Annotated in this window: 57 protein-coding genes and 1 riboswitch (1 of these 58 running past the window's edge); of the genes, 4 read left to right on the forward strand and 53 right to left on the reverse strand. The window is 48.0% G+C overall.

The genetic code is table 11. From position 1 onward, the window contains the following. Positions 1 to 579: 579 nt before the first annotated feature. Positions 580 to 1,128, reverse strand: a complete 549-nt coding sequence (locus HP552_RS05580) for a 2TM domain-containing protein (protein ID WP_175394593.1) — start codon at positions 1,126 to 1,128, stop codon at positions 580 to 582. An 86-nt stretch (positions 1,129 to 1,214) separates the two neighbouring features. Between HP552_RS05580 and HP552_RS05585 the strand changes: the two genes are divergently transcribed. After that, positions 1,215 to 1,814, forward strand: a complete 600-nt coding sequence (locus tag HP552_RS05585; RefSeq protein WP_175394594.1) for a TetR/AcrR family transcriptional regulator — start codon at positions 1,215 to 1,217, stop codon at positions 1,812 to 1,814. A gap of 140 nt (positions 1,815 to 1,954) precedes the next feature. Here the strand turns inward: HP552_RS05585 and HP552_RS05590 are convergent, their stop codons facing one another. The 24 genes from HP552_RS05590 to spoIIE all read right to left on the reverse strand — a co-directional run bounded on the left by HP552_RS05590 (position 1,955) and on the right by spoIIE (position 28,621). Continuing rightward, positions 1,955 to 3,292, reverse strand: coding sequence for a TrkH family potassium uptake protein (locus tag HP552_RS05590; protein WP_175394595.1), 1,338 nt, complete (start codon positions 3,290 to 3,292; stop codon positions 1,955 to 1,957). Positions 3,293 to 3,449: 157 nt separating this feature from the next. Then, positions 3,450 to 4,961 carry a lysine--tRNA ligase gene (gene lysS / locus HP552_RS05595; RefSeq protein ID WP_175394596.1) on the reverse strand — a complete coding sequence of 504 codons (1,512 nt, stop codon included), beginning with the start codon at positions 4,959 to 4,961 and terminating at the stop codon, positions 3,450 to 3,452. A gap of 126 nt (positions 4,962 to 5,087) precedes the next feature. Beyond that, positions 5,088 to 5,567, reverse strand: coding sequence for a transcription elongation factor GreA (greA, locus tag HP552_RS05600; RefSeq protein ID WP_095293395.1), 480 nt, complete (start codon positions 5,565 to 5,567; stop codon positions 5,088 to 5,090). A gap of 244 nt (positions 5,568 to 5,811) precedes the next feature. Then, positions 5,812 to 6,831, reverse strand: coding sequence for a tRNA dihydrouridine synthase DusB (dusB, locus tag HP552_RS05605; RefSeq protein WP_175394597.1), 1,020 nt, complete (start codon positions 6,829 to 6,831; stop codon positions 5,812 to 5,814). A gap of 145 nt (positions 6,832 to 6,976) precedes the next feature. Beyond that, entirely contained in the window at positions 6,977 to 7,180 is a 204-nt protein-coding gene (locus HP552_RS05610; protein ID WP_175394598.1) for a helix-turn-helix domain-containing protein, read from the reverse strand. Continuing rightward, positions 7,132 to 7,680 (reverse strand): 2-amino-4-hydroxy-6-hydroxymethyldihydropteridine diphosphokinase, encoded by a 549-nt coding sequence (gene folK, locus HP552_RS05615; RefSeq protein ID WP_175394599.1) that lies wholly within the window; start codon positions 7,678 to 7,680, stop codon positions 7,132 to 7,134. The genes HP552_RS05610 and folK overlap by 49 nt, the downstream gene beginning before the upstream one ends. Positions 7,681 to 7,689: 9 nt before the next feature. Beyond that, complete coding sequence (gene folB / locus HP552_RS05620; protein WP_095362233.1) at positions 7,690 to 8,052, reverse strand: dihydroneopterin aldolase; 363 nt, start codon at positions 8,050 to 8,052, stop codon at positions 7,690 to 7,692. 109 nt (positions 8,053 to 8,161) lie between these two features. Beyond that, positions 8,162 to 9,025 carry a dihydropteroate synthase gene (gene folP, locus HP552_RS05625; RefSeq protein WP_175394600.1) on the reverse strand — a complete coding sequence of 288 codons (864 nt, stop codon included), beginning with the start codon at positions 9,023 to 9,025 and terminating at the stop codon, positions 8,162 to 8,164. After that, positions 9,022 to 9,906, reverse strand: a complete 885-nt coding sequence (gene pabC, locus HP552_RS05630) for an aminodeoxychorismate lyase (RefSeq protein WP_175394601.1) — start codon at positions 9,904 to 9,906, stop codon at positions 9,022 to 9,024. Before pabC ends, folP begins: the two co-directional genes overlap by 4 nt. Before the next feature lie 2 nt (positions 9,907 to 9,908). Continuing rightward, positions 9,909 to 10,484, reverse strand: a complete 576-nt coding sequence (pabA, locus tag HP552_RS05635) for an aminodeoxychorismate/anthranilate synthase component II (protein WP_175394602.1) — start codon at positions 10,482 to 10,484, stop codon at positions 9,909 to 9,911. A 48-nt stretch (positions 10,485 to 10,532) separates the two neighbouring features. Further along, positions 10,533 to 12,116, reverse strand: a complete 1,584-nt coding sequence (locus tag HP552_RS05640) for an anthranilate synthase component I family protein (protein WP_175394643.1) — start codon at positions 12,114 to 12,116, stop codon at positions 10,533 to 10,535. Positions 12,117 to 12,256: 140 nt separating this feature from the next. Then, positions 12,257 to 13,195: a cysteine synthase A gene (gene cysK / locus HP552_RS05645; RefSeq protein WP_175394603.1), complete on the reverse strand. Its 939-nt coding sequence runs from the start codon at positions 13,193 to 13,195 to the stop codon at positions 12,257 to 12,259. Between the two features lie 347 nt (positions 13,196 to 13,542). Next, on the reverse strand, positions 13,543 to 14,493 hold the full coding sequence (locus HP552_RS05650) for a peptidyl-prolyl cis-trans isomerase (protein WP_175394604.1): 951 nt from the start codon (positions 14,491 to 14,493) through the stop codon (positions 13,543 to 13,545). A 23-nt stretch (positions 14,494 to 14,516) separates the two neighbouring features. Beyond that, positions 14,517 to 15,407: an Hsp33 family molecular chaperone HslO gene (hslO, locus tag HP552_RS05655; protein WP_281366010.1), complete on the reverse strand. Its 891-nt coding sequence runs from the start codon at positions 15,405 to 15,407 to the stop codon at positions 14,517 to 14,519. Positions 15,408 to 15,588: 181 nt separating this feature from the next. Then, positions 15,589 to 16,359 (reverse strand): type III pantothenate kinase, encoded by a 771-nt coding sequence (locus HP552_RS05660; protein WP_175394606.1) that lies wholly within the window; start codon positions 16,357 to 16,359, stop codon positions 15,589 to 15,591. 6 nt (positions 16,360 to 16,365) lie between these two features. Beyond that, a complete protein-coding gene (nadC, locus tag HP552_RS05665; RefSeq protein ID WP_175394607.1) occupies positions 16,366 to 17,232 on the reverse strand; it encodes a carboxylating nicotinate-nucleotide diphosphorylase in 867 nt (288 codons plus the stop codon). Then, on the reverse strand, positions 17,229 to 18,848 hold the full coding sequence (nadB, locus tag HP552_RS05670; protein ID WP_175394608.1) for an L-aspartate oxidase: 1,620 nt from the start codon (positions 18,846 to 18,848) through the stop codon (positions 17,229 to 17,231). Before nadB ends, nadC begins: the two co-directional genes overlap by 4 nt. A 35-nt stretch (positions 18,849 to 18,883) precedes the next feature. Continuing rightward, positions 18,884 to 19,822, reverse strand: a complete 939-nt coding sequence (gene nadA, locus HP552_RS05675) for a quinolinate synthase NadA (protein WP_175394609.1) — start codon at positions 19,820 to 19,822, stop codon at positions 18,884 to 18,886. Between the two features lie 300 nt (positions 19,823 to 20,122). Continuing rightward, positions 20,123 to 22,168: an ATP-dependent zinc metalloprotease FtsH gene (gene ftsH / locus HP552_RS05680; RefSeq protein ID WP_175394610.1), complete on the reverse strand. Its 2,046-nt coding sequence runs from the start codon at positions 22,166 to 22,168 to the stop codon at positions 20,123 to 20,125. A gap of 101 nt (positions 22,169 to 22,269) precedes the next feature. Next, positions 22,270 to 22,809 (reverse strand): hypoxanthine phosphoribosyltransferase, encoded by a 540-nt coding sequence (gene hpt, locus HP552_RS05685; protein WP_175394611.1) that lies wholly within the window; start codon positions 22,807 to 22,809, stop codon positions 22,270 to 22,272. A 52-nt stretch (positions 22,810 to 22,861) separates the two neighbouring features. Then, positions 22,862 to 24,301 (reverse strand): tRNA lysidine(34) synthetase TilS, encoded by a 1,440-nt coding sequence (gene tilS / locus HP552_RS05690; RefSeq protein ID WP_175394612.1) that lies wholly within the window; start codon positions 24,299 to 24,301, stop codon positions 22,862 to 22,864. Positions 24,302 to 24,345: 44 nt separating this feature from the next. Next, positions 24,346 to 25,293: a serine/threonine protein kinase gene (locus tag HP552_RS05695; RefSeq protein WP_175394613.1), complete on the reverse strand. Its 948-nt coding sequence runs from the start codon at positions 25,291 to 25,293 to the stop codon at positions 24,346 to 24,348. After that, the gene (locus tag HP552_RS05700) at positions 25,277 to 26,029 is read right to left on the reverse strand and encodes a VWA domain-containing protein (protein ID WP_175394614.1); all 753 of its coding nucleotides are present in this window, start codon (positions 26,027 to 26,029) and stop codon (positions 25,277 to 25,279) included. Before HP552_RS05700 ends, HP552_RS05695 begins: the two co-directional genes overlap by 17 nt. An 84-nt stretch (positions 26,030 to 26,113) precedes the next feature. Then, complete coding sequence (gene spoIIE, locus HP552_RS05705) at positions 26,114 to 28,621, reverse strand: stage II sporulation protein E (protein WP_175394615.1); 2,508 nt, start codon at positions 28,619 to 28,621, stop codon at positions 26,114 to 26,116. Positions 28,622 to 28,826: 205 nt separating this feature from the next. Between spoIIE and HP552_RS05710 the strand changes: the two genes are divergently transcribed. Beyond that, on the forward strand, positions 28,827 to 29,051 hold the full coding sequence (locus tag HP552_RS05710) for a hypothetical protein (protein WP_175394616.1): 225 nt from the start codon (positions 28,827 to 28,829) through the stop codon (positions 29,049 to 29,051). A gap of 96 nt (positions 29,052 to 29,147) precedes the next feature. On the opposite strand, the gene HP552_RS05715 is transcribed toward HP552_RS05710, so the two are convergent. From HP552_RS05715 to pth, 13 genes are all read right to left on the reverse strand, one after another. Continuing rightward, on the reverse strand, positions 29,148 to 29,672 hold the full coding sequence (locus HP552_RS05715; protein WP_095293365.1) for a S1 domain-containing RNA-binding protein: 525 nt from the start codon (positions 29,670 to 29,672) through the stop codon (positions 29,148 to 29,150). Positions 29,673 to 29,871: 199 nt separating this feature from the next. Then, positions 29,872 to 30,207 carry an FtsB family cell division protein gene (locus HP552_RS05720; protein ID WP_175394617.1) on the reverse strand — a complete coding sequence of 112 codons (336 nt, stop codon included), beginning with the start codon at positions 30,205 to 30,207 and terminating at the stop codon, positions 29,872 to 29,874. A gap of 12 nt (positions 30,208 to 30,219) precedes the next feature. Beyond that, positions 30,220 to 30,789 (reverse strand): spore cortex biosynthesis protein YabQ, encoded by a 570-nt coding sequence (gene yabQ / locus HP552_RS05725; RefSeq protein ID WP_175394618.1) that lies wholly within the window; start codon positions 30,787 to 30,789, stop codon positions 30,220 to 30,222. After that, the gene (gene yabP, locus HP552_RS05730; RefSeq protein ID WP_175394619.1) at positions 30,786 to 31,070 is read right to left on the reverse strand and encodes a sporulation protein YabP; all 285 of its coding nucleotides are present in this window, start codon (positions 31,068 to 31,070) and stop codon (positions 30,786 to 30,788) included. The genes yabQ and yabP overlap by 4 nt, the downstream gene beginning before the upstream one ends. Positions 31,071 to 31,245: 175 nt before the next feature. Further along, positions 31,246 to 31,524: an RNA-binding S4 domain-containing protein gene (locus tag HP552_RS05735; protein WP_095293361.1), complete on the reverse strand. Its 279-nt coding sequence runs from the start codon at positions 31,522 to 31,524 to the stop codon at positions 31,246 to 31,248. Continuing rightward, positions 31,524 to 31,796, reverse strand: a complete 273-nt coding sequence (locus tag HP552_RS05740) for an HU family DNA-binding protein (RefSeq protein ID WP_017691362.1) — start codon at positions 31,794 to 31,796, stop codon at positions 31,524 to 31,526. The genes HP552_RS05735 and HP552_RS05740 overlap by 1 nt, the downstream gene beginning before the upstream one ends. A gap of 303 nt (positions 31,797 to 32,099) precedes the next feature. Continuing rightward, complete coding sequence (gene yabN / locus HP552_RS05745; protein WP_175394620.1) at positions 32,100 to 33,593, reverse strand: bifunctional methyltransferase/pyrophosphohydrolase YabN; 1,494 nt, start codon at positions 33,591 to 33,593, stop codon at positions 32,100 to 32,102. Between the two features lie 154 nt (positions 33,594 to 33,747). Continuing rightward, positions 33,748 to 35,460 carry a putative polysaccharide biosynthesis protein gene (locus HP552_RS05750; RefSeq protein WP_175394644.1) on the reverse strand — a complete coding sequence of 571 codons (1,713 nt, stop codon included), beginning with the start codon at positions 35,458 to 35,460 and terminating at the stop codon, positions 33,748 to 33,750. A gap of 191 nt (positions 35,461 to 35,651) precedes the next feature. Then, complete coding sequence (spoVT, locus tag HP552_RS05755; protein WP_175394621.1) at positions 35,652 to 36,194, reverse strand: stage V sporulation protein T; 543 nt, start codon at positions 36,192 to 36,194, stop codon at positions 35,652 to 35,654. A gap of 283 nt (positions 36,195 to 36,477) precedes the next feature. Beyond that, the gene (locus tag HP552_RS05760; RefSeq protein WP_175394622.1) at positions 36,478 to 37,653 is read right to left on the reverse strand and encodes a peptidylprolyl isomerase; all 1,176 of its coding nucleotides are present in this window, start codon (positions 37,651 to 37,653) and stop codon (positions 36,478 to 36,480) included. Next, the gene (gene mfd, locus HP552_RS05765; protein ID WP_175394623.1) at positions 37,637 to 41,164 is read right to left on the reverse strand and encodes a transcription-repair coupling factor; all 3,528 of its coding nucleotides are present in this window, start codon (positions 41,162 to 41,164) and stop codon (positions 37,637 to 37,639) included. The genes HP552_RS05760 and mfd overlap by 17 nt, the downstream gene beginning before the upstream one ends. A gap of 276 nt (positions 41,165 to 41,440) precedes the next feature. Then, on the reverse strand, positions 41,441 to 41,671 hold the full coding sequence (gene fin / locus HP552_RS05770) for an anti-sigma-F factor Fin (protein WP_175394624.1): 231 nt from the start codon (positions 41,669 to 41,671) through the stop codon (positions 41,441 to 41,443). 101 nt (positions 41,672 to 41,772) lie between these two features. Continuing rightward, a complete protein-coding gene (pth, locus tag HP552_RS05775) occupies positions 41,773 to 42,333 on the reverse strand; it encodes an aminoacyl-tRNA hydrolase (protein WP_175394625.1) in 561 nt (186 codons plus the stop codon). A gap of 140 nt (positions 42,334 to 42,473) precedes the next feature. On the opposite strand from pth, the gene HP552_RS05780 reads away from it, so the two are divergent. After that, on the forward strand, positions 42,474 to 42,674 hold the full coding sequence (locus HP552_RS05780) for a hypothetical protein (protein WP_024633712.1): 201 nt from the start codon (positions 42,474 to 42,476) through the stop codon (positions 42,672 to 42,674). Positions 42,675 to 42,785: 111 nt separating this feature from the next. Here HP552_RS05780 and HP552_RS05785 read toward each other — a convergent pair whose 3' ends face one another. The 13 genes from HP552_RS05785 to HP552_RS05845 all read right to left on the reverse strand — a co-directional run bounded on the left by HP552_RS05785 (position 42,786) and on the right by HP552_RS05845 (position 55,732). Then, positions 42,786 to 43,739, reverse strand: a complete 954-nt coding sequence (locus HP552_RS05785; RefSeq protein ID WP_017691370.1) for a ribose-phosphate diphosphokinase — start codon at positions 43,737 to 43,739, stop codon at positions 42,786 to 42,788. A 103-nt stretch (positions 43,740 to 43,842) separates the two neighbouring features. Next, positions 43,843 to 45,234, reverse strand: a complete 1,392-nt coding sequence (gene glmU / locus HP552_RS05790) for a bifunctional UDP-N-acetylglucosamine diphosphorylase/glucosamine-1-phosphate N-acetyltransferase GlmU (protein ID WP_217506329.1) — start codon at positions 45,232 to 45,234, stop codon at positions 43,843 to 43,845. Between the two features lie 397 nt (positions 45,235 to 45,631). Beyond that, positions 45,632 to 45,916 (reverse strand): septation regulator SpoVG, encoded by a 285-nt coding sequence (gene spoVG, locus HP552_RS05795; RefSeq protein ID WP_017691372.1) that lies wholly within the window; start codon positions 45,914 to 45,916, stop codon positions 45,632 to 45,634. A gap of 188 nt (positions 45,917 to 46,104) precedes the next feature. Next, positions 46,105 to 46,932 carry a pur operon repressor gene (gene purR / locus HP552_RS05800; protein WP_095293352.1) on the reverse strand — a complete coding sequence of 276 codons (828 nt, stop codon included), beginning with the start codon at positions 46,930 to 46,932 and terminating at the stop codon, positions 46,105 to 46,107. Positions 46,933 to 47,030: 98 nt separating this feature from the next. Continuing rightward, the gene (ispE, locus tag HP552_RS05805) at positions 47,031 to 47,885 is read right to left on the reverse strand and encodes a 4-(cytidine 5'-diphospho)-2-C-methyl-D-erythritol kinase (RefSeq protein ID WP_175394646.1); all 855 of its coding nucleotides are present in this window, start codon (positions 47,883 to 47,885) and stop codon (positions 47,031 to 47,033) included. 147 nt (positions 47,886 to 48,032) lie between these two features. Further along, positions 48,033 to 48,209 carry a small, acid-soluble spore protein, alpha/beta type gene (locus tag HP552_RS05810; protein WP_175394626.1) on the reverse strand — a complete coding sequence of 59 codons (177 nt, stop codon included), beginning with the start codon at positions 48,207 to 48,209 and terminating at the stop codon, positions 48,033 to 48,035. 230 nt (positions 48,210 to 48,439) lie between these two features. After that, positions 48,440 to 48,715, reverse strand: coding sequence for a biofilm formation stimulator Veg (gene veg, locus HP552_RS05815; protein ID WP_175394627.1), 276 nt, complete (start codon positions 48,713 to 48,715; stop codon positions 48,440 to 48,442). Between the two features lie 153 nt (positions 48,716 to 48,868). Beyond that, complete coding sequence (yabG, locus tag HP552_RS05820) at positions 48,869 to 49,765, reverse strand: sporulation peptidase YabG (RefSeq protein ID WP_175394628.1); 897 nt, start codon at positions 49,763 to 49,765, stop codon at positions 48,869 to 48,871. A 62-nt stretch (positions 49,766 to 49,827) separates the two neighbouring features. After that, positions 49,828 to 50,730, reverse strand: coding sequence for a 16S rRNA (adenine(1518)-N(6)/adenine(1519)-N(6))-dimethyltransferase RsmA (gene rsmA / locus HP552_RS05825; RefSeq protein WP_376768942.1), 903 nt, complete (start codon positions 50,728 to 50,730; stop codon positions 49,828 to 49,830). Positions 50,731 to 50,734: 4 nt separating this feature from the next. Next, complete coding sequence (rnmV, locus tag HP552_RS05830) at positions 50,735 to 51,280, reverse strand: ribonuclease M5 (RefSeq protein WP_175394629.1); 546 nt, start codon at positions 51,278 to 51,280, stop codon at positions 50,735 to 50,737. A 152-nt stretch (positions 51,281 to 51,432) separates the two neighbouring features. Further along, entirely contained in the window at positions 51,433 to 52,617 is a 1,185-nt protein-coding gene (locus HP552_RS05835) for a resuscitation-promoting factor (protein ID WP_175394630.1), read from the reverse strand. A 273-nt stretch (positions 52,618 to 52,890) separates the two neighbouring features. Beyond that, positions 52,891 to 53,144: riboswitch (cyclic di-AMP (ydaO/yuaA leader) on the reverse strand. Positions 53,145 to 53,385: 241 nt separating this feature from the next. Then, positions 53,386 to 54,156 carry a TatD family hydrolase gene (locus tag HP552_RS05840; protein WP_175394631.1) on the reverse strand — a complete coding sequence of 257 codons (771 nt, stop codon included), beginning with the start codon at positions 54,154 to 54,156 and terminating at the stop codon, positions 53,386 to 53,388. A gap of 298 nt (positions 54,157 to 54,454) precedes the next feature. Beyond that, positions 54,455 to 55,732: an HD domain-containing protein gene (locus tag HP552_RS05845; RefSeq protein ID WP_175394632.1), complete on the reverse strand. Its 1,278-nt coding sequence runs from the start codon at positions 55,730 to 55,732 to the stop codon at positions 54,455 to 54,457. A gap of 318 nt (positions 55,733 to 56,050) precedes the next feature. Here HP552_RS05845 and HP552_RS05850 point away from each other — a divergent pair, with 318 nt between their 5' ends. Beyond that, entirely contained in the window at positions 56,051 to 56,305 is a 255-nt protein-coding gene (locus HP552_RS05850) for an AbrB/MazE/SpoVT family DNA-binding domain-containing protein (protein WP_024633700.1), read from the forward strand. 278 nt (positions 56,306 to 56,583) lie between these two features. Here HP552_RS05850 and rsmI read toward each other — a convergent pair whose 3' ends face one another. Beyond that, positions 56,584 to 57,465, reverse strand: coding sequence for a 16S rRNA (cytidine(1402)-2'-O)-methyltransferase (rsmI, locus tag HP552_RS05855; protein ID WP_175394633.1), 882 nt, complete (start codon positions 57,463 to 57,465; stop codon positions 56,584 to 56,586). Further along, on the reverse strand, positions 57,466 to 57,671 hold the 3' end of the coding sequence (locus tag HP552_RS05860; RefSeq protein ID WP_175394634.1) for a tRNA1(Val) (adenine(37)-N6)-methyltransferase. It continues 583 nt past the right edge of the window; 206 of the gene's 789 nt are visible here — the last part of the coding sequence; its start codon lies off the right edge, out of view; it ends in the stop codon at positions 57,466 to 57,468.

Genomic DNA, 57,671 nt, shown 5'->3' on the forward strand with positions numbered 1-57,671 from the left:
CAGCGTTCGTCCTGAGCCAGGATCAAACTCTCCAATAAAGTATTGAAAAGAGCGATTAGCTCATTTTGAATCTGACGAGATTAAAAATCTCAATTGTGTTCCGGTTTTCATACAGCCAGATGGCATGTACCAAAAACCTTCACATTCATCCTGCAAGCAGGATGATTACTCACTCGTTGTTCAGTTTTCAAAGATCAAACTTCGTTTGCATCCGAGTGTTGTTCTCTTCAGCAACTTTTATATCTTATCATATCCGAACCAATTTAGCAAGCACTTTTTTTAAGTTTCTTTCGAAGCTTATTTGGTTTGCTTACCGCACCGTGTTTCTCGTGTTTTCTTGTCCGGAATTAGAATATACCATGTACAGATTTTTTATGCAAGTCTTTTTTCGAAAAAAGTTATAAACCTTATACTAAGGTGTTATAACAAATCAACATCTCTATACATCCCTCCATTCTCACACTTACATCAATCACTACATCAACGGCATGCATATACTTGAATTAAATTCCCACAACACACGCATGCCTCATAACTGCTCTTCTTTTACTCAAGTTTCTACTTAATCTTTATCTCATTTCACTTTACTTTCTTCGCAGGCACCTTTCGTGGCCACAAGGTATAGCTGAAGCTAATTACAAAATCGATGACCAGCACAATCCCCCAAACTCTAACGATATTCATGAACGCTTCTGTGCGAGTAGCATCACCAATCCACCAAGTCATACCCAGTAAGAATGCAGTTCCTATGATATAGGCCGCCAGGTGTCGAAACCATCCACTCCGTTCCTTACTTGCATATTCGCTTCCATACGCCTTCCTGCTGCGTGGACTCTCCCCATCCTTGAACCAGAATAGAAAATATCGATCTGCCCATGCAATCATCTGGTGACCATAAGCGATACTGACTCCTATATATATGGCTGCTATTCCATGGACCATACTTGCCGTAGCGCCTCGCTGCAGATCCATAACGGTAGCCACTAATAACAATAGATCGATAATGGGCGTTGCCATCAGCAACGTCACTCCCAAGCGCTTCATTCCGAGCAAATACCTTACGCTTAATCCAGCAGCAACGAAAACCCAAAAGGCAATCTCACACCCTATAATAAAATAGGCGATCAAATTAACTCCTCCTTTAATAGCACAAATGTATTAAATACAATTTAGCACATTTGTATTATATTAAGCAACCATGATATAATTCGTGTATGCCTAAAATAGTAGATCACGATAAACAGCGTCTGCTCGTTGCTGAAGCAGCTTGGCGCATCATCCGAAGAGATGGGATGGAGCAGGCATCTGTACGGAATATTGCTGAAGAAGCGGGAATATCCGCCGGTTCTATGCGTCACTATTTCTCAACCCAATCCGAATTACTCCTATATGCAATGAATCTGGTATCCGAGCGGGTATCAAGCCGAATTCAGCAGATGTCATTCAACGGTGCTCCCATGGACAACATGAAACGTTTGCTGCTTGAATTCATGCCAACCACGGACGAAAAATTGGCTGAAATGGAGGTGTGGTATGCTTTTACAGCCAAGTCCAAAACTGACCCAGCTCTCAAAGAGCTTGCCGATAAGGTATATGATGAACTCAGACAAGCTGTGGCTACCGTAATAATGTACCTCGTTAAACTTGATCTCTCTAGGGTTGATCTCGATAGAGAACTTGAAATAGAACGTTTGTATGCCCTGGTGGATGGTTTGGCCATTCATGCCGTTCTTCGACCTGATCAGGTGACTGCCAAGGTCATGGAGGATATTCTCTCTTTACATCTTGCTTCATTATGTCGAGGGCATGAATAGCACCTCCAGCAGTCTCTTTGCAGTAGATTATTGCATAAGTTGAGTGTTAGTCCTGCAAAAACACAAAAAACCGACAGTCACTCTGAAGCTGATCCCCTTTGATAACAGGAGTTAGCTCGAATGTCTGACGGTTTTTTTGTTTATCCGATGATAATGCGACCCTCCGGATGACGATACAACTTCTTCTCTTTGCGCGGACGAAGCGCATATGCAATGGTTAATGGTCCGATCCGTCCAATAAACATGGTAAAGGAGATAATGATTTTCCCCGCATCCGTCAGCTCAGGAGTCACTCCTACCGACAAACCCACCGTACCGATTGCAGAAGCGGCTTCAAACATCAGTGGCAGGAATGGCGAATCCTCTGTCGTAAGCAGGAGCATCACCACCACCATGAAAATAATTAACGAGACCATTATGATGGTCAACGCTCTCATAAGGAGTTCCTTCGGAACACGATGACGGAAAAATACGATATCCTTATTACCGCGAATCATGGCGTATACAGCTCCAATCATGATCAGGAACGTTGTTGTCTTAATCCCACCGCCGGTTGAGCCCGGTGAAGCACCGATAAACATCAGCAAAATGAAGAAAAACTGGGTAGCTTGTCTCATCTGGGTGATATCAATCGAGCTTGTTCCGGACGAACGTGTAGAAACAGACTGGAAGATGGAGGCATAGATCTTTTCAGGCCAGCTAAGCGAGGCCAGGGTATGTCCATTGGTGAATTCAAAGATAAAGAGCACCACTGCCCCAATTCCAATGAGCCCGCCTGACACGGAGAGCACAAGCTTCGACTGCAAGGATAAACGGCGGCGTTTGCGATACTCAAACAGATCATTCAACACCACAAAGCCGAGTCCACCTGATATAACAAGCACGGATGCAGTCAGGTTAAATAGCCAATCTCCCGTATAATACTGAAAGCTGTTGCCAAATAGGTCAAATCCTCCGTTATTAAACAGGGAAACCGAGTGGAATATGCCGTAGTATGCGGCTTGTCCCAAAGGCATCTCCGTTGCCCAGCGCAGCGCCAGAATCACAGCAGCCACACCCTCAATGGTAAAAGAAAAGATCAACACCTTCCGGATAATGCGCACAATGCCTTCCATGCTGTCTGCATTAATCGCCTCTTTCAGAAGCAGCCTGTCCTTCAGGGAGATCCGTTTACCCAACACTAGCGCAAACAGCGTTGCAATGGTCATGAAGCCCAGTCCACCGAGCTGCATGAGCACCATGATGACAATCTGACCAAACAGGTTGAAGGTAGTTCCTACATCTACTACGACGAGTCCAGTCACACATGCTGCTGAAGTCGACGTAAATAACGCATCAATAAATGCCAAATGCTCACCGCTTCGGTTTGAAATGGGCAGCATCAGCAAAACGGTGCCAATGGCAATAATCAGCAGGAAACCGCCAACCAGGATAAGCGGGGGTGACAGAAATTTGGCAATGTGAAGCCTGAATTTCATGAAGGGCACCTCTTTTAACATAATACAATCTGTAATCAGATCAAACGAACCAAGAAACCATGTAAAGCATCCTATGTAAACCTAAAGAGGAACTTGCCCCAGCATGATACTGAACGGCAGGTTCCTCTTCTATTATGAACGTGTAATACGTTCCTTATTATTCTTGCGTACGTGGACGCATGTGTGGGAAGAGCAGTACGTCACGAATCGAAGGCGAATTGGTCAGCAGCATGATCAGGCGATCAATCCCGATGCCCAGTCCACCTGTTGGTGGCATACCGTATTCCAGGGCACGGATGAAGTCGTCATCCATTTCATGTGCTTCATCGTTTCCATGCTCTTTCTCAAGCAGCTGTGCCTCAAAGCGTTGACGCTGATCAATTGGATCGTTCAGCTCGGTAAAGGCATTGGCGTGCTCGCGTCCAACGATAAACAGCTCGAAGCGGTCTGTGAAGCGCGGATCTGCATCACTTTTCTTCGCCAGTGGAGAGATCTCAACCGGATGACCCATAATGAACGTCGGTTGGATCAGTGTTTCTTCAACAAACTGTTCGAAGAATGCGTTCAGAATGTGACCAAACGTCATGTGCGGTTCAACTGGAACCTTGTGTTCTTTTGCAAGACGGTGAGCTTCTTCATCTGTCATATGCACGGAGAAGTCAACACCTACAACTTCTTTAACTGCGTCTACCATGGTTACTCTACGCCATTGTGGTGTAAGGTCCACTTGGTAATCCGCATATTGGATAACCTGCGTACCCAGCACTTCCTGTGCAATATGGGCCACCAGATTTTCAGTCAACTGCATGATATCTTTATAATCAGCATAAGCCTCATACAACTCAATCATGGTGAACTCAGGGTTATGACGAGTCGACATCCCCTCATTCCGGTATACACGGCCGATTTCATATACCTTTTCCAAGCCGCCTACGATCAGACGTTTCAAGTGAAGCTCAATCGCAATGCGCATGTACAGTTCCATATCGAGCGCATTATGATGCGTAATGAATGGACGGGCAGCGGCTCCACCAGCGATGCTGTGCAGTGTAGGAGTTTCCACTTCAAGATAGCCAAGGGAGTCCAGATAGCGGCGCATCGACTGAATGATTTTCGAACGTGTAATGAAGGTCTGTTGTACTTCAGGGTTCATGATCAGGTCAACATAGCGCTGACGATAACGCAGTTCTACATCCGTGAGACCATGGTATTTATCCGGAAGCGGGTAGAGCGATTTGGAGAGCACCTCCAGATCTTTGACTTTAACAGATGTCTCACCGGTTTTGGTCTTGAACACTACCCCGCTAACACCTACAATATCACCAAGATCGAGCAGGCTAAATGCTGCAAACTTGTCTTCTGCAACGGTATCCTGACGAACATAGATCTGGATTCTGCCGCTCAGGTCCTGAATATGTGCAAAGCTTGCCTTACCCATTCCCCGCTTCGCCATAATCCGTCCGGCAATACTGACTTCGATCTGCTTCTCTTCCAGCTCTTCCTTGGTCAGTGTTTCATACTTCTTCAGAATAGAACCGGCTTCTTCGGTACGTACGTATTTTTGGCCAAAAGGGTCGATTCCCAATTTGCGGAGCTCGTCCAATTTGTCGCGGCGAATTTGCAAAAGCTCGCTAAGTTCGGTTTCCTGATTCAAGACTTCATCCGTCATGATCTATATTCATCTCCTTATTTACATTGCAGACATCCTCAGATGTGTTCTTCCTCAAATGTTGAAAAAAGCTTCCCTAAGGAAGCTTTTGTCTCAGTGCCCGACTGCTTCATTACAATACAATAACTATTGCTTCTTAATATCTACAATTTTATATTGAATTACGCCAGCTGGTACGCTTACGTCAACAACAGTACCTTTTTTCTTACCCAAAATGGCTTTTCCAACAGGGCTTTCATTCGATATTTTGTTCTGAAGCGGATTGGATTCCGCGGTACCTACGATCGTGTACTCTGTAATGTCTCCGAATTCCAGATCTTCTACAGTAACGGTTGCACCTACGCTCACCGCATCGGTATCAATCTCATCGCTGTTGATAATCCGCGCATTCCGGAGCATTTTCTCCAGAGTGATGATACGACCCTCAATGAAGGCCTGCTCATTCTTCGCGTCTTCGTATTCGGAGTTTTCACTAATATCCCCATACCCGATGGCTACTTTGATCCGTTCAGCCACTTCGCGGCGCTTAACCGATTTCAGTGTTTCCAGTTCTTCTTCCAGCTTCTTGAGTCCCTCTTGTGTAAGGATAACTTCCTTATCGCTCATCTCAACCGATTCTCCTGTCATGGGAATAATTTGATTGCACGGCAACGGAACCCATGCTGATTACAGAGCTCCGACCGCATATATCTTCAAAACTATATGAAGTTCTCCGGAGAAACAGAACGTTCCTCCTGATGCACTAGCCTTATAACGCACATGGCGAATTTATACTGTGAAATTATAGGGGAACGGTCTCGAAAAGTCAATGTTACACCCCTTGTATCTGTAAACGTTTTACAGGACAAGATTAGGATGCATTTTCGACTACAGCCGATTCTGCATCATTGTACTCTTCATTATGAAGCTGGCCTACAAAGTTCTCCAGAATTTGCACCATCTCATCACGTCTCGTTCCTTCCATGATAACGTCCTTGATGCGCGCAGAACCTTTTAATCCTTTCAGGTACCAAGCCAGATGTTTACGCATCTCCTTCACTGCTACTGCCTCATTCTTCAGAGCAATCAGGCGGTCCATATGGAGAATGGCTACACGGATTTTCTCTTCTGCGCTCGGATCGGGAAGCAATTCCCCGGAACTCAGGTATTGAATGGTACGATACAGCATCCAGGGATTACCCAGTGCGGCTCGGCCGATCATGACTCCGTCACAACCCGTTTCATCCAGCATGCGACGGGCATCTTCCGGTGAAGATACATCTCCGTTCCCGATAACCGGGATGGAGACAGCTTCTTTGACATTTTTAATGTGGGACCAGTCAGCAGTACCCGTGTAAAGCTGCTCACGTGTACGGCCGTGCACACTTACCGCCTGTCCGCCAGCACGTTCAACCGCAAGTGCATTCTCCACAACGTAGATGTGCTCGTTATCCCAGCCGATACGCATCTTGACTGTCACTGGTTTCTCAACCGCGTCCACTACAGCGGATACCATATCGTAGATTTTGTTTGGATCAAGCAACCAACGTGCACCTGCATCGCAGTTCGTCACTTTTGGCACAGGGCAGCCCATGTTGATGTCGATGATATCTGCGTTGGTTTCTTTGTCCACAATTTTGGCTGCTTCTACAAGCGCTTGACGGTCGCCCCCAAAAATTTGCAGGCTCAGCGGTTTCTCACGCTCATCTACAAACAGCATCTCACGTGTACGCTTGTTGCCATGCACGATAGCCTTGCCACTCACCATCTCCGCACATACAAGGCCTGTTCCGAATTCTTTTGCGATCAGACGAAAAGCCGGATTACAAACGCCAGCCATCGGCGCAAGCACGACCTGGTTTTTCATTTCAATGCCACCGATTTTCAGCATTTTATTGTTTCGCTCCTTCTAATTACCACAGATTTTTCTTGCACGAATCCGGGTTATGTTGGCTATATACAATCAACGATTAACGATTAACGATAAGTGTCTTCGTGAAACCAATTGTGTAATTCATGCTGACAGTGAAGTCTTTCTACTTGCCCTGTAATTCTTCAATGCTGATGCTCAGCACGCTCGCAATGCGATTCAGCTCCTGTTCGGATACCTTGCGGTTCCCCCGTTCAATCGTACCCAGAATGGCCAGCGATATGCCAGTCTCCGCGGCAAGTTCCTGTTGTGTCATACCCTTCAGCTTCCGAAAGGCCCGGATTCGGTTCGCCAGTTGCACGTTTTCCAAAGCTGTATTCCATCCTTTCCATCCAGTACAGACAACGATGTGTGTACATAGGTATACAAGCCTGAAAGCTCGCCTTCAGGTACGATATCTGACAATGGAACAAGCACAAAAGCCCGTTCTCCCATCCGTGGATGCGGTAGTTGAAGCAATTCAGTATCCCGGCTCTCTCCAGCCATCCACAGCAAATCGAGATCTACCGTTCGAGGACCCCAGCGAATATCGCGAACTCGCCCAAGCCGGTTCTCAACTTCAAGCAATTCGGTGAGCAGCTGCTCGGGTGTAAGATTCGTCTGTACAGCAGCCGCCATATTCAGGAACGAAGGCTGATCTACATACCCTACTGGTTCTGTTTCATATAGAGATGAACAGCGCAGGACTACTATATTAGGGTGTGCATCCAGTAACGTTAACGCTTCAAGCAGCGTCTGTTCCCGGTCACCCAAATTGGCCCCTAAAGCAATATAAGCCTCTGAATATTCAGAGGTCGAATGTGCGATCATGATCGGTTCTCACTTTCTTGTGCGGCGAAGCTCTACAGTTACGCCCTCAAAATGAATATCAAACGGCGGATGCGGCTTCGTCACCTTAACTGTCAGTGCATTGATAATAGTATAAGTGTCCAGTAAAGAAGATGCAATATGTTCGCCCAAAGCTTCAATTAACTGGAATGATTTATTTTCAACGATATGTTTAACAAGTTCATGGATCTCCGCATAATTAACCGTCTTGGTCAGATCATCGGTACGTCCCGCTTCCCCCAGGTCCATATCCAGCTCCAGATCGATGTAGTAGCGCTGTCCCAGCTTCCGTTCTTCTGCAAAAACGCCATGATATCCGTAATACTCCATTCGATGCAATACCATTCTGTCCATAATATCCGCCCGCCTTCTATAATGTTGGGATTGTGTATTACTAAGATCATTCGTTACCTCATGCAAAACGCTGCGCTTCCACCGCACGGGTCATCCATACCCGCTCGATTTATTTCCTCCGCAGACCCGGAGAGGCATATAACATGGCATCACACATATCTGCCGTCCGCCGGATCGGCTTAACATCATGAACCCGCACCATCTGGCAGCCTTGGGCAATACCGAATGCAACCGTTGCAGCCGTCCCTTCCACTGCATCATGGGCCTGTACCTGAAGGGTGTTCTGAATGAATCGTTTCCGTGAAGTTGCCAGCAGAACCGGGTACCCCATCTCGTTAAGCAGACCAAGGGATGACATGAGCGTCAGGTTTTCCGTAAGATCCTTCACGAAGCCAATACCAGGGTCAAGAATAATCTGATCCGGGTGTACTCCAGCCTGCAATGCAATTTGGATACTTTCCTGCAGGTCTCGAACCACATCTTTCAGATAATCTGTGTAATCCCGTTCTGGTCGATTGTGCATTAAAATGAGGGGGCATCCCAGTTCTGCGGCAGTACTTGCCATATCCGGGTCTGCCTTGGCTCCCCACACATCATTAATAATGTGGGCACCCGAAAGAATGGCCTGGCGGGCAACTTCCGCCTTATAGGTATCTACCGATATCGGAATGTACGGAGCTTCCTGCCGCAACGCTTCGATTACAGGAATGATTCGGCTGAGCTCCTCCTCGGCACCGACGGCTTCGGAACCTGGCCGTGTGGATTCACCGCCGATATCAATCAGATCTGCACCATCCTCCATCATCTGTATCGCATGGGCAACTGCCTGTTCTACCTGGGTATACCGTCCTCCATCAGAGAAAGAATCCGGTGTGACATTCAGAATGCCCATAATCTGTGTCCGTGTGCCAAGCTTCAGTTCTGCTGGCCCCCATGAATAGTTCCGTTCATATATGACTGGTGTAAGTGTCATGAAGTATACCCCGCTTTCTGCCGGTACATACTCAGAAGTGCTGCTGTAACCGGGCCGATATGTCCGTTACTGATTATCGTTTTGTTTCCGTCCTGCCCTCGCAAAGTGGTAACCGGGACAAGCTCTGCAACCGATCCTGTCAAAAATATCTCATCTGCTTCCTGCAGCTCATCCCAAAAGTACAACCCTTCATTACAGGTAACTCCCATATGAGCTGCAAGTTCCATGACTACCGCTCGCGTGATGCCCGGTAATATTCCCGTCTCAATGGAGGGCGTATAGAGGATGCCATGCCGAACCCAGAATATATTGCTGACAATACCTTCAGCTACATATCCGTCCCGGGTCAATTGCAGGCCTTCTGCTCCCTGGACCCTCTCCCCGTAACCGTTCAACTCCCGCTTGGCAAGGATGCTGTTCATGTAATGCAGTGATTTGAATCGTATATTTCCTTCAGGTGTGTTGCGCACCGTGGATAGGCACTGAAGCAATTTGCCTCTCTCGTATAGAGATGGTGAGGGCTCAGGTAATGCTTTTGCAAATACGATATGATTAGGGCTCTCATAATCCCCGGAGGGCAGGCCAAGCGCAGCTTCACCTGCCGAAATTGTGTAGCGCACATATGCATCCTGAAGCTCGTTTGCCTGCAGCAGACGGTTGATCCAGTCCATCACTTCTTCTGTTGTAGTAGTAAATGGAATACCAAGCTCCGCACACCCTGCAGCCATTCGTTCCAAATGATGCTCCAGTAAAAAGGGAACACCCTGGTACGTCCGAAATGTCTCGAACAACCCAAGTCCGTACAAAAAGCCGTGATCCGTCACCGGAACCACGGCTGCCGCCATATGGACTACATTTCCGTTTATCGCGGCGTATTGCATGCCTATACCTTCACCTTCTGAGACAGGAAGTTGCGCAGCATCTGATGACCGTGGTCCGTAATGATCGATTCCGGATGGAACTGCACACCTTCGATGGCGAACTCCTTATGACGCAGTCCCATAATTTCGCCTTCTGCCGTCTCAGCTGTAATCTCCAGGCAATCCGGCAGACTGCTGCGCTCCACAATGAGAGAGTGATAGCGGGTTGCTGTGAATGGAGAAGGCAGTCCGGCAAATACGGATGTTCCGTTATGATGCATCTCCGATGTCTTGCCATGCATCATACGATCGGCACGAATGACGTTACCTCCAAAGGCTTGTCCGATAGCCTGATGTCCCAGGCAAACGCCAAAGATCGGAATACTGCCCTTGAAGTGATCGATGACAGCCAGACTGATGCCCGCTTCATTCGGAGTACATGGTCCAGGGGAGATCAAAATATGTTCAGGTGCCATTGCCTCAATGCCTGCCAGATCAATCTCATCATTCCGGCGGACCTCCACCGTCTCCCCCAGTTCACCCAGGTATTGAACCAGGTTGTACGTGAAGGAATCGTAATTGTCGATGACCAGTATCATATCCTTGTTCCTCCTCTTCTTCCGTCTATACAGAGACGGTTGCATTGTTTATTTTTGTTTGACCGCTACTGCTGCTGCTTCCGCTTCCTCACTATAATTCACGGCCCTCATCATGGCTCTCGCCTTGTTCCGGCACTCCCTGTACTCCCGATACGGATCGGAATCAATGACAATACCCGCTCCAGCTTGTACATAACCAGTACCGTCCTTGATGGCCAGTGTTCGAATGACGATATTCAGCTCCATATTCCCACTATAGTCGATCCACCCGATCGATCCTGTATACGGACCTCGGCGGACGGGCTCAAGTTCCTCGATAATTTCCATCGTCCGCACTTTGGGTGCACCGGTAATCGTTCCACCAGGAAACGTGGCCGCAATGACATCAAATACAGATAAACCATCTGCCAGTCTGCCCTCCACCTGGGAAACCAAATGCATCACATGCGAATACTTCTCGATGGTCATGAGTTCAGGTACATGAACCGAACCATAGGCTGCGATTCTTCCAATATCATTCCGTTCCAGATCAACCAGCATAATATGCTCGGCCCGTTCCTTCTCACTGTTCAGCAGCTCAGCCGCCATTGCCTCATCCTCTGCCTCATTACGGCCTCTTCTCCGTGTACCTGCGATTGGACGTGCACTGACCTTGCCATTGTTTACTTTGACAAGCAGCTCCGGCGAACCGCTCACGAGCTGGAAGTCCGGGCTGCGAAGCATGCCCATATAAGGCGATGGGTTCACAAGGCGCAGCCATTCGTAAATGTGCTCTGCACTGGATTGAATTGGCTTCTCCTGCCGCAGGGAAAGGTTCACCTGAAACACATCACCCTGCCGGATATACTCTTGCACTGTGCGTACAGCCTGTTCAAAGTCCTGTTGAGGAAAAGAGGTCTGCCAGCCCTCTGTTTCCTTATCAGCGTCTTCCTGCTGCTGAGCCAGATGCATCTGCATGCTGCGATGCTCCAATGCCTGCTGCTGCTCTTCCGCCTGTGCAAAGCCCAGAATATGCAACCAGCGCTGCCGCATGGCCTCTGCACGTACTTGAGCCTCTGCATATAAGCTTTGAAGATAGGCCTCGTCCGGTTCAGCTCCTAACGGCAGATGCACCATGCAGTACAGCGCTTCTTGTTCATGATCATATGCCCAAATCTCCTCAAAGCGCATCCACCAATAATCCGGCAGGGCCGGGTTATCTTCAGCCAAGGTTGGCAGCTTCTCCAGTGACCTGGCTACGTCATAGCTTAGATAGCCTGTGCTTCCCCCACCAAAGTCCGGAGCACCGCTCACTTTGGGAGCGGTGTACGGAGCTAACCACCTTTGTAACACGTCCAGCGGCTTACCCGTATCCGTCGATGTTGATCCCTCTTTCAAATCATGAATGACCGCTTCATAACCCTTGCCTGAAATAACGGATACCGGGTGCAACCCCAGAAAGGTATATCTTCCACCCTTGCCATTCTCCAGCACCATTGCATAAGGCGAAGCCTCGTGCCAAGCCGCTTCCCATGTTAACGGTAAACCGCCATGAACCGGCCCTTTATCCGACTTGATCATATAAGGCATCATGGTCCATCCTTGTCCGGCCCACTCTGTCCAGTCGGCGTATGTTGTCATCAGGTGTGTCATCGCGGTTAGCCGCCCTCCATCTGTCGCTAGTTCTATTGTCTGATAGTATACTAAAGCGCCGCCCCTTTTAAAAGCATTCAGCAAAAAATCCTCCCTACCCATCATGTGGGCAAGGAGGATCAGTTTCATCATGGTTACTCTTAACCTTCGAAGTTGTAAAGTGGTGTGCTTAGGTAACGTTCACCGTTACTTGGCACGATGACAACGACACGTTTGCCTGCACCCAGCTGTTTGGCTACTTGCAAACCTGCACGAATTGCTGCACCGGAAGAAATACCCGACAGAATGCCCTCTTCCTTCGCTACCTGGCGAGCGGTTTCGAATGCATCATCATTCTCAATGTGAATGATTTCATCATAGATTTCTTGGTCGAGAATCTCAGGGATAAAGTTGGCTCCGATTCCCTGGATTTTGTGAGGACCAGGTTTGCCGCCTGCCAGAATCGGTGATGCAGCTGGCTCTACAGCAACGATTTTGATCGACGGGAAGGCTTCCTTCAGTACTTCACCTGTACCCGTGATTGTTCCGCCTGTACCGATTCCTGCAACAAAAGCATCCAATGTACCGCCAACAGATTGAATCGCTTCAACGATCTCAGGACCTGTTGTCTCACGGTGAATTTTTACGTTCGCTTTATTTTTGAACTGCTCAGCCATAAAGTAACTTGGATTTTCCTTGAGCAATTCTTCCGCTTTTTTGACTGCGCCGTTCATTCCCTCGGATCCCGGCGTGAGCACAAGCTCAGAACCATAGGCACGAAGCAAGTTGCGACGCTCCAAGCTCATCGTTTCAGGCATTACAATGACAGACTTATAGCCTTTAGCTGCAGCTACCATTGCAAGTCCGATTCCCGTATTGCCACTGGTTGCCTCGATGATGGTATCACCTGGTTTCAGCTTGCCTTCTTTTTCCGCTTCTTCCACGATGCTAATCGCAATACGGTCCTTAACGCTCGAACCCGGATTCTGATACTCAAGTTTCACGAATACTTCAGCACTGCCTTCAGGTACGATACGGTTCAGACGAACAAGCGGAGTACCTCCGATGAGTTCTGTTACGTTATTAACAACTTTAGCCATATGAATGCCCTCCTTAGTGGGATGAATAATACTTAAGTCCTGTTACTTATATTGTGCGGCCGGGGCAGCCTCTTGATGTTTATAGAAGAACTGCGGAAATCCCTTAACTCCAGCCGGCCTAATAACTTACCCATAGACTGGATCTGAGGTTTCCGAAGGTTTCTTAGGTATATACACTGCCTTTATTCCGAGTAAACGAGTAGGTATTTATTATTTTTATCTTATCAACCTTGCACCTTATTGTCAATATGAGTACTCAAAAAAATACTCTGTCCTGGGCCCTAAGGCTGTAGACAGAGTATTTTTATCACGATGCAGCGTCACAATCCATCGATCGGTCAAATCAATCAGGAAGCTGGAATCTCGGCAATGATCACGGCCTCATACTTGTTACGAAGCCTCTCTTCCACTTGGGGAAGTGGATCAGCCTCACTAAGAGCCAGCTGCATCCGGATATCTTCACGTACCTCTTCTGCGGACTGAGCCTGAGCATCCTGTTTGTCATTTAGTTTAATAATGGCATATCCTTCTTCGACCTGTACCGGCCCAGCAATATCGCCAATATCGAGTTCTTCGGCCAAATTCATGATGTCTTCGGACTGAAACGGATCATTCTGTTCAATCCAGCCAAGTCGCCCACCGGAGTCACGGGTGAAACTATCCGTCGATTCAGCTCTCGCCATATCTTCAAAGTTTGCACCCTGCTCCAAATCATCCAGCAACGCATTGGCTTTTGCTTCCTTCTCCACCAAAATCATGGACAGATCGTATTTCTCGGGAGAAACGAAATCCTCGCGGTGATCATTCCAGTAACGCTCAATATCTGCATCCTTGACCTGAATGCCGCTCGTAGCAATCTTCTCTAGCAAAAGCCGATAACCAGCTTCCAGTTCAAGTTCCTGTCGCGTCAGGCCGAGCTGGGACTTCATCTCGTCATAATAGGCCTGTTCCGAATCATAGCCATCCATCGCTGCAGCCAGTTCCTTTGCGATCTCTTCCGGAGTGACTGTCAGGTCTCGAACCACAGCCTCCGCATAAACGGCTTTACGGTTCAGCATCTGAAGGAGCATATCGCTGCCATAACGTCTTTTCAGTGCATCGGTCCATTCCTTGTCCGTAATGACCTCTCCATTAATCGTGGCAATTGTGCTTCCTTCTTCCTGACCGGCATCATGGGGTGCGTCTGCTTCGTCACGTCCCGGTCTGATCCCCTGCACCACCATAACCGTACCCATAACCAACATGCCGAGCGTCAAGACAATTACAGCCGTCCACAGCCCTTTTTCCTGTCTCGTCATTCCGCGTCCCGTCCCCGCTTATATCAGTTCTTGGCTTGCTCTAGAATGGTCTCGAGTTGTTCCTTGTTGAATTCATAGGCTTCATTACAGAACTGGCACACTACTTCGGCTCTGCCTTCTTCTTCAATCAGTTGTTCCATTTCGTGTTGGCCGAGGCTGATCAATGTTTTCTCGACCCGTTCCCTGGAACACTCACATTGGAAATGAATGTCCATTCCATCCATGACCTGTACATCAGGCAGTACACGTTTAAGCAGCTCTTCCAGTTCAAGCCCTTGTTCCAGCAACGTTGTCACAGGAGGCAGTGTACCAATCGCGTTCTCGATTACGGTAATTTCATCATCCGTTAACCCTGGCAGCAGTTGTATAATGAATCCGCCCGAAACAATGACAGAATTATCAGTATCTACAAGTACACCAACTCCTACGGCTGAAGGCGTCTGCTCCGATTTGGCAAAATAGTACGTAAAGTCTTCGCCGAGCTCTCCCGATATGATCGGTACACTGCCACGATAAGGTTCCTTCAAACCAAGATCCTTCGTTACGTTGACAAACCCCTCTGTGCCAACCGCTCCTCTAACGTCAAGCTTACCCATGCTGTTGCTCGGCAAATGTACATGCGGATTCGTCACATAGCCACGAACTTCGCCTTTGGCATTGGCATCGGCAACGATCTGTCCAATGGGGCCATCTCCCTTGACTTGAATGGTCAATTTCTCTTTACCTTTAAGCATTGCACCCATAATTGCTGCAGTTGTAACCGTACGCCCCATGGCAGCTGTAGCCGTGGGAAACGTATCATGTCTTCTGCGCAGTTCTTCAACCAACTCCGTCGTTTGGACAGCAAAGGCTCTAACCCGTCCTTCCATTGCTGTTCCGCGAATCAAGCGGTCCTGTTTGTTGTTGTTTTCCAAGTCATTCAGCCTCCTTTGGCGTATCACCATATTATTTCTGACACACGATATATAAATTGAATTTTTATACGTTGAACTGTGTGAATCATTCGTTTAACTTATAACTTCGTTCAATTTACAGAAAAAACGGCACATTACATAAGACTGTTAAAAATCAGCCCGCTGTATGCCGTCTCTTTCCTTACCTTTCCCGGTTCCGCTCATAAATGATACGCAGCCCTTCAAGCGTAAGCAGCGGATCGACTTCCTCGATGCTGCGGGTTTCCTCTGCAATCAGTGGTGCAAGTCCCCCGGTTGCAATGACTTTGGGCTGTGCGCCCATCTCTTCCCGAATGCGCTCAACAATCCCGTCGACCTGTCCAGCATAGCCATAAATAATGCCTGCCTGCATGGCATGTACGGTATTGCGTCCAATGACCTTCTTCGGCTTCTCCAGTTCAATGCGAGGCAGCTTGGAAGCCCGCTCATAGAGCGCTTCGGTGGCAATATGAATCCCCGGTACGATGGCCCCACCCAGATAGTGGCCTTTTTCATCAATGCAGTCAAATGTCGTAGCTGTACCGAAATCAACGACCACAAGTGGACCACCGTATTTTTCAACGGCTGCCACGGCATTCACAATACGATCTGCGCCTACCTCGCGCGGATTCTCATACCTCAGGTTCAGACCCGTTTTGATACCAGGTCCTACAACCATGGGTTTTTTACCAACATATTTTTCACACATCGCTTCCATGACATGTACCAGCGGAGGAACCACCGATGAGATGATTACTCCTTCAATGTCGCGGGTTGATATATCCGACATATGAAATAAATTATAAATCAATACGCCGTATTCATCCACTGTCGACTGACGGGATGTACTCAAGCGAAAATGATGGAGCAACGCCCGGCCTTGATACACGCCGAGTACGATATTGCTGTTGCCCACGTCTACAACAAGAATCAAAGAGGTTCACCCCTCTTTCTTTTCGTTTAAATCCAGGCTGATGTCGAGGCTCTCGAAAGAATAGGTTAACCTTCCAACCGAAATTACATCCACACCACTCTCGGCAATCCCCCGGATGGTATCCAGAGAGACATTGCCCGATGCTTCCACCTTCACATGTGGAGCCTGTTCGTGAATAACTGCAACGGCTTCACGCATCTGATCCGGGTGCATATTGTCCAGCATAATGATATCTGCGCCTGCCTGCAAGGCTTCCTGTACCTGTGTAAGATTTTCCGTCTCCACCTCAATGGTCATCGTATGCGGAATGACGGCCCGTGCCCGTTGCACAGCTTCTGTGATGCCGCCTGCACCCTTAATGTGGTTATCCTTGATCATAACCGCATCGTACAGTCCGAATCGATGATTGGCCCCTCCACCAATGCGGACAGCATACTTCTCAAGCATGCGATGGCCTGGTGTTGTTTTGCGAGTATCGACCAATCGCGTGGAAAGACCCTCTAATGCATCTACATACGAACGTGTGCGGGTAGCAATGCCGGACATGCGCTGCAGCAGATTCAGAGCCAGCCGTTCACCCGTCAGCAGACTGTGGGTACTTCCCTCCACTTCCACCAGTGTTGTTCCCCGTGTAACCCGGTCTCCGTCCTGCACCATCGGCTTAAAAACAAGTGTAGGGTCTACCACCTGAAATACCAGTTCAGCTACCGGTATGCCTGCAATGATTCCGTTGTCTTTGGCGTGAATGACTGCCTTGGATTGGTGGCCTGCCGGAATAGTCACACTTGTGGTAACATCCCCTGATCCAACATCCTCACGAAGCCAGTTTCTAATGGATTCAATGAGTCCTTCATTATATCCGTTCAGTATCATGACATCAATTCCTCCACAATCGCTTGTTCTCGTTGCTGCAAACTATGCTTCTGCCAAACGGCATCGTCACGCAGGGGGAAATCCTCACGGTAGTGTGCCCCTCTACTTTCCTGTCGGTGTAACGCTCCACTGGTTACCAGCCAGGCACAGGTCAAAAGGTTGGCGTATTCCATCTCTTCCTTGTGCGTAAGCACGTGGTCGAAAATGTTCATTTCGCTTCTTAGCTTATCCATGGCTTCTTGCAGATGGACACCGTTACGTCGCAGACCCACCTGACGAACCATCATCTTCTGCAGACGCAATCGCCGTTCGGAAATAGGTTGTTGTCCGGACATTATTTCATTCTCTCTGCTACGCTGTAGGGGGCTTCCTACCTGAGTTGAGTTAAGCATAGGCAGTGATTGAATACGCTCAACAATTCGATGCCCAAACACAATCGCTTCGGACAAAGAGTTGCTCGCTAATCGATTGGCTCCGTGTACCCCGGTGGACGATACCTCTCCACAAGCGAACAACCTGCCGATACTGCTCTCCCCGTTTAAGTCCGTCTTAACGCCGCCCATCATATAGTGAGCTGCAGGAGCGACCGGAATCCAGTCTGTGGTCATATCCAGTCCGTACCGCATACAGGTTTCATATATGGTAGGGAATCGATGCTTGATCATCTCAGCTGGCTCATGAGTTATATCCAGATACACAAATGTGCTGTTTGTCGTCTCCATCTCACTGACAATTGCTCTCGCTACAATATCACGCGGTGCCAGTTCAAGCTGTGCATGGTAACGTTCCATAAACCGCTCGCCTTTTATATTGCGCAAATAAGCACCTTCACCCCGTACCGCTTCAGATACCAGGAAACGTGGGGCTCCCGGATAACATAAGGAGGTCGGATGGAATTGGATGAATTCCATATCCCGAATGACTGCACCCGCACGATAGGCCATGGCAACACCATCGGCGGTAGCCACCTCCGGATTGGTTGTGTAGCGATACAACTGCCCAGCCCCGCCGGAGCAGAGCACGGTAGCCCGTGCCTTAACGAATACCTGTGAGTCATCCGGCTTCTGAACCAGAGCCCCCACGCATTCTCCGTGATCCGTGATCAGATCGATTACAAAATGCTCATCCCATACCTCTATGCCAGGATGTTCACTTGCTTGAGCTGCAAGAGCCCTCACGATCTCATATCCAGTCGCATCTCCATTCGCATGCAAAATACGGCGGTGGCTGTGCGCACCTTCCTGCGTCAACGCCAGCTCGCCGTTCTCCACATCAAATAACGTGCCCAGACGAATCAGTTCCTTCACTCCATCCGGGCCTTCATTTACCAATGCTTCTACTGCCTCTGGGCGACATAGGCCCGCTCCAGCCACAAGTGTATCCTGCAGATGGTATGCAGGAGAGTCATCTTCAGCGATTACCGCAGCGATGCCTCCCTGTGCATAACGGGTATTGCTCTCCAATAATGACTTCTTCGTGATCATCAACACCCGGTTATGTTCGCTCGCCCTGATTGCTGTAAACAACCCAGCGATGCCGGAACCAATAACCAGTACATCCGTCTCTACCATGGGCAGTGCGGACAGATCAAAATCCACTAAATATTGCGGTATCATCCTATTCACCTGTCTCGGAGCAAGAGTAGCGCATGCTACTTCACCAGTAACATGCGCTCTAGCGATTCTCTGGCTTTGTCGGCAACGGCCGGTGGTACGTAGATTTGCGGCTTCATCGTTTCCAGGCATTTAACCAGCTTCTTCAGGTTGTTGACCTTCATATTTGGACACACAAGAAACTTGGTGGCAAAATGGAACTCTTTATCCGGGCTATCGAGACGCAGCTGATATCCAGTGCCATCTTCTGTTCCTACGATAAATTCCTTGGTCGAAGAATTTTTACAATATTCAAGGATGGCTGTCGTGCTGCCTACAAAATCCCCCATCTCCACTACTTCCGGGCGGCATTCCGGATGCACGACAAACTCGGCATTTGGATATTTTGCTCTCATCTCGACGACGTCTTTTACGGTCAGCATATCGTGAGTGTTGCAGTACCCTTCCCAGATGATCATTTTTTTGTCTGTGTGCTGCTGGACATAATGCCCCAGGTTTTTATCCGGCACCCAGATAATCTCATCGGAATCAACAGATTGAATAACTCGGACCGCATTGGCCGATGTACAACAGATGTCGGTCTCAGCCTTGATCTCCGCTGAGGAATTGATGTAAGTCACTACTTTTGCATTTGGATGCTGCGCTTTCAGTTTGCGTAATCCTTCAACATTCACCATGTCTGCCATCGGGCATCCTGCGCGTTCATCCGGAATAATAACCGTTTTGTTCGGGGCAAGAATTTTAGCGCTTTCACCCATAAAATGAACCCCACAGAACACAATGACATCCGCGTCAGTTTGTGCGGCCTTCTGGGCAAGCAGGAATGAATCTCCGCGAAAGTCGGCGACTTCCTGTACTTCGTCACGTTGGTAATAATGAGCAAGAATAATAGCGTTACGTTCCTTCTTCAACTCCATCAGCCGCTCTCGCAGCTCCCGGTTCATCTCAGCCTTGCGCTCTAAAGCCAGAGCTTCCACCTGTGATCCTCTCCTTTAACGGGACAGCGCCATGCGCTGTTTCCTGTGACTATCTGCGTCGTTATTTTCGCTTGAGAAACGAATCACAAGCGGTTTAACAACTAATGTACACAACGTTCACGACTCTGTCAATAAATGAAAAGGATACAGAACAACGCTCTAATCATCCATTTCCTGCGTAGTTCGCGCTCTAGCTCGCAGTTATCATTATCTCTGCAATTTGAATAATGCGGACAAAAAAAGAGAGCCTTTCGGCTCTCCTCTTATCTGTTCCAAGAAACAGATTGTGTAGCATTTAGATTAAGATGTCGGCTTCGTCCCGCCATCATCCGGATCATTGCTGTTGCCTTTATCCAGATTCGGAGCATCGTTAGGGATATCTCCTGCTGGAGGCTCAGGTGTTTCATCTTTGCCTTGAATACGAACGCGCACATCACCGATGTTGTCGACGATTGGCTCTCCGCCTTCATTTGGCGTACCTTCATTATCATTATCGCTCTCCGCTTTTGGAGAAAGGGAACCTGTCTCGATCAATTGTTTGATCTGATCCATTTCCAGTGTCTCCACTTCAAGCAACGTTTGAGCGATCAGATGCATTTCTTTTGTATGTTTTACGAGCAAGTCTTTACATTTCTCATAACATTCATTGATAAAGCGCTGCATTTCCTGATCAATCTCATAGGCAATGGAATCCGAGTAATTCTGTTCATGTCCGATATCCCGTCCAAGGAATACCTGTCCTTGTGAACTTCCGAATTGCATAGGTCCCAATTTCTCACTCATACCGTACTCCATAACCATGCTGCGAACAATACCTGTCGCTTGTTGGAAGTCACTGTATGCGCCAGTACCAATTTCACCAATGAACAGTTCTTCTGCCACGCGACCTCCGAGGAGTCCCGTAACTTTGTCCAGAAGTTCTTGCTTGGTAACCAGCATGCGATCTTCTTTTGGCAACATGATTACATATCCACCCGCACGTCCGCGCGGAATAATGGTCACTTTATGTACCATATCGGCATGTTCCAGGAAGTATCCTACGATGGTATGACCTGCCTCGTGATAAGCAACGATCCGTTTCTCGCGATCGCTGATGACACGGCTTTTCTTCTCCGTACCTACGATGACACGGTCAATTGCCTCGTCAACTTCTTTCATGGAAATGTCTCTGCGGTTACGGCGTGCTGCAAGCAATGCCGCTTCGTTCAAGAGATTTTCAAGATCCGCACCAGAGAAGCCTGTCGTACGCTTCGCAATAATGTCCAGCTTCACATCTTTGGTGAGTGGTTTGTTGCGGGAGTGTACTTTCAGTACAGCTTCACGGCCTTTTACATCAGGGCGGTCAACCGTAATTTGACGGTCAAAACGTCCCGGACGCAGCAAGGCAGGGTCCAGAATGTCTGCACGGTTGGTTGCAGCAACAATGATAATTCCCTCATTGGCTCCAAATCCGTCCATTTCAACGAGCAACTGGTTAAGCGTTTGTTCACGTTCATCGTGACCACCGCCAAGGCCAGCTCCACGCTGACGGCCTACTGCATCAATCTCGTCAATAAAGATGATACATGGGGCATTTTTCTTCGCATTTTCAAACAAGTCACGTACACGGGATGCACCGACACCGACAAACATTTCGACGAAGTCGGAACCCGAGATACTGAAGAAAGGTACACCCGCTTCACCGGCAACGGCACGAGCGAGCAACGTTTTACCAGTACCCGGTGGCCCCACGAGCAGTACGCCCTTAGGAATCCGTGCACCTACAGCTGCGAATTTGCGAGGATCCTTGAGGAAGTCAACGACCTCAACCAGTTCCTGCTTCTCTTCATCCGCACCTGCGACGTCTTCAAATGTAACCCGCTTCTTCTCTTCGTTGTAGAGACGGGCACGGCTTTTACCAAAGTTCATTACTTTGCCGCCGCCGCCTTGCGCCTGATTGAACAGGAAGAAGAACAGCAGGAACATAATGATCAAAGGAATAAAGGATGTCAGAAGTGTCAGCCAGATGCTGTCACCTCTCATTGGCTCCTGATTCAACTTGAAATTATTAGCTTCACTTGCCGCTACAAGTTCACTAATCGCTTCATCCGTAGGAGGAATGTACGTTGAGAAATTTTCTGATTTGGCTTCGCTAGGCTTCTCTCTATATTGACCGGTCACAAGAAAAGACTGACCGTCGAATTGAACCGTCAATTCCGAGATGTTGTTCGCCTTAACCGCCGTGCGCAACTGATCATATCTAGGATTATCTGTGGCTTCGCCGCCATTGCTGACGAACTGCACTATGCCCACCACGACTAAAAAAAGAATCAAATAAAAACCAGAATTCCGGATGAACCGATTCATCCCCTACCTCCTCTCGAGACACTTTAATTATTTTAACATAGCCCGACATGGCTTCTCAACAGAAGCCACAAGCAGATCAGGGCTTGGAGCTAGCATTTGCATTAACTGCTGTATACTTCCGGTTTCAAAATCCCGATGTAAGGGAGGTTCCGGTACTTCTCGGCATAATCCAGACCATATCCAACGATAAACGCGTCAGGAATGTCAAAGCCGGTGTAATGAGCTTCAAGCTCAACCTTGCGGCCTGAAGGCTTGTCAAAAAGCGTAACCACTCGCACGGATTCGGCGCCGCGATTTTGGAGCAGTTCAATTAAGTAACTGAGCGTCAGTCCACTGTCGATAATATCCTCCACAATGAGAACCTCACGTCCTTCAACCGAAACGTCGAGATCTTTGATGATCTTAACAACGCCCGACGTTTTGGTGGATGCTCCATAACTGGATACTGCCATGAAATCCATCTCAACAGGTACCGTTATGTTTTTAACCAAATCAGCCATAAATATAAACGCACCCTTGAGCACACAAATGACCAAAGGATTGCGACCTGCATATTCGGCACTTAGTGTTGCGCCTAATTCCTTGACTTTACTTTGAATTTCTTCTTCACTGATCAATACTTCCTGAATGTCGTTCTGCAACTGTGCGAACCTCCTAAGTTATACTATGAAAGCCTTACCTGAACCATAACCACTACCCCTGAATCGCTGAATTGCCTACAGTCATGTACAGGATGGCGGAAGTATCCTCCTTCACCGGTGCAATACTTGATCGGCGAACACCCGGCAACCAGACAATGTTGCCTGCTCCATCACAAACCACAGGAATAAGTGGACGGACAGAGGGGGGGATTTTTTCATCGATGAAAATATTTTTCACCTTTTTGCTTCCGTTTAATCCCATGACTTTCATGGTATCTCCAGGTAACCGTGAACGCACAACCAGCGGCATGAGCAGTTGATCCGCATCAAATGCGGCCTGATCCGCCGATTCCGGTACAATATAGTCCTCGGGACTCATAGGAATGATCCGAAGATATCGGTCAATCTCCCTGAGTGAAAGCTCATAAGTTCCGTTCCATTGCACGAGACGATACTCGAAAGATTGATCCTGTACGTCCGTCCGTTTGCCGAAGGATACCAGATCATACTCCCGGGTACAAGCGAGTGTCTGTCCTATATCTAGGCTCCAGGTCTTCGCATAAGGCTGGGTCACCTTGCGGCGAATGGTTTCGATACGGGTAAAGTCGACAAAATCACTGTCCAAAGGCAGATAATTCAATATTAGTTTAATCAACCTTCGTTGTAAAGCGACATGTAACTTCAAAAAGGAAGGCACCTCAAAGGTTTGCCTTCCGCCGTTCACCTGCACTAGACACCTGTATGCGTCATATGCACCTTGCTCCATGAAATCGTCTTCATCGCCCACAATTTCGGCAAGCCGATTCAAAGACGGCGTGAGCTGTCCATTATACTGCCCCAAAAAAGGAAGCACATCCAAGCGAATGGCGTTGCGCCGATATTTACGCAGGGAATTGCTTTCATCCATAAAGTACAGAAATCCCTGAGTATTACAAGCTTCTACAAGGTCTGTCTTGTTTATACGAAGACATGGACGAATAAGTTCCACATTTTTTTCGTGCCGTTTAAACTTCATTCCCGCCAGCCCCGATAGTCCGCTGCCACGCAATAAATGAAGCATGACTGTCTCTGCCTGATCATCCGCATGATGTGCAAGAGCGATGCTTGCCGCACCGTATTTCTCAGCCACTTCATGCAGAAATGCATATCGCCTATCGCGTGCTGCTTCCTGCGGTCCCTGACCGGTAAGCTTCATATAAGAAGGTATATCAACCTTTGCGCACTCAAACGGGATATTTAGCTGATCTGCCAGTTTCCCGACCATTTCAGCCTCATCATCAGATTCAATGCGAAATCCATGATGCACATGAGCACAGACCAGTTCCAGTGGAACATGTGTTGTGCTGATCTCATGCATAATATGCAAAAAAGCCACCGAGTCCGGTCCGCCCGATACAGCGACGATGATCCGATCCCCGGGAACCCATAACTGATGCTCTTCCGCTGCCTCCAGCACGTGATTCACCAGCTTGTTCCAGCGTAAAGCCTCCATACCTGTTCCTCATTCCTAGCGTTATGTATATGCACTTGTATAGATTAGAATCGCAGTGCATAGATGAGTACCCCAATAAGTAATATAACGGATATAGCGAATGCATTTTTCAGCCAGCGTGGTGTCGAGCTTGATGATCGCCGGCGAAGAGGTGCAGGCCGGGCCATCATGTCTTTCCAAACTTTAGCTGCATGCCCGGCATCGCGGAACTGTCCCCGAAGCGCCTGAATCGTCCAGTTTCGAAACGGCCGCATCCGTTCGCTGCGCTCCACCAGAGCCGTGAGCTGGTTAACACTCCGCAATTGTGGCAATCCTTCGGCAGCCAGTGCCTTGAGCGCATCCCCCTCCAGTACATGAATCAATAACAATGCGAAAGCGAAAACATCGTAGGTACCATCTGCTGTCCGACTTCCACCATTCCAGAATCCCCTGTCATACCATTCGGTAAACTGTTTCACACTTCGTCCAATGGATGTTACACCACCATAATCAATAAGCTCCACCTGACCAAAATCGGACACCAGTACGTTCTGAGGTTTAAGATCACCAAATACCCAGCCCGCCTGATGCAATTGTGCCAGCTTCTGTAGAAGTCTAAGCCCCACCAAAAGTGTCCAGTCTGTCCCTTGACGCCGAATGAAGTGATGCAGAGCCTCACCCCGAACATAACGCATCACATAAAAGGGAATGTCCCTTCCCTGTATGGCATAGTCGTCCACATCCTTAAGATAGGATGGAATACCACTTTGCTTAAGGGCCTCATGATTACGCTGCAGCTGAAACGATTTGAGCACATTCACCTCTGATTGCAGATCAACCGGATCAAATCCCATCTTTAGTGCATAGTGCTTGCCATTCTCACCCCGCTGGACAAGAAAAACGATGCCGTTGGCGCCTTTGCCCAGCAGCTTGCGAATCGTATAACGGCTGCGATTCCATTTCCCCGTGATTACTGTTCCTGGGGGGAAAGAGGCATCAGACAACGTTGTCACCGAGCATCCCTTCTCTTTCAATGCGATAGTTCCCTTCTATTTCCTGCTGTCCCTCCAGTGTACCATAACGGTAAAAATCAATCACCTTCTGAATCGCAGGACCTGTCGGCGTTGCACCCTTCATCTGCAGACGTCCAAACAGGGAACGAACACTGCCCAGATCAGATGTCCAGTTGATGTCCATCACCGCTTCTTCTCCACTATGACGACCCGGGAAATGAAACACCGAGATCCGGCTTTGCCCTACACGCGCCTGCAAACTCAGCATCAGATCCCGGATTCCTTCTTCCACAGCGGCGAGCTTTGGCTTCATGCTTGCACTTACATCAATTAAAAGGATGACCTGCAGAGGGGTGGTTTCAGCCAAATGATCCATCACTTCCACCACCTGTGCACGCTGAGCAGGTTCAAGGTCGGTTACGGTTTTGGAAGTCTTATCTCCCAGAATTTGTGTTAGCTCTTTATTAACCGCCTGCTGAATGGTCTGAACCACTGTTTTTCTCGTCATCATCTGCATCGTATGGGCAAGCTGCCTTGTACCAACAATCTGGCTGATTCCACCTCCGGCTTTGGCAATATCCTCAATCTCCCGGCTGCCCAGCTCGCCAATCGTTCCGTAATCTATAACCCCAACCACATTGACGGTGATCCCCTCTTCACGGGCTTCTGCTGCCGCCAGCACTGGACTTGTACCTACATTAGAACAACCGTCGGTGATCAACAAGATCTGTTTCATCCGAATCCCTCCGTTTTTCGTTACTCTCCAACTCTATGACTAGCATTGCCAGAATGAAGAGACTTCAAACAGAGAAAGATACAATTAACTGACGGTACGTGGGCGCTCCATCCGGCTAATGCCAGGTACTCGCAGCGTGGCCCATTCCGGGCGATAATGTTCAACTTTTCCTACAACGACGGTCATGTCATCCATAATCTCATGCTGTTGATATCGAATTACACTCTCGAGCAGGCAGTCGGCCACCTCCTGTGGGTCATCACTATCAATCTCCTGAATGAGACGTTTCATCCATAATTCCTTGTTGACGGCATACCCCGGTGCATCATAGATGCCATCTGTCATCATGATCAGTATATCGCCTGGTTGAAGCTGTACGGTGACCAGGTCCACTTCGATATCTTTGATAATGCCAATCGGCAAGTTGCTGGCTGATACCTGAATAACCTCCTGTCCGCGTTTAATAAAGCTCGGTGTCGAGCCGATTTTCATAAAGGTGGTCTCTGCTGTATATTCATCGATCAGAGCCATGTCCACTGTGGCATACATCTCTTCGGGAGAGCGCAGCATAAGCACGGAATTCACGGATTTGATCGCCAGCTTCTCGTCCATGCCGGATTGAAGCAGCTGTTCCAGTATATTTAACGCCGCACTGCTCTCCATGCGTGCCCGTTCTCCGTTGCCCATACCATCACTGAGGGCTACCGCAAATGTACCGTTTCCCAATTCAACTGTACTGAAGCTGTCTCCGGACAGCATATCTCCCCCTTTGGCAGCTGCAGCTACCCCGGTAGTCACTTCATAGGTTTTGGCTGAGCCGAATGTTACGGTAGCCAGGCCCTGACGATGATCTGTCATCGTTTCATGCAAGACGGCAATATGCTCGTCCAGGACATCCGAGATCAGCGGTGCAATCATTTTCCGGCATTCATCGAATCCCCGTGTGTAGGCATGAACAATCTCAATCTCCACGTTGCCTGCCTCCAAATTGATGATTTCAATTGAATGAATGGACAGGCCCAGCGATTCCAGTGCATCCCGAATCTGTTCCTCCTGCTGTACCATTTCCTCGCTTTCCCGTTGAATTTCTTTGGCCAGGTCCTCCATTACCTGAGATACTCCAGACAATTGCTCGGCAACCAGCTGCCGGCTATCCACGATCTGACGCTTCCATTGCATATTATGCTGGTACAGCCCATACTGGGCACGCATAACCTCGAGCACCTCCTCCGGTTTGGCACATACCCTGTTCCACTCTACCGGAATCTGTTTCCCAGACATCTCCGGATTGGCCTCAATGGAACTCATGACATCCGTCATATATTTATAGGTTTGAATAAACTTCGCATCCCAGCACTGGGTTCGTTTGAAGCAGCCTGCGCATGTTCCCTCGGCTACCGCATTCATAAAGTGTTCCATCCCGCCTTCGTTCTGTACCGGTTCCCCGGTGCCTGACATCTGATCAAAGCTGCGTGAGAGCTGACGGAACACCTGCGAGAAACGGGTTACCCGTTCTGCCGTAATATCCCGAATCCGTTTCGCATATTCATGCTGCGATTTGGTATGGTCCTGGGTGCCCGGCACATATTTGGATATGGCCGTCATCATGCTTTTTGGTGTAATCATGAACAGAACGATGGCTGCACATGTTTCCCACAATGAATGCATCACGTCGCCTGGACCGCCCAGATAAATGGACAGAATGGAGGAGCCCAGCAGCATGCCCAGTGCAACCCCCGCACGTTTGCCTTCCTTCAACATACCCGCCAGCATCCCGGCAAAAGCAAGCAAACTCATCTGGTAGACGGCCGACATATCGGCCAGACTTAGGATAAGGCCCGTAATGACCCCGACCGATGCACCAAGGGGGGCTCCGCCCACCAGCGCGAAGATCAGTATCAAATAACGAGAGAGCATATGCTCCACGGAAAGGGACTGAATGGTCCAGCCTACCGCTCCTGTCATGACCGAGGCCAGCAATATGATTAGACAGAGGATTTCCTCGCTCTTTAGGTTGAATTTCTTTTTGCGATACGTAAAAATCGGTATGGCTTGTATAAAAACCAGGGTAAGTACGAAGCTGAGTACAGAGTCCATCGTGAGCATCAACATGGCGTACCAGCTGAAAGACGGCCCAATCACAACGGCGAATAACTTGACCATAAAAGTTGTCGTAAACACCATCGTTGGTGCATAAGATAGTTCAGCACGATCGTAAGACTCCAGTCCACGGAAGAGCAGATAGAAGATGGCCATCTCGGATGCTACAATCAGAGGAACTGGGAACGGGGCAAACAAACTTCCTGCCAACAAAGCAGCCCCAACGGGGATAATGTAATCCCTGCGCATAAAGGCAATAACCGCGAAGTAGGCAATCGCAAAGGGCGATAATTCATTCAATATCATGGCTTTTCCCAATAAGAATCCCATGAACGTGAGGAGCAGCACCCATTTGCGTGCAGCAACGACCTGGACAGCCTTGCGGGAGCTAATCCACTGTTTGAGACGTACAGACAGCTCCTCCCGAGCTTCGGTACCCCCTTTGCCAGCTTTCATTCCCGGAAATTGAATGACATTCCACTTTTCCATCATCCCAAGGCACCCCATTCGATTAATTGTTTTCGTGTTTCATTCTCGATGGTTCTGATTATAGATAGATTAGAAGACGTAGTTTGTCACAATAGGTGGACAGGGTTGAAAAAGTTTACGACAAAAGAAACAGGCCTGGCGCGGAGGAGCAAAACCCCCGGCCTTATTGCTATTCCCTCCTTTACGTCATGATCCACTGGAGATAGGGTTGTCTGATTTTGAACCGGTTTTGTTCTGGCAGAAACATGAATTGGGCGGGATAACTGCGGAATGGCATGGAAATGTGTCGGTAAAAAATGGAAGACGACAAATGTTCTTATTTCCTTTGAATCCTGCGCGAAAAAAACGCAATGTGGGGCGATACTTTACAAAAAAGGCTACAAATCCGTTCCAATGGGCAGAGCCGACGGTAATCCCCAAAAAGTTTAAATAGGAAGTCGAGTGAAGGAATAACCGATAAAACGCAAAAAAGCCGTCGACCCTAACGGGCTAACGGCTTTTCTTATATTTTAAATCAGGTTGAGACAGATTACACGCGCTTGGCTCCACGGCCTCCGCGTTTGCCCTCTGTGTTCTTCTTGAGCGAAGAGATGCGTTCTTCGCTATCTTTCAGGAAGCGTGACATTTTATCCTCAAATGAAGGTTTGCCTGCTGCGGGCTTGAAAGAACGGCCTCCACGGTCACGGTTAAATCCACCGCCGCCGCCACGGCCTTGGCCGCCACTTGGGCCTCCACCGCTGAATCGTTCGCGATCTCCTCCACTGCGTTCCGGTCTTGGAGCTCTTGGGGGTCTGGATTGTGTTTGTTGCTCAACCGGTTTGTCAACAGCTTGCTTAATGGAAAGTCCGATTTTGCCATCCTTGTCAACATTGATGACCTTCACTGTAACGACGTCATTAAGTTTCAGGTGGTCGTTGACATCTTTGACATAATTGTCGGCGATTTCCGAGATGTGAACGAGACCCGTGACACCTCCTGACAGATCCACAAATGCTCCAAAATGCGTGATGCCTGTCACCTTGCCCTCTAACTTGGTGCCCACTTCAATTGCCATAGAATAAAATGATCCTCCCTTAAAAATATACAACCCGATTTTTGAAATGCCAAAATCAATGCTGTGCTAAATGTAATTATACCTTATGCCGTAAACCAAGGTCAACAGAGCTCTACCCTGTAAGGGAGCCTATTTTTAACAGTATGACGGCTTCAGATATATGGATAATAACCCTTGCTCTGTCATGAGCACAATTCCATCAGTTCCCTGACTCTTCAACCTGGATTGGCGTCTCTTCAGGCAAATAATATCCTTTTTTCCGCGCCAGCTGTCCTATGTATTCAGGGTCCTTCAACCGGCTGACTTCATACTTCAACTGATCCAGCTTTTTCTGCGTCTCTTCCTTAGAAGCCTGCTGTGCGGCCAAGTGCGAACTCTTGTCCGAAATCTGTGCATTCTGCACCAGGAACGTATATCCTGCCCAAATGACAAACACAACCATGAATGTCATCCAGAGCATGAGGCGTCTTCGTGCGCCAGCAGATTTCCCTTGGCCTGTTGGGGCTGCAGATCTCCCCACAGGTGTTTTACCCATTATCGGACCTCCTTAAAACCAGCGTTTCCATATCGCTGCAATACTTGAACCCGCACGGATCATCCAACGGGGCGTTACCCAATGTTTCAGGAGCGGCCTAAACATCCAGCGGAACAACTTGCCGAAAGGTACCAAACATTGCAATACCAGCTTGCCCAGGAATAGCAGGATCGCGAGTACAAAACCCAATAACAAGCGTACTAGCTTGTATAATCCCTTAACTGGCATAACGAACAGGATGTTAAGGATATGTCCACACCAATGAATCAGTGTTCTTGCGAGTTTAATTAACATTACCACAAAACGCTGGGTTGTAACACTTAAAAGCCAAAAATAGAAGCAAACCCCTATAATTAGCCCCAAAAAGACATAAAACCGCAGCTGTCCGTGGTTTCCGGCGTACAGCATCCGGAAAACGAACAGCGCGGAAGCAACCCAGTACAACAGGTCGAGTGTATGCATGCTCCATCTCGGGAACCGCAGCTGACCAGACAGCACCCGGTAACTGTCGTAGGCCATTCCCATCACGATTCCCGATAACAGCATCCACGTTAATGTGATCCACTGCGTGTCCGGACTCATCGGAACATCTTGCCGAACAGGCCTTTACCGTTCTTGTTCTGGGAACCGGGGTCCAGATATTGAAGCGAACTGACTGTGCCTTCAATGGACAGCAAACCTTCCTCCAGGCTCAGGTTTTTGATATGTAAATTGTGCCCCCGGATGGTCAGATGCCCAAGTTCAGTCTGCAGCAAAAATTCCTCACTGTCGAAGCTCTCCACATTCGAGACGCCTGTCAGATCCAGCAGTTTGCGATTTTGCATGCTCAAATGATGCTGTTTCGGTTTACCGTGCTCAACCATGGCATGTACCCCTCCTTCTTACACCTAGCTTATGGAACGGAAGGCAGGAATAGAACCATCGATGATGAACGGAATGATCCGTCTTGTCCAGACACAAAAGCGCCCTTCCTGTATAGGGAAAGGCGCTTCTATATCACTTGCTTTCATTTGAAAAAGGAGCATATCGGGCAGAACATTACCAGTTCAGCCCGTTATCCTTGGCGATCGGCTCTTCCTTAACCAAGGTATAGAGGCTGCTCGCCTCATCCTTCTTGGTGCTCTCGGCAAGGCGTTCTACCTTTACGGTGACCAGCTTCTGACCGAACTGAACCGTCAGCTCATCGCCCACTTTGACAGCAGCGCTTGGCTTCGCTTCACGTCCGTTTATCAGAACACGTCCCTGTTCAGAGACGTCTTTGGCCACAGTACGGCGTTTAATCAGCCGGGAGACCTTCAGGAATTTATCAAGACGCATTATTTTACGGCTTCTTTAAGTTTGTTGCCTGCTTTGAATGCAGGAACAGTGGACTCAGGAATTACGATTTCATTCCCTGTTTGTGGGTTACGGCCGGTACGACCGGAACGTTTGCGGGTTTCAAAAGTGCCAAAGCCGATCAGTTGTACTTTGTCTCCGCTTGCGAGTGCATCTGTAATTTCTCCCAAAAAACCGTTCAATACGGATTCAACATCTTTTTTAGTCAAACCGCTTTTGGTGGAAATGTTGTTAATCAGATCTGTTTTGTTCATTTTTAAAAGCCTCCCAAATTGAAAAAAAAGTATCTGCGAATCCTGCAATCCGTTGATTGCTGCGGTTCCGCACAAGGTTTACTACACATGTATGGCTTTGGTTCTGAATTCCTGCCTCGAACCGCGACTTTTTTTGACTTAATACATACCATTGCCTAAGAATAGTCTAAGTCCAATACCCCAAACGGTATCTGATTACTCAGAAATATCCAGCACCACACATGAACACATGTTCGTATAGCATAACACACCAGATGAAATCATGGAACATGCTTATTGGAATAAGCTGCAAGTAGGAAGTGGTTATAACCCTGCCTTCTTCGCTTCTTGCCAAAATTGCTCCATCTCTTCGACATTACTGTCTGCAGGTGTCCGTCCCAATTCACGAAGGCGTTCTTCAATATATCGGAAGCGTCCTGTAAACTTGCGGTTAGTGGCTGCAAGTGCCTCTTCCGGATCCGTATCGATGAACCGAGCCACATTGGCAGTGGCAAACAGCAAGTCGCCTAATTCCAGCTTCTGCTCTTCAGCAGATTGGTTGTTCTGCACTGCTTCTTTCAGCTCAGCCAGTTCTTCTTCAATCTTGGCAAATACACCCTCGACATCATCCCAATCGAAACCGACCTTGGCTGCTTTCTTCTGCAACTTGTACCCTTTCATCAAGGCAGGCAGATCGCGGGGAATCCCATCAAGCACAGAAATGTCCTGTTGATCCAACCCTTTGCGCTTCTTCTCCTCTGCCTTCATCTGTTCCCAGTTCTGCAGTGCTTCATTCGCATTCTCCGCCTGATGTTCGCCAAATACATGGGGATGGCGGAATATGAGCTTGTCATGGAGTCCTTCGATGACATCATACACATTAAATGTGCCCACTTCCTCTTCCATCTGGGAATGCAGCAAAATCTGCAGCAATAAGTCCCCAAGCTCCTCCTTCATGTGATCCGGATCGTCCTCATCAATGGTTTCGATGACCTCGTAGGTCTCTTCAATCAGGTTCTTGCGAATGGACTGATGGGTCTGCTCCTGATCCCATGGGCATCCGCCTGGGCTGCGAAGAATGTTTACAATCTCATGCAAACGTGCAAAGGAGCGGCGACGCAGTGCATCATCCGTATTCTTTGGCACAAAGATCAGTGACAGGTTTCCGTATCCTTCAATCCGGTCCAGATCATGAAGTGGTACCTTGTGAATGACCTCCTGGTCCTTCACACCGAGGGCATGACCAACAAATACCGGGTAGTCATCCGGATATACTTCCATCAGACACAGCTTCACGTCAGACGCTGTAAACACGTCGTAAACCTGTCCAATCAGCGTATGTAACTGAGGCTGCACCAGTTCCGTACTCAGGCTGCTGGCATCCAAAAGCTGAAAGCCTTCAATAGGGTCAAATCCAAGGCGAATAAATGCTTCGTCGAGAAAGCTCTCTCCCCCCATGACACGAAGTGAAATACCCATCTGTGGGCAGCGCTCTTTCAGCAGACGTACACTTGCTTCTGCCACCATTGGATGGCCTGGCACAGCGTATACAATCTCAGTGCCTGACTCTCCCTGGCGAGCGGCTTCAATTAAACGATTTGCGATTTCATCATACACTTCCGGGAACGATGCCTTCGCCTCGTAGATGGCATCAAATGATGTCATCTCCAAACCTTCCTGCTTCAGATCATTCAATACGGGATGATCCAGTGTGCGGACATAAAGCGTGGCCGCCTGTTTCATTTTTTTGATAATACCTACTGTCAGCTGGTCTGCATCACCTGAACCGAGACCAACAACTGTTAAAGCTGCGCTCATCTTCCAACCTCCATCCGAACCATCCTGTCCGCACACCTCCCTTTTCCCCATGGAAATAAGGAGCTTGTGCAGAACAGCGCTCTATAATCACACGTATTATACCAGAATCAGGGGATTTCCTATAATCCTGCATTCAAAAGCGGTCGAGATCCTGCTAGCGCAAGACACGCAGTCTGCGCAGCAATTTGGCCAGGCGCGGTCCCAGCTTGGGGATCGCGGCCAGGTCTGTGGCGGTCAGCAGCCCCATTCGGGCTGACGCCAGCAAGAACACGGCTGCACCTGCGGCAATGCCAAGCAGGCTTATGCCCACCGCGGCCAGCCTGCGATCGGCCGCGATGCCCATGCCGCCGAGCACCGCTCCGGCAGCCCAGGCCATGCCTGCCGCCGCCACGCTCATGGCGGCGATCACCAGCGCCGGCTTCGCCAGGACGGCGCCAGGAGCAGGGCGCAGGGCGGCACGCCGCGCCAGCAGCGCCACATTCAGGCCAGCCGCCAGCATATAGGCGGCTGCGCCTGCCAGAGCCGCGCCGCTGATGCCCAGCGCCGGCACAAGCAACATGTTCAGCAGCGCCTTGACGCCTGCGGCGGCGAGCATGCTGAACGCGGGTGCGCGCACGGCGCCGAGGCCCTGCAGCAGCGCCGCCGCGATGATGCTGACGGTGCTGCCCGCTGCCGTCAGCGCCATGTACCGCAGGGCTTCGGTGCCTGCGGCATCACCGTACAGCATGCGGTTGATCGGTTCTGCCAGCACCGCCAGACCAGCGGATGCTGCCAGGCCGATTAACCAGAACCAGCGCAGCGCAATGCCTGCCTGCTGCCTCACGGCTTCCGGCCCGCCCTTCAGCCGTGCTTCGGCCATCGCCGGAATGAATAGCACGGATAGTGACGTAGCAAGCATCGTCACCAGCTGCACAAGCGGCAAGCCCCGATTGTAAATTCCGAACGACACCATGGATTCGACTTCATCCAGCCCTTCAATCCTTAGGAGCCGGGGCACCGTGAAGGTATCCACCAGGTTCATCAGGGGCACAGCGAGCGAACCCAGACAGACCGGAATGGCATAGAGCAACAGAGTCCTGATCCATTGACCATTGGTCCGAGCCTGCTCACGCTCATTCGAAATCGCTCCTCCCGTCTGAAGCCTCTGTTGTTCCTTCTTGGTTTCTAATCCTTGTAAGCGATCCATCTCTTTTTCTGATAAACCAGTTTTTTTGCTCTTTCGCCCATGACCATATAGATATGCCAACATGGTTACCAAACCGACAATCCCTCCTGCAACGGAACCAAGCATGGCTCCCGCAGCAATCGTCTCCAGTGATGCATCATGCCTCATAAGCCATAGCAGCAGCACAATCATCACCGTAACACGGATCGTCTGCTCCACGACTTGAGATACAGCGGTAGGCACCATCTGCTGTAACCCCTGGAAATATCCGCGGAGACCCGTCATCAATGGGACAAATAACAGCGCGAGCGAAGCAGCCCGGAGGGAAGGAATGACATGTCCATTACCAATAAGATGACCTATAAAGGGTGCACCCATGTACATCAATAATGCCAGAATTAGTCCGATGCTTCCGAGAAGGATGGAAGACAGACGGATAATCCGTCTGCCCTCCTCCGGTCTTCCCAGCGCATTTTCCTCAGCAACAAACTTGGATACTGCAACAGGCAGTCCTGCGGCAGCCACCGTAATGATAAGCATATAGAACGGATATACCGTGTTATAAATGCCAAAAACACCGTCTCCCCCTAGATTCTGTAGCGGAATCTTCTGAAAAGCACCGATGATTTTGGAAATAATGGCAGCAAGCCCTAGTATAAATGCACCCTGTAACAATCTAGAGCCAGTAGACGGCTGTTTCATAAGTCCCTCCTGCGGTTGTCCAAGCATTATATATCCTGTAAGCATACCTTGCTATTATACCTGCCTGAAGCCGCACAGACTAACCTTCTGCATAGATCAGCTTTTTCCGTTCTCACTTCTTGCTCGGAAACATGTCTCCAAACGCAAAAAACTCCTGTCTGCCAGAAAGGCACCAGGAGTTGATCTGCTGTTTATTGTTCCATCTGTTTGCCAAGGAAGCCGGCAGCCGTCTCAGACATTTTAACTTCCATCTGGGACATTTTCACCGATTCATCCTTGTTAAACAGAATAACGGTTCCAATGGGATCTCCACCCGAAATGATGGGTGCAATGACAAAAGAGGATAACGTTTCGTCATGATCCTTGCTTAGCTCGTAGGAGCCACTGCCTGTCTCCACAATGGTCTTCCGGTTTTCCATGCAGCTCTCCACCAGCTGGCCTACCTGCTTGTCCAAATATTCCTTCTTGGAGCCACCAGCTACCGTAATAATGGTATCACGGTCAGAGATCATGGTTACATGACCTGTACTTTCGTACAACGATTCAGCATATTCTTTGGCGAAATCGCCCAGTTCGCCGATTGGCGAATATTTTTTCAGAATGACTTCTCCGTCACGGTCCACAAAGATTTCAAGTGGATCTCCTTCACGAATCCGTAACGTACGGCGAATTTCTTTTGGAATGACCACACGGCCGAGGTCATCAATACGGCGGACAATACCAGTAGCTTTCATTTCACATGTTGCCCCACTTTCTCGAGAAGATTTTTCAACTACTGTTCCATAATGGGTAGAGGAAAGTCCCAGAACGTTTAGTGTGATATCTTGACCATAGTATTCATCTGTTCCCATTTCCTTATACATGCATTAAAGAATATAGTTGTGTTCATTCCACAGAAGGTGACCATGTACCCAGTACGCTGCAGTACACACAAAAAAAAGCAAGGGGCAGGCCATTAGTCCTCCCCTTGCTTCTCTCTATGCTTGTCCAAAAGGTACCTTTACCCCGTCTTGATTCTTACTTGCTGCTTGTATCTGCACTATCACCTGTTGTTGCATCTGCATCTGTACCAGTTGTACCTTGGTCAGTCTTCTTGTCAGTGCTAGTGGATTCATCGGTTTTGGTTTCCGTAGATTGATCACCTTCGGTTCCAGTTCCCGTGCCAGTACCCGATGTACCATCCGTACCTTCAGTTGTACCTTCTTCAGCTTTGTCTGTTTTTGGCAGGTTTACTTCTTTGACGACCTTGTCCAGTTCGTTCGTCATGAACGTATCGATCTCTGCAGCTGCCAATTGACTTTTGAGTGTTTCTTTCTGTTCATCCGTCAATTTGCTGTAATCCGCTTCCGTACGGGATTCCACCTTCATCACGTGATATCCGTATTCGGTCTCAACCGGATCACTGATTTTGTTGAGAGGCAATGTTTTTGCAGCTTCCTTGAACGCGTCTACCCAGTTGGATACAGGGGTATTTTCGTACAATCCGCCTTTTTCCGCAGAACCTGGATCTTCGGAGTATTCTTTTGCGATTTTTGCAAAGTCCTCACCCGCATCCAGTTTGGTTTTAACTTCTTTTGCAATTTTCAATGCATCTTCTTTTTTACGTTCTTTTTGTGTATCCGGATCGGTGAAATTAATCAGGACGTGACGAACCGAAGCCGTTGTGAACTGATCCTTATTCGTTTCAAATTCCTTTTTGATGGCATCTTCCGTAACGCCAGTCTCTTTGTCCTTAATTACGGTCATGATGCGAGTCATGTAATCCTTGATGTTTTGATCTGTCAGGTTTTGGGCTTTCAACATTTCAGTCCATTGATCAGCTTGAACAGAAGCTTTCATTTTATCGAATTGTTCAGTTGCTGTTTTTGCACCTTCTGTTTTAGCTTCCTTGCTCGCCTTGCCACTCAAATATTCATAAGCAACTTCCTGGCGCACCAGGTAGTCCTTGAAATCATCCATCTCCATCATTTGTGCATATTCCGGATAGAGGAATTTCATGACCCGTTGCTCCATGTCGAATTCATTGGCTGTAATTGTACCACCATCGTAAGTAGCCACAACAGCACTTGTATCATTCGTTTCCGGTGTAGCTGCTTCTTCCTTCTTGCCGCATGCAGCAAGCAATGATAGGGATAATACTGCGACCATACTCACGGAGAGTACTTTCCCTACTTTTTTATACTTTGGTAACATCCTTTAGTTCCCCCTTTGATTTAAAAGCACTCTTCATGGACTCCAGGAATTTCTCTACCAGTTCCATCAGTTGCTTGTCCCCAAGCCCTTTGCCTTTGACATGTATAAGCATATGGGGTCCTTGTTCAAATTGTACACGTCTTTCGAACTGATTTCCAATGTGCGCAATTTTCGAGAGCTCAAATGCATGTTCACGGCCTTCATAGAACTTCACGGTAAGATCATCACCACGCTGAGTAATGGACTCAATTCCGTAGATTTTACCGTAAACCTTTAACCTGGCAACGGCCATGAGATTAATAACGGCTTCCGGAAGATCTCCGAATCGGTCAACCAGTTCGTCTTCCAGTTCCATGGCATCGTCGAAAGAGGCAATAACCGCCACTTTTTTGTAAATTTCAATCTTCTGTATACTGTCATAGATATAATCCGACGGCAAATAGGCATCGATACTGAGATCAAGCGTGGTGTTCCATTGATCGGACGGTACCGGCTCTTCACCAAGCATGGTGACTTTGCGTTTGTTAATTTCCTCAGCCAGCATCTGAGAGTACAGATCGAATCCAACCGAAGCAATGAAGCCGTGCTGCTCTGCACCCAGCAGGTTCCCTGCACCACGGATCGACAGATCGCGCATTGCAATTTTGAAACCTGACCCGAGCTCGGTAAATTCCTTGATCGATTGCAGTCGTTTCTCTGCGACTTCGGTCAGCACCTTGTCCCGTTGGTAGGTAAAGTAAGCATATGCAATTCGATTGGACCGGCCTACGCGCCCACGGAGCTGGTACAGCTGGGAAAGGCCCATTTTGTCCGCATCATGGACAATCAGGGTATTCACGTTCGGAATATCAACCCCTGTCTCGATGATACTTGTGCTGACAAGCACGTCATATTCACCATCCAGGAAGTCCAGAATGGTTTTCTCCAGCTCAGTCTCCGACATCTGACCATGTCCTACGCCAACTTTGGCGCCCGGAACCAATTCCGAGATTTCAGCCGCCATCTCCTGAATTCCTTGGACACGGTTGTACAAATAATAAACCTGACCCCCACGAGCCAGTTCCCGCTCAATCGCTTCCCGAACAAGGGCCTGACTGTGTTCCACAACATAGGTCTGCACCGGGAAACGGTTCTCTGGCGGTGTCTCGATAACCGACAGATCACGGACACCCAGCATGGACATGTGGAGCGTACGCGGAATCGGTGTAGCCGTCAGCGTGAGCACGTCCACGTTTGTTTTCAGCTTCTTCAGTTTTTCTTTATGTGTTACACCGAAGCGCTGCTCTTCATCGACGATGAGCAGTCCAAGATCCTTGAATACCAGATCTTGCGACAACAACCGGTGTGTTCCGATGACGATGTCAACCGTACCACTTTTAATGCCTTTGGCCGTCTCATTCTGTTCCTTCCGGGAACGGAAACGGCTAAGGACATGAATATTGAATGGATAACCCGAGAAGCGCTCGCGGAATGTTTCATAATGCTGCTGTGCCAGAATTGTGGTAGGAACGAGTACAGCAACCTGTTTGCCCTCAATTGCCGCTTTAAAGGCAGCACGAATGGCGACCTCGGTTTTCCCGTAACCGACATCTCCGCATAGCAGACGGTCCATGGGACGATTTTGTTCCATGTCCTTTTTAATTTCCTCGATCGCACGCACCTGATCACGGGTCTCATCATAAGGGAACATCGCTTCGAATTCCTGCTGCTCGGCAGAATCCTTCTCGAAGCCAAAACCTTTCGAAGTCTGACGTTCCGCATAGAGCTTGATCAGATCGTCAGCGATATCCTGTACGGATGTACGAACTTTATTTTTGACCCGTGTCCATTCATTACCGCCCAACTTGTAGATCTTGGGTTCTTTCTCTTCTGACCCGACATATTTCTGAATCAGATCAATCTGCTCGATCGGTACCGACAGTTTATCCCCACCGGCGTAGAGAATATGCATATAGTCCTTATGAATGCCGCCAACCTCGAGCGTACCGATGCCAAGATATTTGCCAATCCCGTGATTTTGATGGACGACATAATCGCCCACTTTCAGCTCACTATATGATTTAATCCGTTCAGCATTATCGACATTACGGCTTGGTTTGCGCGCTTTGCGCTGCTTCTGGGAGAACATCTCACCTTCGGTTACAACTGCCAGATGTATGGACGGCATCTCGAATCCAGTCTGCAAGTTACCGATGAGCATTTCTGGTTCCGGTATATCGTAATCCATAAGCACGCGCCGCATGCGGTCGAGTCTTTCTTCCCCGCTTGCCAGCATGAGTACATGCACTCCGGCCTTCTGCCAACGTTCCATCTCTGCCTTAAGCACATTCATCTGACCGTGGAAATCCTGCATGCCACGACTGATAAAATTCAGAATGTTCTGAGGCTGTGTATGTGGAACCTGACGCAAAAAGATCGACATAAACAGTGTCTGGAATGGACGCTCATACAGCAGTTCATCCCCGTCTGCCGATAAATGAAGATCAGGAAGAGTTTTCCCGTTTTGCATCAAATGCAGGTTCCACTCCGACTCATCCCTGTCGAGCTGCTTGGACGTTTCAGCCAGTCGTGCAGGCTCGTCAAGAACAAGCAGCGTGTCCTCTGGCATGTAGTCGTAGATTGTCTTATGTTCCGGATATAGAGGTGATATATATTTGTACATTTCAGAGAAATATACATGCTCCCTCAGCAGCTCAATCTCCCGGTGAATCTCTTCACGAAGACGCAGCTTAGCTTGTCGGTCAGTCATTTTCTCAAGCTGCTGATCCAGCAGGACGACAGCCGCATCTGCAGCCTTCTCCATGCGCTCACGGTCAGCAATTAACTCTTTACATGGCAGCACTGTAACTTCTTCAATTCGTTCAATGGAGCGCTGATCCGCCGGATCAAACGTTCGTATGGAATCAATCTCATCATCAAACAGTTCCACCCGATAGGCAATGGATGAAGTCACGGGATAAAAGTCGATAATTCCGCCGCGTACGCTCATCTCGCCGCGAGATTCAACCCGCTCTACACGTTCATATCCAAGCTTCACCATCTCCAGAAGGAACGAATCCAAGTCGAGTGTACTGCCTTGTTTAATTGTAATTTGGGCACTCGCCATCACTTCCGGAAGAGGGACATAACGCCGCACGCCGGAAAATGGAATAACAACAACGCCCCTAAAACCCTGGGCGCAGCGGACCAACACATCAATACGCTGACCCAATGTTTCCGGACTGGAAACAGCGGCTTCAGCGGCAACAAGTTCATTGGCAGGATAGAGCAGTACCTGATCCGGTGAAAGCGCTTCCTGTAAATCTTCTGCAATTTTTTGTGCGGAAAACATATTGTGTGTAACGACAAGCAGTGGTCGGTTCATCTCTTGATGCAGAGCTGCCAACATGATCTGGCGCGCCGATCCGGACAATCCTGAAACCAGCTGCTCCTTCATACCGGACGTAATACCGGCAGTAATGGATCCAAAATCGGGATCTTTGGAAAAAGCCTGTATAAGTGCTTGTAACAAAAGGGGCACCTCTCTTATAACTTACTTGATTACCTTACGCCTAGGCGCAGCATCATCATTTTAAATTGGATACAAATTCCTTTTTGTCCTGTTTCATCATATAGGATTACTCGCTTCATTGCCACAACAGGTTGAACCGATTAACTGATTTCATGATGGTCATTTTCATTTCAAAACTGAAAAGAAGCCTCAGCAGGCTGCCAAGGCTATAAAGGTGGAGCGGTATTCCGCACCCGCCATCATCTGTTATCAATACTTCGCTGCGAACCAGGCTTATTATTGAAGCGGGCTCGCAAGCAGGCTGAGCTCAGGATTGAGTTCAATTGCTTCCTTGCAGTAATCGCAAGTAATCCGAACGGTAATATCGCCACCGGAATTATACGCTATTATATCCCTCCGCTCGTCGGGGGTCAAGAAATGAAAGCCTAACTGGGCTTCTGATATTCGGGTAGAATCGATTCGTCCAATAAAAGTACGGCAATGCCTGCATACATAATTCACTGACATGTCTATGCCTCCTGAACACGGTTTATACGTCCAGTATGCCCATTATGACTGAATTGAACCCGACTTTGATCAATTTTTCCAGTGTCTTCTCCTTACAAGTCCTACCCGTTGAACTTGGCCATTGTCTGCTCAAACGTATGGTTCAGACTGTGCTCCAGTGCATCACAGGTTTGCTCAATAGTATGCTCAAGTGCTTCCTTCTCTTTCTTCATAAATGTCGACAGCACATAATCCACAATGGCATGTCCTGGCTCTGGACGGGATATACCCATGCGTACCCGGTTAAACTGCTGTGTGCCTGTATGCTGAATAATGGATTTGATTCCATTATGACCTCCGGCACTGCCTTGATAGCGCAGTCTGACTTTGCCAATTTCAGTGTCCATGTCGTCATAAACGACAATCAGGTCTTCCAGACTAACTTTATAAAAATCCATATATGCCCGTACCGATTCGCCGGACAGATTCATGAACGTCATGGGTTTGATCAGTACGGTTTTGACACCGCCAATATTCCCTTCCCCAATTAACGCCTTGCACTTGCTCTGGGTAATTGAAATTCCATGACGACTGGCCAGTTGATCCAGTGCCATAAATCCGATATTATGTCGTGTTTTGGCATAGTTTGGGCCGGGATTCCCCAGGCCTACAATCCACTTCATCTTATTCCCTCCTTCGGATCACCATGAGGTGAGGCATAGACTTCGAATGTTATATTTCATATAATATCAAGAAAGTGAACTTCCTATTTACTGTAATTTTCACGATTATTATTTCATTAACCCAGGAAGGTGAGCGGGTTTTGCGCGAAGATAACGGACAACTGACTCAACATAGCGATTTTATCTATCATCTCGAATACCATGTACCTGTACAGGTATATGACCGCGACACCCATATTGAGATCGGATTAATTACACGTTTCGATAATCAATTTGTCGAAATTGCCGACACTCTTTTTCATCGGCGGCGCTTCCGCTTCATTTCACGGCCGGGATATTAACATCAATCCATCCGGCTCTTCATGCTTTGCATTAAAATGGCACGCCGACAGGGGTTACATTTTCCGTTCTACCGGAAAACGTAACCCCTCTACTACTTTGTGCAGACATCCTTATTCAATTTCAAACAGCTTGCTGATTGACAATTCCTCATGAACCCGGATAATGGCTTCTCCGAGCAAAGGTGCTACAGACAACACTTTGAGTTTGCTTGTCGGATTGGCATGCGTAATTGGAATGGTATCTGTTACGATAACTTCCTTAAGCGGTGCATTCTCCAAACGTTCCATCGCTGGTCCGGACAAAACCGGGTGCGTACAGCATGCATATACTTCCTTCACGCCGCCTTCCATCAGTGCGTTTGCACCCAGCACAATCGTCCCCGCCGTATCGATGATATCATCGATCAAAATCGCCGTTTTGCCTTCAATGTTACCGATAATGTTCATAACTTCACTTACATTCGGCTCCGGACGACGCTTGTCAATAATCGCCAGAGGTGCGTTCAGGAAATCAGCCAGCTTCCGTGCACGAACTACACCACCGTGGTCAGGCGATACAACAACGGGATTTTCGATCTGTTTGGAACGGAAATATTGAGCCAGAATAGGCACCCCAAGCAGATGATCCACTGGAATATCGAAAAATCCCTGGATTTGCATGGCGTGCAAGTCCATTGCGATAACACGGGTTGCCCCTGCTTTTTCGATCAGATTCGCTACCAGTTTTGCCGTAATTGGGTCACGCGAACGTGCCTTACGATCCTGTCTTGCGTAGCCGTAATACGGAATTACAACGTTAATTGTCTTGGCTGATGCCCGTTTCAGTGCATCAATCATGACGAGCATTTCCATCAGGTTGTCATTAACCGGCAAGCAAGTGGACTGCACGATATAAACGTGACAGCCCCGAACGCTCTCGGAGAGCTTCACTTGAATCTCACCATCGCTGAAGCTGGTTGTGTGAGATTCGCCCATAGGAATTCCGATATAATCAGCAATTTGATGGGCAAGCTTGGGGTTAGAATTGCAAGTAAATATTTTTAATTTCGAATCAAAATAAGTCATAAAATAAAAACCCTCCGTGCTGGTTCATTGGAATCTATAAGCGTCTGCGACATGTCGGCACCTCCCGATAGATCAGGAGGCAAAATCTTGTTATCAAAACCCCTTATTCGGGTTTGGCATTTTGTTTCTTGGCTTTGGCACGTCCGCGAATCTTCTCCGCGTACCCAGGTTTGTTCTCCTGGCGAGGACGAGCAATAGCCAGATCGTTCTCCGGAACGGAATGTGTAACGGTGGAGCCGGCTACCACATATGCGCCTTTTCCTACCGTGATGGGTGCAATCAGATTGACATTGCTGCCTACGAACGCATCATCTTCGATTGTCGTTACAGCTTTATTATATCCATCATAATTAACCGTTATTGCCCCGCATCCAACATTTACGTTCTTACCTACTTTAGCATCCCCAATATAGCTGAGATGTGATACTTTGGATCCTTCATCAATTGTAGCATTTTTCACTTCGACAAAGTCACCAATTTTTACTTTACGGCCCAGCTTGGTACCTGGACGCAGGTAAGCAAAAGGTCCTATCGTTGTCTCTTCGCCAACTTCGGCTTGGGACAACACGGAATGTTTAATGGTAACACCATTCTGAATGATACTATCTTCAATATCGGCCTGAGGACCAATATGGCAAGCTTCGCCAATGGAAGTTGTCCCTTTCAAAATAGTTCCCGGGTACAATACCGTGTCTGATCCAATCGTAACATCAGCTCCGATATATGTCGATGTCGGATCAATGATTGTAACACCGTTCAACATATGTTTCACTGCCAAACGTTCACGCATATATGCTTCGGCTTGGGAAAGGGCGAGTCGATCATTGACCCCAATGGATTCCGCGATATCATCTGACATGTAAGCTTCAACCACTTCTCCATCGTTGCGGAAAATCCCAACAACATCTGTCAGGTAATATTCACCCTGGGCGTTCTGGTTCGTCACTTTCTCCAGTGCAGCAAACAATTTTGCATTATCAAAGCAGTATGTCCCTGTGTTAATCTCATTCACAGCATCTTCCTGCTCCGTGCAGTCCTTCTGCTCCACAATGCGTTGTACAGAACCGTCTTCTCCGCGAATGACGCGGCCGTAGCCTTTAGGGTTGTCCAATTGAGCCGTCAACACTGTGGCAGCAGCACCGCGACTCTCATGAAGCTTCATCAGTCCTTCCAGTGTTTCACTGGTTACCAGAGGTGTATCCCCACAAACAACGATGGTAGACCCTTCCTCACTGCCAAGCAAAGACTTAACCTGCTTCACTGCGTGACCTGTCCCGAGCTGTTCAGCCTGAAGTGCATACTCTGCCTTGGAACCCAAAAATGACTGTACCGCTTCGGCCCCATGACCGACCACGACTACACTGCGTTCAACGCCTGCGCGAAGAGCCGCATCCAGCACGTGACCCACCATAGGTTTACCACATACGGGATGCAGCACTTTGTACAATTTCGATTTCATTCGTTTACCTTGCCCTGCAGCAAGTACAATTGCCATTCGTTTCAAAATTCACGACCTCCTGTTCTGAAAACCCCATCGAAATGCCCATCTTCATGGATCATTCTCAATGAGTATCGTTCAGCCGGCCTGAAGCCGGTCTTGTTCATCGCCTGCTGTCTCTGTAATCACACGTAACAACGCGGACACGAGCAATCGTGACCTATATGTATACGCCGTGTACCTGCGAGCCTTAACCGAATCCCAATGACTCTTAAGATGCCGCCCTGTCACCAAGCGCACGCTGCGCTATTGTTTTCCTCAACATTTTCCAGCAATGAAGCTGCAAAATGTTCCTCTTTGAATAAACTCAATACTGAATATATCTTATTCCGGTCAAAAAGAAAAGAGAGCCATAAGACATGGCTCTCTTTTCCTTCGAACCCCAATAATGTTCTCAGGCACCTTCTTCAATGACTTCTTCCTCAGTTGCAGCGCGATCATACTCAGTCAAAACAGCAGCCTGAATCTTCTCACGAGTACCGGAAGAGATCGGGTGGGCGATATCACGGAATTCTCCGTCAGGAGTCCGCTTGCTCGGCATAGCAACAAACATTCCGTTGTTCCCATCAATGACGCGAATGTCATGAACGACGAATTCGTTATCGATGGTAATGGATGCGATAGCCTTCATTCTCCCCTCCGAGTTAACACGGCGGAGTCTGACATCCGTAATTTGCATGTGTGTGTTCACCACCTTTTTCCATCAGAACTTGGTGTATAATTCCACACAGCCTATACGAACTCCTTCTTTTTATAACCACAAAAATGTCCTAATTTCAGGAATTTTTTTATTTAATACACAATTCGACAACGTTAGAGCCGGGTCGATGGAATAGAACCTTTCCCGACATGTCATTCGTCAACTTTCTACAAGTCAAAATAGTTGCCAGGCTTCACCGAAATGTGTCTGCTCTTTGCATCCACCGCTGTCAGCTGGGCGAGGGATACGTAATCGGTCAGCAAGCGCTCTTCCGAATCAACCGAACCGGATTCCACCAATACCCCTACGCCAGCTACCGTTGCATTAAACTCGGCCAGCAAATCGATCATGCCCTGTACCGTTCCTCCGGCTTTCATGAAATCATCCACGATCAGCACCCGGGAATGTTCACGCATTGCTCTGCGGGACAGGGACATCGTGTGCAGACTTTTATGGGACCCGGACACATAATTGATACTTACGGCTGATCCTTCCGTAGCCTGATGGTCCCTGCGAACGAGCACAACAGGCAGGTTAAGTTGGGCTCCGGTCGCATATGCGAGGGGGATCCCCTTCGTTTCTACTGTCATGACTACATCGATATCCATGTTGCCAAAAGCAGTCGCAAATATTTTGCCTGCCTCATTCATCAATGCAGGCTGTCCAAGCAAGTCAGACATGTAGAGATATCCGCCAGGCAGAATACGGTCGGGCTGTTCCAGCTGGTTGCTGAGTCGTTCAGCAAAAGCCAGAGCATGCTCTCTGGATACCTTCGGAATCCATTTAACTCCCCCCGCAGCCCCTGCCAGTGTTTGCAGTTCTCCCGACCCACCTTCTTCGAACACTTCCTTGATAATCGCCAAATCTTCACTGATTGACGACTTCGCGGCACCATAACGTTCGGCAAAAGTGGTCAGCGGAATAACCGTATGCGGTCTTGACAATAAATACTGCGTCATTTCAACCAGCCTAGCGCTTCGTTTTAATTTCTTCACAGAGATCCATCCTCACGATCACGGAAAACATCCAAATCCGAATAATTATTTAAAAATATACCACCTTTATACGTGTTTGTACATTATAAAAGCGAATTCTAAGTCAACATGCGTACTGCATACACTTCTTTGCAGAAGCCACGCAGCCCATTATAGATCCGTGCCATCTTGGATTCCTTGGAGACCAGTCCGAAAACGGTTGGACCGCTACCCGACATAAGTACTCCATCTGCACCCAGTTTAACCATGGCATCTTTCAAATGCTGCACTTCCGGGTACAGCTTAAGCGTAACATCCTCAAGCACATTGCCCATCTGTCCACATACGTCTGCAAATGATTGGTTGCGTATGGCCTGCTCCATTTTGGCAGCGCTCGGATGCCGAACGATCTTATCACTGCGGAACCGTCCGTACACGTCTGCTGTCGACACATTGATCGGAGGCTTGGCCAGAATCACCCAGCATTGTGGTGGATTAGGCATCGGTGTCAGCTTCTCTCCACGACCTGTAGCGAGTGCTGTTCCACCCGTTATACAGAAGGGTACATCCGACCCAAGTTCCGCTCCAAGCTCCTGCAGCTCATGATCCGGGATATTCAGACGCCAGAGCCGGTTCAATCCACGCAGCGTAGCTGCGGCATCACTGCTGCCTCCCGCCAGTCCGGCAGCAACCGGAATCTTTTTGTCCAGATGAATATGCACCCCTGTACGCACATTGTAACGCTCTTTAATCAATCTGGCCGCCTGAAATGCCAAGTTCTTCTCATCAAGTGGAATATACCCAGCCTGACTGGAGATAAATATGGTATCTCGAGGCAGTTCCGACATTTCAAGTCGGTCAGCCAGATCGACCATGGTCATGATCATCTCGACCTCATGGAAGCCATCGCTTCTTTTATGTAAAACGTCCAGCATCAAATTAATTTTAGCAGGCGCTTTTTCGTAAATTTTCAAGGCGTTCACCCGTCCTCACCTTTTCCCTAAGACAACTTAACATATTATATCAAAATGGGACTGTCAAGTCATTTCTATTCCGAATCCATGGGGAAAAAGCGAGGTCAACCCAGTGGAAGGCCCCGCTCTCCAAACCGTTAGAACGAATTACGATTTGCGTGCTGCCTGTTCAGCAAGCTGAATGGCCCGCTTCACCATATTGCCCGCATCCTTGGCTTTAATGCCACCCCAGCCTTCCTGCTGTACGGTATCATAAAAGCCCAGGTCTTTTGCCAGCTCATTCTTGAGTTCATCCGACATCACACTTCTTCTTCTGCGGCTCATGAAACCATCCTCCTTGAAGTAGCTGTTCTGATAAGTCCAATCAACCGGATCGATACTTGACGACGACAGACACACTTTTCCGATAAACTGTTTCAGCATATCGTTAGCGGCCTGTTCAAGTAGTATGCCGTTTCTGGTTAAACCTCATTCCTGAACAAGCCCACCTGGGCAGTTTTGTATAAAATAAAAAGGCGATCCGCCATAAGAGCGGACCGCCTGTAAAACGATGCTTACGTCTCCATATAGGAGTTAGGCGTCTGGCTGCCTGGATCAAATACCATGACTTCCACCGACTCCGTAAGTATATCTGCATAACTGTAAGATACTCGCTTGAAGGTTTCTTGCTCCTCATCAAGCTTGACGATAAAAACAGAAGGGTACGTTTCTTCCAATACACCCGTACGCTCAATAGTCTTACGGCGGCCACCATTAGCCCGCAACATAATTTTTTGACCTATATGAGCATCGAGATTGCGTTTGATATCCAACAGCGTATTTTTAGCCATTGTCGACGACCACCTCTTTTCTTGTCCATTATACCTGAATTTACAGTCACTGTCAAATCAAAACTAAATATTATATCAGCATGGAAAAGTTGCTGTCAATGAATTTTTTTGCAAACAAAAAAAGCCCCGCATTGGGACTTTCATTGGTCGGCATCAAACTGCCGATGGGTTCACTTTTAGCGTGGATAAATCATTCAAACCAGGCAAACCAACGCGGTAGCTACCGCGTGTTTCGACACCACCGACTCCCTGGCTGCCACTAATGGTGTTATGCAGAATATCATTCATGTTCACCGTTTCCCTTACTGAAGTAAAGGCTGCCTTGGCGGCCACATATACCGGATCAAGTGCATGAATCAAAATACGGCCGGGTGAGCTCGCAAAGTTCGCACCTGCCCGCAGAAGGGCTTCAAAATGGGACTGACATGCACCTGCAACAATCGTGAGTGCATCCAGATGACGTTCATATTGCCTCGCCACCTGAATTGCGGCTACAAAATTTTGCGAATTTTTATAACTCCCGAGACTGTATAAGTCATAAGGCTGACGGGTCTTCAGCACCCCATCATGGCCCGTAATGACTACAATGTCAGGCCGCACCTTGGGGAGAAGACGATATAGCGTATCAGCCATAGCCGACTCATGTACATATTGCCCCTCTGCCGGGACACGGAGCTGTTCATAGAGATTCATGCTCTTCTTCAGATAATTTGGGTCCCCATCCAAATGCAGTACCTTGCCTGGCATTTCAAAATAAGCCGGCTCCCGCTGTACAGACCAATCCTGAGCCAGACCTTCGCGATTGCGTTCTGCCTGCTCCATTCTGTTTTGCTGCAGCCTTGACAGTGTTTGATGCGCCTTTACATGCGCCTGCCTGGTCTTGGCACTCTGTGGTTCGTAAGGAACCTGTATCAAATCATCCACCGGGGCGTCGGCAAGCAGCCGGAATTCGGTCCCTTTAATGACCGCACTATCCAACTGGAGGCCTTCCACCCGAAAAGTCACATCTCCGCCGTATGACTTCCGAACGACCAAGTCTCCGATATTCATCAACATAATCACCTCTACCCCATCGTATGGGCAAGGACCCGGATTGGTTCATCCGAATTTATTTACAGGCCGGCACGGACGCCTGCTTCCCACATCACCGTGCTGAGGGTCGCATACTCCTGCAGACTGAGCGTTTCCCCGCGTCTGGATGGCTGTATGCCAGCCTGCTCCAGTAACTGGTCTGCCTGCTCCCGATTTTCCTTGGTGAAGAAGCGAGCTTTCAGGTTGTTCGAGATTGTTTTCCTCCGCTGGGCAAAAGAAGCTTGTACCACTTCAAAGAAATGCGATTCATCCGGCACTTCGACAGGTGGCTGTTCCCGCACCTTGAGCTTGATGACCGCAGATTCCACATTAGGCTGCGGAATGAATACCGTTGGCGGCACAACGCAGACCAACTCCGGCACACTATAATACTGGACTGCAATGCTCAGACTGCCATAGTCCTTCGAGCCAGGTGCTGCTGCCATACGTTCCGCCACTTCCTTCTGAATCATGACGACAATACTGTCTACCGGCAGTTTCTCTTCCAGCAGCTTCATCATAATTGGAGTTGTCACATAATAGGGCAGGTTAGCTACAACACTCACTTTGTCTACACTGGCAAAGTCCGTACGGAAGAGCTCTGCCAAGTCCAGCTTCAGCACATCTCCGTGCTGCACTCTGACGTTAGAATAAGGTTCCATCACTTCGCCAAGGATCGGCAGTAAGCGCTGATCAATTTCCACAGCTGTTACAGGGCCGGCCACCCGAGCCAGCCGCTCTGTAAGTGCTCCAATACCCGGACCGATTTCCAGTGCGCCCTTGGACTCGTCCAGATCGGCTGCATTCACAATTTTATTCAATATATTCTGATCAATCAGAAAGTTCTGACCCAGACTTTTTTTGAATGAGAATCCATGTCTTTGAATAATCTCTTTCGTCCGCTTGGGTGTTGCAATTTCCAAAGTCTCGTCCATGCCTTTCATACGCTCACAATCCTTCACGTTCAATTTGCGATAATGCTGCAGAGAACTCTTCCCGAGTAATCTGGAATACACTCAGCCGCTTGTAAAACTGTTTGCCGTTACAATAGCCTATGCCCAGCAGATTCCCCATTTCCATGCGCCTTGCGGCTGCCTGTGGGTGTACGATCAGTCCTGCTGCAATCAAGTCCTCCCAATCGATCAGGCTCGGTGCACCTTCATACGAGGTATGGACACGAGCCAGTGCATGACGAATTGCCTCAGGCGAGGCGTTCTCGACCCCAATGTCTCCTTTGCGGGTTGCATCAGCCTCCGGAATGAAAGCATGTTTGCAGCCAGGGACCTTATTCGCAATGATTTTGCGAATCCGCTCACCTGCATGATCCGGATCGGTAAGTACAATCACGCCTCGTCTCTCCTGTGCAAGTGCAATTCGCTTCAGGATACGCTGGTTGATGGCAGATCCGCCAGTCTCTATTGTATCAGCCTCAACGGCTCTTCGGATGGCTACGGTATCGTCGCGGCCTTCTACCACGATGACTTCTTTTATCATGTTCCATTTCTTCCTTTCTAACGCAAAAAGAAGAGGAATATCCTCTTCTCTGCCAAACGGCGGCGAGCCTCTTCAGACTCCGCCGCCGCATATTCCGCATGAATCATTCATGCAACTATTTTATAGCATTCCCCATTCAAAGTAAAACGATTTTAGTTCGCTTCCGGCTTCACCGGACCAATTACATATACCGTTTTGCCTTTCTTACGTCCGAAATTCAGGGCATGCTTCACACTGTCATAATACACATCGATTTTGTTGCCTTTAATGGCACCGCCTGTATCTTCCGCACGACGGAAGCCGAGGCCTTCGATATACACCCACCAGCCAATCGGAATCACCTTTGGATCGACCGCAATGGTCCGTCCTTCGGTCACCCGGGTACCGGAAGCTGTTTTTGTACCAATGCCAGGCTCCTCAGAGGAGTAAGCAGTCATCGATACATTTTTAAGTACTTTGGAATATTTAAAAGAAGTGCCTGAGACGGTAATCACTTTGCTGCCTGATGCAGCGGTTTTCTTCGAGTTCGTTGTTGCTGTTTTTTTGGTTGTGGAAGTTTGTGCCGAAACCGTCTGAATCTCCGGCTCTTTCACAACAGGTTTGGCTTTGGTTCCGACAGCGATCACTTTATCGACACGATTGGTCGAGACCGACTTGCCCACCATCTTTTTGGAGACCAATTCTCCATCCTGAAACACCTTTTCGATATGCTGTACAAGTGTACCTTCTTTACCATTTACGATGACACGATTATCGCCTGTGTACAAGCTGGGGTCAGCCGTTTTGATCACTTTGTAGGCAATCGGCTGTTCCACATCCACTGTACGCTTTGTTACACGCACTACACGAATTTTCATATCTGCTTTGATTGGTGTTGTGAGCGAAGGATAGACTTTATCCTCACTGGCAACTTCAATTCCCGATTTCTGAATTGCATCTTCTACCGATGAATCGGTTGTATACAGAGTCTTGGTGTCTCCGTCTGCCGTAATGTTGACTGGAACGGCCCGCTCAATAACAATGCGGTCTCCATCTGCGATTGCTCCGTTCAAAGGCATCGATACCTCATCATGGGGGCTGACTGTGATTGACTGCTCCTCCAGCATTTCTTGAAGCATTCCTGTACGAGTCTCTACCGCTTGAGCTTTGCCATCAATAACCAGTGAAATTTGTTTTCCGGCTTGACCGTAAACGACTAACAAGATCATGATTGTAAGTGCGATTGAGAAAATAGCGATCAGTGCCATTTGACGCAAGTTCTCATGCTTCCACCGCAACGCGTAAGACTTACTGGATGATCGTGACTCATGGGTCTCTTCTGGTTGGAATGTGCCCACTTCTCCGTCCTCCTTCATAGCCTCGCCGTCTAAAGTAATGCATGATGTCTTTGACGCGACTATACCAAATTTTCTACAGAACACAGGTCGATATCTCAATGACCGGTTCTGCACCATGAACCGCTCTTCGCAACATGATGTCATCACCTGAATACTTACCGTATGACGACCCTATTTCTTTTATTCAAAAAACAAAAAAGCCAAAGAAAGAGTGTAAGAGGAACTCTTTCGTGGCTTCCGAATGGTTTTGAATATCGGAAATTCATGCACGAGGTTGCCTCTCTTTTTCCGCTTGCGAGGTTAGCTGTCGGGTTCGGGCGAAAGAGAGCCGCCCTATCTCCGGTCACCCGCTCATGGCGGACGCCCTTGAATTCACCCCGAGACCCAAAGAAGAAATCAAATAGCGCTTCGCAAATGCATTCACTGCTTTTGGGTCAGCGAACGATGCGCATCAGCTGCTTTCGCTGATGTTTAAGCCCTATTGGTTCCCCCGCTCTCCGTTAACGGAGACTCAGCGAGATCGGTTCATGAAAGTATTGTTGTGTCATCGGAAAGTGTCCCTTTGTTCATCCCCCGAACATCTGTCCAATTTTCCGCACAACAATTCACTGAAAAGATGATATCCTGTTTCGATGCATGTTGTAAAGCGTTGTTCAAGTACGTTTTTCTAAATATTTGGTTAAAATATTGTAATATTCTTCATTTATTTGGATCAAAAAGCAAATTCGCTCCGTCTACCTCTCTTTTTCACCGGTTTTGCTTCGTTTTTTAACGAATCCCAAATCGTTCCATGGCATTTTTGGTTGTTATTGCAGCAATTTCCTCTACCGAAATGCCTTTAATTTCCGCAGCTGCTTCTGCAACCAGACGTACATGCGCTGTTTCATTTCGTTTTCCACGATAAGGGTGTGGTGTTAGATATGGGGAGTCTGTTTCGATGAAAAAACGGTCCATTGGCACCTTCGCCAGTACCTCTTTGGGCTGTTTCGCATTTTTGAACGTAATCGGCCCGCCAAAGGATAGGTGGAACCCCAGATCCAGACATAGTTTTGCTGTTTCCCAGCTTCCTGAGAAAGAGTGCATCACACCTCCGACTTCCCCGGCTTTCTCTTCGCGCAAAATTTTCACAATGTCCTCATGTGCATCCCGGTTATGAATGACAATCGGCATATTAAGCTCACGAGCTAGTCCGATCTGTTGTCTTAATACACGATGCTGTACATCCTTTGGTGAAGTGTCCCAATAATAATCCAGGCCAATCTCACCAATGGCAACTACTTTCTCATGTTTGCACAGAGACGCAATCCACTCGAGGTCACCGTCCTGCATCGTAATGGCATCCTGTGGATGCCAGCCTACAGCAGCATATATAAAATCATATGTTTCAGCAAGTTTCATCGTAGAAGGAATGGTCTCCCGATTGAAACCGACATTGATCATGCGGCCAACCCCGGCATCCACTGCACGTTGTATCATCTCCTCGCGGTCCTCGTCGAATTGCGGTGCATCCAGGTGTGTATGTGTGTCGAATAACATCATGTTTATTTCTCCCTTCCTGTCGAATAACTGTTTATTGTTCCAAACAAATATTTAAAATCCGCAAATGTTGTTCATCTCATTTGATTTTCTGGAAGTACCATATATGGACTACAAAAGCATAACTTTCTACTATATATAGGAGACTTCATAAGTCCAACATTTCAAAAAAAGTGTACATTACAAAATTATGTCGATCTACATATACTCTCCATTAAAGCAGATTACTGTATCATGAGAACATCTCTAATTAGAAACTCTTTCTCTCATAGCTAAATTGTAAAAAATTTGCACCTCATGATCATGAGAAATAGGGACGTATATGAGACGGCAGCTCGTGAATGATCGCATCCACCTTATTTTGTGGATAGTACAGATGATGCTTTCCACGATGTATTCCGCTGATTGAACGAACAATGTCTGACACCTCGGACAATTCATGTAACTTGTCCTGTCGATCAAGCAGCAAAATCTGTTTGTCTGTTGATTCATCTGGACGAAAAACATCATACGGAAGATCCGTCGGAAAATCAATTTCCAGATCATATTCAGGATTCAGACCTGCTTTGGCAAAGGCAGTCCGAATTTCTTCAATCGTCTCCACATCGATCTGTTCAACCTCTACATACTTATACAACCTGCGATCCATAAAACGTTCGCACAACTCACTCAGAACAGGGTCGTTTTCTTTGCGCCACTGCATGAATGCTGTCTGTACTAGTGCTTCATCCAATTGCAAATATTCATCAACTGAGAGTGTACCCTCAAAAAGCTGCGGCAATGGCTCAAGCATAAAGCGGAAATTGAAACCCTGCTTCACCAGCTCTTTGGTCCGCTTAAAAATTTGTCGTAAGATGATCTCGGAACTTCGGGTTACCGGATGGAAGTAGATCTGCCAATACATCTGATAGCGCGACATCAGATAATCTTCCACCGCATGCATTCCCGATTCCTTGACCACAATTCTTCCGTGATATGGACGAAGCATCCGCAGGATGCGGTCAAGGTCGATGGTTCCATAGTTCACACCTGTAAAATAAGCATCCCGCAGTAAATAGTCCATCCGATCTGCATCAAGTGGACTAGTGACCAGATTTACGACAATGGGCTGCTCATATGTTTTTTGAATAACAGAGGCTACCTTCTCTGGGAAATCGGGAGCATACCTTCTCAGGATCGCCCCAACCTCGGTATCACCCAGAATAATCCGGCAGGTCCAGTCTTCATGATTCATGTCGAAGGCTTCTTCGATGGAATGAGAGAACGGTCCATGGCCTAGATCATGCAACAAGGCTGCACAGAGGGCGACTGCTTTCTCCTCCTTAGGCCAATCGGAATAGTGACTTCTTTCAAATTGGGAGATGATCTTCCGTGTAATTTCATAAACACCAAGCGAGTGTGAGAATCGGCTGTGTTCTGCACCGTGAAAAGTCAGGTATGAAGTGCCCAACTGGCGAATCCGCCGCAATCGCTGAAACTCTGGTGTATTGATCAACTGCCATATAATCGGATCTTGCACATGAATATAATTATGTACCGGATCTTTAAACACTTTTTCTTCCGTTAATCGCTGTTCCATGTCGCTTCGCTCCCTTATATTTAATCTCTATTTGTCGCTTCCAGCCTTATTCCGCCCGATAATTCGACATAGAATGACGAATTTTGTCGAATAAAGCACTTTTAACGTTTTCCAAATCGACAAACCTGCCATTGATGTTTAAATGTGAAAAATCGCTCCCAATCCCTTACCACCCGTAATCTTATCAAAAACAGCCTTAATTTTAAGCTAATTTTAAGGTTGACTGTTTTGGGAATCGTTGGTATGATGAGTATCATAAAACATAAAATAATGTCGAATAATGACAATGATAGTTAGCTGAGAGGAGCACTGATTATAATGATGAAATCAACAGGTATTGTTAGAAAAGTAGATGAACTGGGACGGGTAGTTATTCCAATCGAATTGCGCCGTACACTGGGTATCGGTGAAAAGGATGCTCTGGAAATCTATGTTGACGGTGAGCGCATCATGTTGAAAAAATACGAGCCAGCTTGTATCTTCTGTGGCAACGCTGAGAACGTGACATACTTCAAAGGTAAAATTGTTTGTAACGAATGTATTTCCGAAATCCCTGCACCTGTGACAAAATAAAAAAAATCAGGTATAATGGACTTATTCAATTGTTAATTCTAACCTTTTTATATTCCTTACTTGCCTTCCCGGTGTGAACCCCACCGTTGGAAGGTCTTTTTTTTTATTACCCTATCCGACTCATCATGGAGCAGTTCACCTTAAATCGGAAAGCGGTGAAAAATTCAAAAAATATTTTGCACCGCCCTATGACATTTAATATTTCATTAAGCTTTCCAATAAGGTACTTTTCAGGTTATGTTCCCCTATTCAAGAGTTGTTTGGTGTAATCATAAGGATCAGATCAACGCATTATATACATCACGCTTTGTTAATCCACGGTCTGTCGCGGTTTTCTTCATTGCATCTTTACGGTTGAGCCCTTCATTCTCATAATGACTTACATGCTCCTCCAAGGACATTAATTGCCACCAAGCTTCACGTTCTGCCTTCCGCTCCTCCTCTTTGATGCCTTCCACAAGCAGACAGTACTCACCTAGTGGTGGATGTTCCTCAAGCCAGTCCATACATTCCCGTACACTGCCTCGTGCAAACTCCTCATGTCGCTTCGTCAGCTCTCGGGCCAGTACAACGGAACGATCGCCAAGAATCTCTTCCAGATACGCTAACGTTTTGCGAATGCGATGTGGAGACTCATAAAACAACAATGTACCATTGGATTCGTCAAAAGCCTCCAGCACTTTTCGCATATCCTTTTTCTCGCGCGGCAAAAAGCCGCCGAACGTGAAGCGTTCCGTCGGTAGTCCGGATACGATCAAGGCAGACAATGCTGCATTGGCACCAGGGATTGGAATGACCGTAATTCCGGCTTCTATAGCTAGTTGTACCAGATCAGAACCCGGGTCGGAAATGGCCGGCAAACCAGCATCGCTGACCAGCGCCAGATTTTTTCCTTCTATTATATAGCGTATCAGTTCAGGACCACTTGCCCCCTTATTATGCTCATGATAACTAAATAACATGGGAGGTGTAATCTCATAATGGGTCAGCAGCTTTCGGGTTTGCCTTGTATCCTCTGCAGCAATTATGTCGCAGTTCTGTAATGTCTTAATTGCTCGAAATGTCATATCATCCAGATTTCCAATCGGTGTCCCAACCAAATATAACTTCCCCATGCCATCATGTGCTTCAGCATAGCTTTTTTGAATATGCAGTGTCATTTACTCTCCCCCTTTCGACATTGGTGGCGTATGTTGTGAGCCGTAATAAATATCCATAATCTCATCGCAATAGGTTCCCTCTTCATTGTAGACAATGAGTGGTGGAAGCATTCGTACTTCTGGTTTACCATCCTTCAAGGCTTCGATTAACACCATATTGGCTTCGAGGTGAGCACGTGGGTGCACCATTCGAATCCGCTTCGGCT

It is taken from the genome of Paenibacillus xylanilyticus, from assembly GCF_013359935.1.
Classification (GTDB): Bacteria; Bacillota; Bacilli; order Paenibacillales; family Paenibacillaceae; genus Paenibacillus; species Paenibacillus xylanilyticus.

What these genes read in the sequence shown, in the direction of transcription:
- HP552_RS05585 (WP_175394594.1), top strand. Translation starts at nt 1,215, where the DNA reads ATGCCTAAAATAGTAGATCACGATAAACAGCGTCTGCTCGTTGCTGAA.
- HP552_RS05590 (WP_175394595.1), bottom strand. Translation starts at nt 3,292, where the DNA reads ATGAAATTCAGGCTTCACATTGCCAAATTTCTGTCACCCCCGCTTATC.
- lysS (WP_175394596.1), bottom strand. Translation starts at nt 4,961, where the DNA reads ATGACGGATGAAGTCTTGAATCAGGAAACCGAACTTAGCGAGCTTTTG.
- greA (WP_095293395.1), bottom strand. Translation starts at nt 5,567, where the DNA reads ATGAGCGATAAGGAAGTTATCCTTACACAAGAGGGACTCAAGAAGCTG.
- dusB (WP_175394597.1), bottom strand. Translation starts at nt 6,831, where the DNA reads ATGCTGAAAATCGGTGGCATTGAAATGAAAAACCAGGTCGTGCTTGCG.
- folK (WP_175394599.1), bottom strand. Translation starts at nt 7,680, where the DNA reads ATGATCGCACATTCGACCTCTGAATATTCAGAGGCTTATATTGCTTTA.
- folB (WP_095362233.1), bottom strand. Translation starts at nt 8,052, where the DNA reads ATGGACAGAATGGTATTGCATCGAATGGAGTATTACGGATATCATGGC.
- folP (WP_175394600.1), bottom strand. Translation starts at nt 9,025, where the DNA reads ATGACACTTACACCAGTCATATATGAACGGAACTATTCATGGGGGCCA.
- pabC (WP_175394601.1), bottom strand. Translation starts at nt 9,906, where the DNA reads ATGCAATACGCCGCGATAAACGGAAATGTAGTCCATATGGCGGCAGCC.
- pabA (WP_175394602.1), bottom strand. Translation starts at nt 10,484, where the DNA reads ATGATACTGGTCATCGACAATTACGATTCCTTCACGTACAACCTGGTT.
- HP552_RS05640 (WP_175394643.1), bottom strand. Translation starts at nt 12,116, where the DNA reads ATGACACACCTGATGACAACATACGCCGACTGGACAGAGTGGGCCGGA.
- cysK (WP_175394603.1), bottom strand. Translation starts at nt 13,195, where the DNA reads ATGGCTAAAGTTGTTAATAACGTAACAGAACTCATCGGAGGTACTCCG.
- HP552_RS05650 (WP_175394604.1), bottom strand. Translation starts at nt 14,493, where the DNA reads ATGACGAGACAGGAAAAAGGGCTGTGGACGGCTGTAATTGTCTTGACG.
- nadC (WP_175394607.1), bottom strand. Translation starts at nt 17,232, where the DNA reads ATGATACTGAACGGATATAATGAAGGACTCATTGAATCCATTAGAAAC.
- nadB (WP_175394608.1), bottom strand. Translation starts at nt 18,848, where the DNA reads ATGATACCGCAATATTTAGTGGATTTTGATCTGTCCGCACTGCCCATG.
- ftsH (WP_175394610.1), bottom strand. Translation starts at nt 22,168, where the DNA reads ATGAATCGGTTCATCCGGAATTCTGGTTTTTATTTGATTCTTTTTTTA.
- tilS (WP_175394612.1), bottom strand. Translation starts at nt 24,301, where the DNA reads ATGGAGGCTTTACGCTGGAACAAGCTGGTGAATCACGTGCTGGAGGCA.
- HP552_RS05700 (WP_175394614.1), bottom strand. Translation starts at nt 26,029, where the DNA reads ATGAAACAGATCTTGTTGATCACCGACGGTTGTTCTAATGTAGGTACA.
- spoIIE (WP_175394615.1), bottom strand. Translation starts at nt 28,621, where the DNA reads ATGATGGAAAAGTGGAATGTCATTCAATTTCCGGGAATGAAAGCTGGC.
- HP552_RS05715 (WP_095293365.1), bottom strand. Translation starts at nt 29,672, where the DNA reads ATGGCAATTGAAGTGGGCACCAAGTTAGAGGGCAAGGTGACAGGCATC.
- HP552_RS05720 (WP_175394617.1), bottom strand. Translation starts at nt 30,207, where the DNA reads ATGGGTAAAACACCTGTGGGGAGATCTGCAGCCCCAACAGGCCAAGGG.
- yabQ (WP_175394618.1), bottom strand. Translation starts at nt 30,789, where the DNA reads ATGAGTCCGGACACGCAGTGGATCACATTAACGTGGATGCTGTTATCG.
- yabP (WP_175394619.1), bottom strand. Translation starts at nt 31,070, where the DNA reads ATGGTTGAGCACGGTAAACCGAAACAGCATCATTTGAGCATGCAAAAT.
- HP552_RS05735 (WP_095293361.1), bottom strand. Translation starts at nt 31,524, where the DNA reads ATGCGTCTTGATAAATTCCTGAAGGTCTCCCGGCTGATTAAACGCCGT.
- HP552_RS05740 (WP_017691362.1), bottom strand. Translation starts at nt 31,796, where the DNA reads ATGAACAAAACAGATCTGATTAACAACATTTCCACCAAAAGCGGTTTG.
- yabN (WP_175394620.1), bottom strand. Translation starts at nt 33,593, where the DNA reads ATGAGCGCAGCTTTAACAGTTGTTGGTCTCGGTTCAGGTGATGCAGAC.
- HP552_RS05750 (WP_175394644.1), bottom strand. Translation starts at nt 35,460, where the DNA reads ATGAAACAGCCGTCTACTGGCTCTAGATTGTTACAGGGTGCATTTATA.
- spoVT (WP_175394621.1), bottom strand. Translation starts at nt 36,194, where the DNA reads ATGAAAGCTACTGGTATTGTCCGCCGTATTGATGACCTCGGCCGTGTG.
- HP552_RS05760 (WP_175394622.1), bottom strand. Translation starts at nt 37,653, where the DNA reads ATGTTACCAAAGTATAAAAAAGTAGGGAAAGTACTCTCCGTGAGTATG.
- fin (WP_175394624.1), bottom strand. Translation starts at nt 41,671, where the DNA reads ATGTCAGTGAATTATGTATGCAGGCATTGCCGTACTTTTATTGGACGA.
- pth (WP_175394625.1), bottom strand. Translation starts at nt 42,333, where the DNA reads ATGAAGTGGATTGTAGGCCTGGGGAATCCCGGCCCAAACTATGCCAAA.
- HP552_RS05785 (WP_017691370.1), bottom strand. Translation starts at nt 43,739, where the DNA reads ATGACTTATTTTGATTCGAAATTAAAAATATTTACTTGCAATTCTAAC.
- glmU (WP_217506329.1), bottom strand. Translation starts at nt 45,234, where the DNA reads ATGGCAATTGTACTTGCTGCAGGGCAAGGTAAACGAATGAAATCGAAA.
- spoVG (WP_017691372.1), bottom strand. Translation starts at nt 45,916, where the DNA reads ATGCAAATTACGGATGTCAGACTCCGCCGTGTTAACTCGGAGGGGAGA.
- HP552_RS05810 (WP_175394626.1), bottom strand. Translation starts at nt 48,209, where the DNA reads ATGAGCCGCAGAAGAAGAAGTGTGATGTCGGATGAACTCAAGAATGAG.
- veg (WP_175394627.1), bottom strand. Translation starts at nt 48,715, where the DNA reads ATGGCTAAAAATACGCTGTTGGATATCAAACGCAATCTCGATGCTCAT.
- yabG (WP_175394628.1), bottom strand. Translation starts at nt 49,765, where the DNA reads ATGAATATCGGAGACTTGGTCGTTCGGAAGTCATACGGCGGAGATGTG.
- rsmA (WP_376768942.1), bottom strand. Translation starts at nt 50,730, where the DNA reads ATGAAAGGCATGGACGAGACTTTGGAAATTGCAACACCCAAGCGGACG.
- rnmV (WP_175394629.1), bottom strand. Translation starts at nt 51,280, where the DNA reads ATGATAAAAGAAGTCATCGTGGTAGAAGGCCGCGACGATACCGTAGCC.
- HP552_RS05840 (WP_175394631.1), bottom strand. Translation starts at nt 54,156, where the DNA reads ATGATGTTATTCGACACACATACACACCTGGATGCACCGCAATTCGAC.
- HP552_RS05845 (WP_175394632.1), bottom strand. Translation starts at nt 55,732, where the DNA reads ATGGAACAGCGATTAACGGAAGAAAAAGTGTTTAAAGATCCGGTACAT.
- HP552_RS05850 (WP_024633700.1), top strand. Translation starts at nt 56,051, where the DNA reads ATGATGAAATCAACAGGTATTGTTAGAAAAGTAGATGAACTGGGACGG.
- rsmI (WP_175394633.1), bottom strand. Translation starts at nt 57,465, where the DNA reads ATGACACTGCATATTCAAAAAAGCTATGCTGAAGCACATGATGGCATG.